Here is a 56,416-nt window from a genome sequence, read left to right as displayed (position 1 = left end):
GTCGCCGAGTCCACCCGCACCGGCGCCCCGCCGGCGACGCCCCCGGACGACTCCGCCCTGGCTCGAGCCGGCGCCTGGGCCCGTCGTGCACCACTCCTGCCGGCGTTGATCTTCATGATCATCATCACGCAGCTGCCGTTCCTCGTGACCCTCGGCATCTCGTTCATGAACTGGAACGCCTACTACCCGGACGAGATCGGCTTCAACGGGCTGGACAACTACCGTCGGGTCCTCACCGATGCCAACACCCGGTCCGCGATCATCGTCACGGTCATCCTCACGGTGTCCGTGGTCCTGATCAGCCTGATCCTCGGCCTGCTCATCGCCTTGCTCCTCGACCGCCAGTTCCGGGGCCGCGGTGTCGTGCGCACGATGATGATCACCCCGTTCCTCATCGTCCCGGTGGCCGCCGCGCTGCTCTGGAAGCACGCGCTGCTCAACCCGGAGTACGGCCTGTTCAACGGCGTGCTGCGGTGGGTCGGCAACCTGTTCGGTCAGAACTGGCCACAGCCCGACTGGATCAGCCAGGCGCCGCTGTGGGCGATCATCGCGGCGCTGGTCTGGCAGTGGACGCCGTTCATGATGCTGATCCTGCTGGCCGGCCTCCAGAGCCGTCCCCTCGATGTCGTCGAGGCGGCCAAGATCGACGGCGCCACCAGCTGGCAGATCTTCTGGAACATGACCTTCCCGCACCTTCGCCAGTACATCGAGCTGAGCGCGCTGCTCGGGTCGGTCTACGTCGTCCAGAACTTCGACGCCGTCTTCGTCATCACCGCCGGCGGTCTCGGCACCGCGAACCTGCCCTACATCATCTACCAGCTGTTCTACACCGCCCACGAGTACGGCCGGGCGTCCGCCGCCGGGGTCATCGTCGTCATCGCGACGATCATCATCGCGACGTTCGCGCTGAGGACCGTGTCCACGCTGTTCCGGGAGGAGACCCGATGAGCGCCATCGCCAGCGCCACCACACCAGGGACGCAGCAGGTCCAGCGCATCCAGCACCGCAAGAAGCCGCGCAGTGCGATCATCCTCAGCGGGACAGCGTGGGTCGTCGGGATCCTCTTCGTCCTGCCGGTCCTGTGGATGGTGCTGACGTCCTTCCACTCGGAGCCGGATGCGGCGAAGAACCCCCCGGCACTGTTCGCCCCACTGTCGGTGGAGGGGTACAAGACCTTCTTCGACTCGGGTCCCTGGCCGCCGCTGCTGAACTCGCTGACGGCCAGCGTGCTGTCGACGGTCCTCGTCCTCCTGCTGGCCTTCCCCGCCGCATACGCCCTGTCGATCAAGCCGGTGAAGAAGTGGACCGACGTGCTCTTCTTCTTCCTGTCGACCAAGATGCTCCCGGTGGTCGCCGGCCTGCTGCCGCTCTACCTGTTCGCGCAGGCCGTCAACGTGCTCGACAACATCTGGTACCTCCTGATCCTCTACACCTCGATGAACCTGCCGATCGTCGTCTGGATGCTCCGGTCCTTCCTGGCGGAGGTGCCGGTGGAGATGCTCGAGGCCGCCCAGCTGGACGGCGCCGGCCTGATCCGGACGCTGCGCTCGATCATCGCGCCGGTGGTCCTTCCCGGGATCGCCGCGGCCGCGTTGATCTCGTTCATCTTCAGCTGGAACGAGCTGCTCTTCGCGCGGGTGCTCACCGGTACCGCGGCCCAGACCGCGCCGGTGTTCCTCACCGGCTTCGTCACCAGCCAGGGGCTGTTCCTCGCCAAGGTCTGTGCCGCGTCGTTGGTCGTGTCACTGCCGGTGCTCATCGCCGGGTTCGCTGCCCAGGACAAGCTCGTGCAGGGTCTTTCGCTCGGCGCCGTCCGGTAAGACAGTCGCGTCAGGAGTCGTTCGCGAAGGAGGAGTCTCGTATGCCCGTACTCAGCCAGCGCACCCTGCACTCGCTCCCCGACACGGTGGCCCGGCCGGCCTATGACCGGTCGCAGGTCACTGAGGGGATCGTGCACTTCGGGGTCGGCGGGTTCCACCGCGCCCACCAGGCGATGTACCTCGACGCACTGATGGACCAGGGCGAGGCGCTCGACTTCGGGATCGTCGGGGTGGGCACGATGCCCGGCGACACCCGGATGCGCGATGCGCTCAACCCCCAGGACGGGCTCTACACCCTGGTGGTCAAGTTTCCCGACGGCCGACGTGAGCCGCGGGTGATCGGGTCGATGACGCGGTTCCTCCATGCCGCAGACGACCCGGGTGCGGTGCTCGCCGCGATGAGGGCGGCGAGCACCCGCATCGTCTCGTTGACCATCACCGAAGGTGGCTACCTGTTCCGCCCCTCGACCGGGGACTTCGACGCCGAGCACCCGCTGATCCGGCCGGACCTGGTGGCGGGGGCGACACCTACGACCCCGTTCGGGTTCATCGTCGAGGCGCTCCGGCTGCGGAGGGAGGACGGAACCCCGCCGTTCACGGTGATGTCCTGCGACAACATCCCCGGGAACGGCGACGTGGCCAAGACAATGATCGTCGCGTTCGCCACCCTCAAGGATGCCGACCTCGCGACCTGGATCGAGTCGTCGGTGCGGTTCCCCAACTCCATGGTCGACCGGATCACGCCGGTCACGGCGCCGGAGGACATCGTCGCCCTGAAGGACGATTTCGGGGTCGAGGACGCGTGGCCGGTGGTCTGCGAGCCGTTCACCCAGTGGGCCCTGGAGGACTCGTTCGAGGGCGGTGCGGCCGGACGGCCGGCGTTCGAGGACGTCGGGGTCCAGCTGGTGCCCGACGTCGAGCCGTACGAGCTGATGAAGCTGCGGCTGCTCAACGCGAGCCACCAGGCGCTCTGCTACCTCGGGTACCTCAGCGGGTACCGGTACGCCCACGAGGTATGCCAGGACCCCCTCTTCGTCGACTTCCTTCTCTCGTACATGGACCGAGAGGCGACTCCGACGCTGCATGACGTACCCGGGGTCGACCTCACCGCCTACAAGCACCAGCTCATCGAGCGGTTCGCGAACCCTGAGGTCCACGACACGCTGGCCCGGCTGTGCGCCGAGAGCTCGGACCGCATCCCGAAGTGGCTGGTCCCGGTCATCCGGACCAACCTCGAGAAGGGTGGCGAGATCGAGCGGTCGGCACTTGTGGTCGCGTCGTGGGCGCGCTACGCCGAGGGGGTCGACGAGCAGGGCGACGCCATCCAGGTCGTCGACCAGCTGAAGGACCAGGTGATGGCCGCGGCGGCGCGGCAGCAGGACGAGCCGTTGGCGTTCATCGAGGACGAGCAGCTGTTCGGCGACCTGGCGGCGAACGAGAGGTTCGCCGAGAGCTACACGAGGTGGCTGGCCTCGCTGCACGACGTCGGCGCCCGCCTGACTCTCGAACGGCTGGCGGGCAGGGCAGAATCGGTCCATGACTGACCGAGTCCTCGTTGCGGGCGTCGACTCGTCGACCCAGTCCACCAAGGTCGTCGTCTGTGACGCCGGCACCGGCGAGATCGTCCGCGAGGGACGTGCCGCGCACCCCGACGGTACCGAGGTTGACCCGGCCGCCTGGTGGGCTGCGTACGAGGAGGCGACGTCCGCCGGACTGCTGGACGACGTCCGTGCCATCGCCGTCGCCGGCCAGCAGCACGGGATGGTCGCTCTTGACGAGGACGGCGACGTCGTGCGAAAAGCGTTGCTGTGGAACGACACTCGTTCCGCCGGCGCAGCGGCGGAGCTCGTGCGGGAGCTCGGCGGGCCCCAGGCCTGGGCCGACGCCGTGGGCACCGTGCCGTTGGCCAGCATCACCGTGGCGAAGCTGCGCTGGTTCGCCGAGCACGAGCCCGATCTCGCCGACCGGACACAGGAGGTGGTGCTCCCGCACGACTGGCTGACGGCGCAGATCCTCGGTTCCGGCTCCACGGCCGGCGTGCGGCTCGTCACCGACCGCGGCGACGCCTCCGGCACCGGCTACTGGGCGCCCTCGAGCGGCGCGTACCGGACCGACCTGCTCGCCAGGGCCTTCGGCCGCGGGCTCGGACTGCCGGACGTGCTGGCACCGCACGAGGCGGCGGGGACCACGGCGAGCGGGATGGTCGTCGGCCCCGGGACTGGCGACAACATGGGCGCCGCGCTGGGTCTCGGCCTCGGTCCCGGCGACATCGTCGTCTCGCTCGGGACCAGTGGGACGGTCTTCGGGGTGGCGGAGGCACCGACGGCGGACCCGACCGGGTTCGTCGCCGGGTTCGCCGACGCGACCGGTCGCTTCCTCCCGCTGGTCTGCACCCTCAACGCGGCCCGGGTCCTCACGTCCGCCGCCACCGTGCTCGGCACCGACCACGCGGGCCTCGACGAGCTGGCCCTCTCGGCGAAGCCCGGGGCGGGTGGGCTCACCCTGCTGCCCTACCTCGACGGCGAGCGGACCCCCGACCTGCCCGACGCGACCGGCAGCCTCGGCGGGCTCACCCGGGCGAACCTCACGCCGGCGAACGTCGCGCGGGCCGCCGTGGAGGGCATGCTCTGCGGCCTGGCCGACGGGCTCGACGCGTTGCGCGACAACGGCGTTCCCGTCCATCGGGTGCTGCTCATCGGTGGTGCTGCACGGTCCACGGCGGTGCAAGCGGTGGCCAGTGGGATCTTCGGGGCGCCCGTGTCGGTGCCGTCGCCGGGGGAGTACGTCGCCCTTGGGGCCGCTCGACAGGCCGCGTGGGTGCTCGCGCGCAGCCGCGGTGACGGCGTCGAGGAGCCCCCGGGCTGGGCGATCGGCGCACCGGAGGTGCCCGACCCGGGCGGTGACTGGGCCGCCGAGGTGCGCGGCGCGTACACCCGTCTCCGCGGGCAGATGCACGGCATCTGACCGGACGGGCTCGGCTCACCCGATCGGGCGTGTCGGGCATCACGCGGCGTGGGCTTGGGCCTCACCGGCGCGGCTGCGAGGATGGACGGCGGCCTGCGAACCATGAGCATCAACCCGTCGAAGAAGAGGACGCATGAACATCGTCGTCTGTGTCAAGTACGTCCCGGACGCCCAGGCGGACCGGACTTTCGTGGAGAGCGACAAGACCACCGACCGGGTGGGTGTGGACGGGTTGCTCTCGGAGCTCGACGAGTACGCGATCGAGGAGGCGCTGCTCGTCACCGAGGCCGGCGAGGGTGAGGTGACCGTGCTCACGGTCGGCCCCGAGCAGGCCACGGACGCGCTGAAGAAGGCCCTCCAGATGGGCGCCGACAAGGCGGTCCACGTCGTCGACGACCAGATCCACGGCTCGGACGCCCTCGCGACGTCGGCGATCCTCGCCGCGGCGATCGGCAAGCTGGACCCGCAGCCCGACCTCGTCATGACCGGGATGGCCTCGACCGACGGCACCATGGGCGTCGTCCCGACGATGCTCGCGGAGCGGCTCGGGCTGCCGGCAGTGACGTTCGCGTCGGAGCTGACCGTCGGGGACGGCAAGGTCACGGTCCGCCGCGACAACGACGCCGCCTCGCAGACCATCGAGGCGACGCTGCCGGCCCTGGTGTCGGTGACCGACCAGATCAACACCCCGCGGTACCCCTCGTTCAAGGGGATCATGGCCGCGAAGAAGAAGCCGCTCGACACGTGGTCGCTCGCCGACCTCGGCATCGAGCCGAGCCAGGTCGGGCTCGACGCGGCGTGGACCAAGGTCGAGTCGTATGCCGCGCGCCCGCCGCGTCAGAAGGGCCAGATCGTGGCCGACGAGGGCGCCGGCGGCGAGAAGCTCGCCGCGTTCCTCGCCGAGCGCAAGTTCGTCTGACCCCTGAACGTCGCCCCCTTTTGTTTGCTGGCAAGGAGATCCGAACCCCATGGCTGAAGTACTCGTCCTCGTCGACCACGCCGGCGGCCAGGTCCGCAAGACCACGTCCGAGCTGCTGACCATCGCCCGCCGTCTCGGCGAGCCCTCCGCCGTGTTCGTCGGCGACGGCTACGACGAGGCCAAGGCGACCCTCGCCGCCTACGGCGCCCAGAAGACCTATCGGGCGACCTCGACGGATCTCACGGAGTACCTCGTCGTCCCGCAGGCCGAGCTGCTCGCGCAGCTGGTCCAGAAGACCTCGCCCGCGGCGGTCCTCATCGCCTCGTCCGCCGAGGGCAAGGAGGTCGCGGCCCGGCTGGCCGTCAAGACCGGGTCCGGCCTCATCACCGACGCGGTCGACGTCCAGGCGGGTTCCGGCGGCGGTGTCGAGACGACGCAGTCGGTGTTCGCGGGCTCCTACACGGTGACCGCGACGGTGACCGAGGGCACGCCGATCGTCACGGTGAAGCCGAACTCGGCGACCCCGGAGCAGTCCGAGTCGCAGCCGGTCGAGGAGGTCGTGGAGTTCGCGGCGTCCGACGCGGCGAAGACGGCTCGGATCACCGCGACCGCCCCGCGCGAGAAGACCGGCCGACCCGAGCTGACCGAGGCGGCCATCGTCGTGTCGGGTGGCCGCGGTACGGCGGGCGACTTCTCCAAGGTCGAGGACTTCGCCGACGCGCTCGGCGCCGCCGTCGGGGCCTCGCGAGCGGCGGTGGACGCCGGCTGGTACCCGCACGCGTCGCAGGTCGGCCAGACCGGCAAGCAGGTGTCGCCGCAGCTCTACGTCGCCTGCGGCATCTCGGGCGCGATCCAGCACCGGGCCGGCATGCAGACGTCCAAGACGATCATCGCCGTCAACAAGGACGAGGAGGCGCCGATCTTCGAGCTCGTCGACTTCGGCGTCGTCGGCGACCTGTTCGCGGTCCTGCCCCAGGCGACGGCCGCGGTGGAGGCCAAGAAGGGCTGACGCGTCGCGGTTCGTGGCCGAGACGACACGGACCGACGCCCAGGAGAGGTGGAGGACGGCGGTCAGTGGCCGAGACGCCACATCCTGCGGCGCGGGCCTCAGCGCGGCTGCCGGGCGACCACCTCGAAGAGGTGCCAATGCTTCGGGCCGGAGTACGCCGGCCCGTCACGGTCCTCCTCGGTCACGACGACGTCCTCCAATCCCGCCGCCAGCTCCGCCACGCCGTCAGCGGGCAGGAACGTCATCTCCGGCTTCCATGCCCACGAAGCCGGCGGAGACGAGATCGGCGGGCGGTACCGCACACGTCTCGAGCCCCTCGACGGACGTCGTCAGCCGGCGGACCGGTGACCCGGCACGGTCACCGCCGCGCCGGCCGCCCTCGCTGCGCCGAACGCCCATCCCCAGGACCAACAGATCCCGCACCGGCCGGCCGTGCCGTCGCCGGCGCTCACGCCGACTTGACGGCGCCCAGCGTGAAGCTCATCGCGATCCGTTCGGGGTGCTCGGTCATCCGGAACTCGCCGATCTCGTCACGGGTCATCTTTCCCGGGAACGGGCAGAACGGGACGCTGTCGTGCTCCTCGAGCATGGTGAGCTGCAGTCCGTGCCGCATCACCGCCGTCACCGTCTCGCCGATCCCGTGGCTCCAGGTGTGGGTCTCCGTATGGGTGATCGTGTGCGCGGAGTCCTCGGCCGCCTGCACGTAGGTGAGGTCGTCGTCCCAGACCACAGGGTCGTGGTGCTCGAAGTACGGGAAGGCGGGGACCGGCCGCCCCGTGACCGGGTCCGGCTCCATCGTGTCGAGCATCGGGTGGGTGTCGCGGATGAACAGCCGCCCTCCGGGTCGTAGGACGGCCGCGACGACCTCGGCCCACCGGTCGACCGATGGCAGCCAGGAGATCGCGCCGAGGCTGACGTAGACCAGGTCGAAGGTGCGCCCCGTCAACGCCTTCGGCGCGTCGTACACGTCGGACACGACGTAGTCGACCTGAGCCCCTGTGGCCGCCGCCAGCCGACGGGCCTCCTCGACCGACTGTGGCGACAGGTCCAGCCCGGTCATCCGGGCGCCCAGCCGGGCCAGCGAGAGCGTGTCGGTGCCGATGTGGCACTGGAGGTGCACGCCGTCCAGGCCGCTGACGTCACCGATCCGCGCGAGGTCGAACCGGACCACGCCGGAGAGGTGTTCGGGGTCGTCGAGGAACGACTGCACCTCGTAGTCCGGGGACGCCGCGTGGATCGCGGCACGGTCGTCCCAGTTCGCGCGGTTCGCGCGCAGGTAGTCGGGCTCTTCGGCCGCGTCCAGCACCACGAGGACACGGTATGCCCGCCACCCTCGCGCCCGCTTGCCGACGCTAGCGGTTGTTGGTTGGCTGCTGTCGTGGTCGACGTGGGGGTGCTGGGACACCAGCCGATTCTCGAGGGACAGCTGGTCCGTCTCGAGCCGGCCGGCCCGGAGCATCTCGACGGGCTCTGGCCGCTCTACTCGGGCGGCGAGGAGGACCCCTTCGTGACGCTGACCCGCGAGCAGGCGAGGGTCGGGCTGGCCCGGGCCCAGGCGCGCAAGGACCGGGCCGACTGGGCGATCGTCCGCTGTCAGGACGACGTCGTCATTGGCGAGGCGGTGCTGTGGGACCTCGACGAGGACGCCTCGTCGATGAGCTACCGCATCGCCCTCGTCGGGCCCGAGGTGTTCGGCCAGGGCTACGGGACGGAGGCGACCCGACTGGTCCGCGACTTCGCGCTCGGACCGCTCGCGCTGCACCGTCTGGCGCTCGAGGTGAACTCCTTCAACGCTCCGGCGATCGCCGTGTACACCAAGGTCGGCTTCGTGCTGGAGGGCGTGCGCCGGGAGGCGGTCCGCCGCGACGGCGAATGGTACGACGTACACGACATGGCGATCATCGAAGCCGACGCTCGACCATAGTCACCCCGAGTAGCCGCGGCGGGTGTAGGCACCTGGCATACCCCTCCCGGTTGCGGACGTAAACTTGCCGGGTGCGCCGGTACCTCGACCACGCCGCCACGACGCCGATGCGTCCCGCGGCGATCGAGGCGATGACGGAGCAGCTCGGCCGCACCGGTAACGCGTCGTCGCTGCACACCTCCGGTCGGCTGGCCCGGCGCGTCGTGGAGGAGTCCCGCGAGACCATCGCCGGCGCCATCGGCTGCCGCCCGTCCGAGGTGGTGTTCACCTCGGGGGGCACGGAGTCCGACAACCTCGCCGTCCAGGGCACGTACGCCGCGCGTCGCGACGCCGACCCGCGCCGGGTGCGCCTGCTGGTCAGCTCCATCGAGCACCACGCCGTGCTGGACTGCGTGGACTTCCTCGCCGCCCACGAGGGCGCGAAGGTCACCTGGCTCGAGGCCGACAGTGAGGGCCGGATCGCCCCTGAGGTCGTCCGTACGGCGCTGGCCGAGGGCCCCGATTCGGCCGCGCTCGTGTCGGTGATGTGGGCCAACAACGAGGTCGGCACCGTCCAGGACATCCCGGGCATCGCGGCGGTGGCTCACGACCTGGGCGTCCCGGTGCACACCGACGCGATCCAGGCAGTCGGCCACATCCCTGTCGACGTCGCCGTGTCGGGGGTCGACCTCGCGTCACTCACGGCGCACAAGCTGGGCGGGCCGATCGGCGTCGGCGCGCTCGTCGTCAAGCGGCAGCACCAGCTGGTGCCCTTGTCCCACGGCGGCGGTCAGGAGCGGCAGGTCCGCAGCGGAACCCTCGACGTCCCGGCGATCCGCGGGTTCGCCGTCGCCGTCGAGGAGTCGGTCCGCGAGCTGGCCGAGGAGTCGGCCCGGCTGACGGGTCTGCGCGACGCCCTCATCGAGGGGGCCCTGGGCCTCGGTCTGGACATCACGATCGGAGGTCCCTGGACTCCGGGCGTCGTCACCGACCGGCTTCCGGGCAACGTCCACCTGCTCGTCCCGGGCTGCGACGGGGACTCGCTGCTGTACCTGCTCGACGCCGCCGGGATCGAGTGCTCGACCGGCTCGGCGTGCCAGGCCGGAGTCCCGCAGCCCAGCCACGTGCTGCTGGCCATGGGTGTCCGGGAGGAGCAGGCGCGCGGTGCGCTGCGGCTCACTCTCGGCCACACCTCAACGCCGGAGGACGTGGAGGCGGTGCTGGCCGCCCTGCCAGCCACCGTCGAACGCGCCCGCCGAGCGTCCGGCCGGAGCTGGTGAGCGGTCGATGAGAGTCGTCGTCGCGATGAGCGGCGGGGTCGACTCAGCCGTGGCCGCAGCCCGGATGGTCGACGCCGGGCACGAGGTCGTCGGGGTGCACCTGGCGCTCAGCCAGAACGCGGCCACGCTGCGCGAGAGCGCCCGTGGGTGCTGCACCATCGAGGACGCCGGGGACGCCCGCCGGGTCGCCGACGTCCTCGGCATCCCGTTCTACGTGTGGGACCTAGCCGCCCGCTTCCGCGAGGAGGTCGTCGAGGACTTCCTCTCGGAGTACGCCGCCGGCCGCACGCCGAACCCCTGCGTCCGTTGCAACGAGCGGATCAAGTTCGCCGCCCTGCTGGACAAGGCGGTCGCCCTCGGCTTCGACGCGGTGGCCACCGGTCACTACGCCCAGGTGGTCGAGCGGCCGGAGGGTCGACGGGAGCTGCACCGCGCCGTCGACCCGCGCAAGGACCAGTCCTACGTACTGGGGGTCCTCGACGAGGGCCAGCTGTCTCGCTCGTTCTTCCCGCTCGGCGACACGACCAAGCCCCAGATCCGCGAGGAGGCGCAGGCCCGCGGCTTCTACGTCGCGAGCAAGCCGGACAGCCACGACATCTGTTTCATCCCGGACGGTGACACCCGCGGGTTCCTCAGCGGGTCGCTCGGTGAGCAGCCGGGCGACCTCGTCGACACTGAGGGGAGGGTCGTCGGATCCCATTCCGGCGCATACGGGTTCACCGTCGGCCAACGACGCGGGCTCGGGCTCGACCGCGGCGCTCTGGACGGCGAACCCCGCTTCGTCGTGGGGGTCGAGGCCCGCACCAACACCGTCGTCATCGGTACCCGCGACCTTCTCGGCGTCGACGCGATCGTCGGCGGTCACGCCCGGTGGTGCGGGCCGGCGCCGGACGGCGTCGCGAAGGTCGGTGCCCAGCTTCGCGCCCACGGTGAGGAGTACCCGGCGACCGCCTGGGCGGACGGCGACACGGTGCACGTCCGGCTCGCGGAGCGGGCGCGTGGGGTCGCGCCCGGGCAGTCGGTGGTCCTCTACGCGGGCACCAGGGTGATCGGCAGTGCCACGATCCACAAGGCGTTCGCGGCGCCGGCGAGCCCCTGAGACCGCCGGTCTGCCCTCTCCTCCCGTAGTGGCCTGCGAGCGGGTGCCGGGCGCTAGGGTGCCACTGGAGTGGGGACTCGGCAGGGCGAGGGGCACAGGTTGGCCATGGCGGCGATGGACACGGGCTCGGACCATCTGGTCGAGCGCGTCCGGACCCTCTGCATGGCGTTCCCGCGCACCCAGGAGCGGCCGAGCCACGGCGAGGCGTGCTGGTTCGTCGCCGGCAAGCGCATGTTCGTCATGTTCGCCGACCATCACCACGACGACCGGGTGGCCTTCTGGGCCGCGGCCGACGACGGGGTGCAGCGCCACCTCGTCGAGGACGAGCCCCGGCACTTCTTCCGGCCGCCCTACGTCGGCGTGCGGGGCTGGGTCGGGATGTGGCTCGACGACGAGCCCGACTGGGACCGCGTCGAGCTCCTCGTCGAGGAGGCCTGGCGCTGCATCGCCGGTCCGCGGCTGATCAAGGAGTGGGCCGCCCGCCGCTGAGCGGTCAGGGCGGGTCGGCGCCGCGGTGCTCCTCCTGGGCCACGAGGGCGTCCAGGTCACCCAGTCGGTCCAGGCCGCCGAGGGCGCGGGTCATCCGCGAGTTCCCTTCCAGGCGCTCGCGGTTGCGATCCAGGTACCACCAGTAGCCGGCGGTGAACGGGCAGGCGTTCTCGCCCACCCGCGTACCCGGGTCGAACCGGCACCCGCCGCAGTGGTCGGACATCCGGTTGAGGTACGCGCCGCCCGAGACGTAGGGCTTGGTCGCCATAACGCCCGCGTCGGCATGCTGCGACATCCCCACGACGTTCGGGACCATCACCCAGTCGTAGCCGTCGACGAACGCCCGGTGGAACCAGTCGGTCAGCTCGTCGGGGCGCCAGCCGCGCTGCGCCGCGTAGTTGCCGAGGACCATGAGCCGCGGGATGTGGTGGACCCAGCCGTGGTCGCGGACCTCGTTGAGCGTATGCGTGAGGCAGGCGGCGTCGGTCGCGTCGCCGTCGAGGTCCCGCCACCAGTCCGGCAGGTGTCGGCGGGCGTTGAGGCGGTTCGCCGACCGGTAGTCGTCGCCCAGGTGCCAGTAGAGGTGCCAGACGTAGTCGCGCCAGCCCAGGACCTGGCGGACGAACCCCTCGGCGGACTGCAGCGGCACGTCACCACGGCGGTATGCGTGCTCGGCCGCCTCGACGACCTCCGTCGGGTCGAGGAGGCCGAGGTTCATCGGGGCCGAGAGGAGGGAGTGGGCCATCCACGGGTCGCCGGTCATGACTGCGTCCTCGTACGGCCCGAACCGCGCCAGCCGGTTCGTCACGAAGTCGTCGAGCGCCGCGAGCGCCTCGGCCCTCGTCGCGGCGAACCGGCGTGGGCCGTCGGCACCGATGAACGTGACGTCGCCGTCCCGCTCCCAGCGGTCCAGGTCGTCCCGGACCTCGGCGTCGATGTCGTCCTCCGTGGGCCAAAGCGGTTCGCGGACGCCGAGGGTCTCCTGGCCGCGCGGGGGAGGCTCGCGGTTCTCGGCGTCGAGGTTCCAGCGGCCCCCGACCGGTTCGTCGCCGTCCATCAGCACGCCGTGGCGACGGCGGGCGTCGCGGTAGAAGTGCTCCAGGAGCAACCGCCGTCGACCGCGGGACTCCGCCCACGTCGTGAAGTCCTCGCGAGTCGTCACGTAGCCGCGGGCCGGCAGCCGCTCGACCTCGCGCTCGTCGGCCAGGGTCCGCACGAAGGCCACCGCGGCGCGGGACGTCGGCTGGACCACCTGGAGCGGGCCGTCGACGTCGGCGAGGGCGTCGCGGTACCGCTCGACGCGCGCATACCGGCACCGCTCCCCGAGCTCGGCGGCGCGGTGCCGCATCGCGCTGAGGACGAGATGCGCCTTCTGGCGGTGGAACGCCGTCCGGGCGAAGACCCGCCGTGACTCGACCAGCAGGACGCCGCCGTCGTGGTCGTCGAGGAAGTGGGGGCCGAGCTGGTCGCCGAACAGCCAGCGGGTCGGACCGGGCGCAGGGGCGTCGCGACCGGCCATACCGGCGACGCTAACCTCGCGACGTGACGACCGCGACCGGCATGGGCTCCTGGCCGGGCACCGACGTCCGCGAGACCCTGGCGGTCGTCCGCGACCTGCTGGCCGACGCGGGCGACGGCACCGAGGGCCTGCCGTACCTCCCCGAGCTGCCCGACCGCGGTCCCGGCGCCGACCTCGTCGGTCGCGGCCTCGGGATGTTGCTCGACCTGCCCGTGGACCTGCAGCCCTCGGGCTGGCGGCTGACCGACCGGCCGGGGCACGACCAGAACCGCACCGGCGCCTTCCTGCGGGAGGACCTCGACGAGCTGGCGGAGGCGTTCGACGGATGGACCGGGCGGCTGAAGCTCCAGGTCGCCGGCCCGTGGACCCTCGCCGCCAGCACCTGGCTGCCCCGCGGCGAGCGGGTGGCGTCCGACGCCGGCGCGACGCGTGACCTCGTCGACTCGCTGGCCGAGGGGGTACGCCTGCACCTGGCGACGGTCCAGCGGCTCGTTCCGGGCGCTCGGCTGGTGCTCCAGGTCGACGAGCCCTCCCTGCCGGCCGTCGTCGAGGGCCGGCTGCCCACGGCGTCCGGGTTCGGGATGGTCCGTGCCGTCGACCCCCAGGTCGCCCTCACCGCGCTGGAGACGGTGCTCGCGGCGGCCCCGGAGGGGAGCCGGGTCGTCCACTGCTGCGCTCCGGACGCCCCGATCGTCCTGCTGCGGCGCACCGGCGCCGCCCTCGCCGTCGACACGTCGCTGCTCGGCTCCCGCGGCTGGGAGGGCATCGCCGTCGGGGTCGAGGACGGGATGACCCTGTATGCCGGGTGCGTGCCGACGACAGGGACTGCGCCCCGGCCGCAGACCGTCGTGGACCGGCTGGCCGAACCGTGGCACGACCTGGGACTGCCGGTGTCCCGCCTCGCCGACATCGTCGTGACCCCGGCCTGCGGCTTGGCCGGACTCACACCGGGACAGGCTCGCGACGTTCAACGGGTATGCATCGACAGCGCACGGGAGCTCGCCGAACGGGCCGAGGCGTGAGGGTCCCCTGGCAGGTCAAGTTCGGGGCCCTCGCACTGATCTGGGGCGGATCGTTCCTGCTCATGAAGATCGGACTGCAGGCGCTCGAGCCGGTGCAGATCTCGACCCTGCGGATCGCGTCCGGCGCGGCCACGGTGCTGCTGACCGCACTGGTCATGGGCGTGCGGCTGCCGCCGTGGGGACGCGTCTGGGGGCACCTGTTCGTGGCCGGGCTGGTGCTCTGTTCGGTGCCGTTCACCCTGTTCCCGTTGGGGGAGGAGCGGGTGTCGTCGGCGCTGGCCGGCATCGGGAACGCGACGACGCCGCTCTCGGCGGTGCTCTTCACGATGCTCCTGCTGCCCGCCGACCGGGTCGACCGGCGCACCGTGCTGGCCGTCGTCGCCGGGTTCGTCGGCGTCGTGGTGATCATGCAGCCATGGGAGTCGGACGGCCGGCCGGACGTCGTGGGGTTCGCCATGACGTTGCTCGCGGGTGCGTCCTACGGGTTGGGCTGGACGTACGTCAAGCGGTTCCTCGCCAAGGACGACATCGGCGGCCTGGGGATGCCGGCCGCCCAGCTGCTGATGGGGGCGGCGCAGATGCTGGCGGTCACGCTCGTGTGGTGGTTGCTGCACCGGGAGGCTGAGCCGACCGGCATACCGGCTCCGTGGTCACCCGTACCCGGCGCCGGACCGGTGCTCTGGCCGGTCGTGGCGATCCTGGTCCTCGGCGTGGTCGGGACCGGGCTGGCGTTCGTGCTCCAGTACGACGTGGTCCGCGAGGTCGGACCGACCGTCGGGGCGACGGTGACCTACGTGATCCCGGTCGTCGCGGTCGTGCTCGGGACGGTGTTCCTCCACGAGCGGCTGCAGTGGCCGCAGGTGGCCGGTGCGGCGATCGTCCTCGCCTCGGCGGTGGCCATCGGCCGCGTACGTCGCCGACCGGTCGCGCTGCCCGAGGGTGAGGTCCTTGAGGAGCTCACCCCGTCGGCGTCGTCCCGGACGTCAACGCGCTGACCGGGCGCCCACCTTCATGTCGCGGGTCATGTCGCGACTGGTGTGGTCAGGACAGCACCCATCGCGACATGACTCGTGACATGACCCGTGGCGTGACTCGTGCGCCGGCGCGGCCACGCGGAGCGGTGACGGCTCAGGCGGCGAGGGCCGAGCCGGACTTCCACTTGTCGTAGCTGACGTTCCAGTCCGTCCAGCCGTTGCCGGCCTCGAGCCCACGGTTGGTCCCGGTCACGACGACCGGGTCACCGACCTTGGCGATGCCGAACAGCCACTGGGCGTTGGCGGTGCTCATGCCGATGCAGCCGTGGCTGACGTTGGCCTTGCCCTGGGAACCCACCGACCACGGGGCGGCGTGGAGGAACTCGCCCGAGTTGGTCTCGCGCATGGCGAACTGGACGTCGGGGATGTCGTAGTAGTTCGGGTCGCCCGGCTCGATGCCGATCGTGTTGGCGTCCATCCGCAGCTGCTGGAACTTCTCCATGATGACCTTGGTGCCGCTGCGGGACTCGAAGCCCGCCTTGCCGCCCGTGATGGGGATGGTCTTCACGTCGGCGCCGTTGACGTTCACGGTCATCTGGTGGGTCCCGAGGTCGGCCTTGATGATCGTCGCGTCGCCGACCGTGAACGACCCGGAGGTCGAGGTCTGTCCGTAGGTGCCGTTGCCGGCGGGGACGCTGTTGATGTCGACCTTGACGGAAACCTTGGTGCCCGGCTTCCAGTAGTTCGCCGGCCGCCAGTGCGCCTCGCTGCTGGAGACCCAGTTCCACGAGCCTTCCTGCGCGGGCACGGACGTGACCGTCATCTTCTTCTCGAAGGCGGCCTTGTCCTTCACCGGCACGTCGAAACGGACGATGACCGGCATGGCGACGCCGACCGTGCTGCCGTTGGCGACGACCGTCGGGTAGATCTGCTGCTTCTTGGACAGCACCTGCGTCGAGAACGTCGAGTGCGTGGTGGACTCGGTGCCCGCGGTGTTCTTGCCGACCATGCTGAGCGTGTAGGTCGTCCCCGGCTCCAGGAGGCTGGTCGCCGTCCAGGTGGCGCCGTTGGGATCGAGGTTGCCCTCGACGTTGACCTCGCCCTTCTTGGGGTCCTTGTAGGTCAGCGTCACGTCGGTGACGGTCCCGTCCTTGGCGGCGACGGAGACCAGGGTGTCGACCGGCACCTTGGCGTCGGTCGCGACGCTGGACGTGAGGGTCACCGGGGGAATGGCCGGGGTGGTCGTCGTCGAGGTCGACGGGACCGCAGCGGAGGAGGCGGCATCGGTGCCGCCGGCCCCGGGCGCCGCCCCGCCGCCGGGGACGGTGCAGGCGCCAAGGACCAGGCCGACCGTGAGCACACCGGCGAGCAGCCCGAGGCGCTTACCCATCGGACCCTGCTGACGAACCACCTGCACCATCCGTGCCTTCTCCCCCATCTGGCGTGACAGGGCAGATCACGCCCCACCGAACAGTGTCGCCGAAGCCTGCGCCTCCGACCAAATTCCGACATGCTGAATCGTCTGTGAAGTCGCCGACACTTGGTCGGGCGCCAGCGTGGAAGGGGCCGAGGTTGGAGCGCAACTGGGCGGGCAACCACGAGTATGCGGGGGCGCGGCTCGAGCGGCCCGCCTCCCTCGACGAGCTGGCCGAGGTCGTGGGCGTGGCGCCCCGGGTGCGGGCCATCGGGTCCCGTCATTCGTTCACGGACATCGTCGACAGCGACGTGCTCGTCTCGCTCGAGGCCCTGCCGCCGGTGTTCGAGCTCGACGCCGTGACCCGGACCGTCACGATCGGCGGGGGAGCGCGCTACGGCGAAGTCTCCCAGGCACTCCACGACCAGGGTTGGGCACTGGCCAACCTCGCCTCGCTGCCGCACATCTCGGTGGCCGGGGCGGTGGCGACCGGGACGCACGGCTCGGGCGACACCAATGCGTCCCTGGCCACCGCCGTGGCTGGGCTCGCGCTGGTGGACGGGTCCGGAGCGGCGCGAAGCGTCCGCCGCGGCGACCCCGACCACGACGGGACCGTCGTCGGCCTCGGGGCGCTGGGGATCGTCACGACGCTCACCCTCGACGTCGAGCCAGCGTACGACGTGCGCCAGGACGTCTGGACCGACCTGCCCTACGCGGCGGTGGCGGACCACTTCGACGAGATCACGTCGAGCGGGTACTCGGTCAGCCTGTTCACCGACTTCTCCGGCGCCGGGTTCGCGCAGGCGTGGGTGAAGAGCCGCGCGGTGGAGGCGCCGGCGGAGTTCTTCGGGGCACGGGCCGCGACCAAGCAGCTGCACCCCGACATCGGGGTGGTGGCCGAGGGCGTGACCCAGCAGGGCGGCATCGTCGGTCCGTGGCTGGAGCGACTGCCACACTTCCGGCTGGAGTTCACGCCCAGCCACGGCGCCGAGCTCCAGGGCGAGTACCTCGTGCCGCGCGCGCGGGCTCTGGACGCGCTGGACGCCTTCCGCTCGCTGCGGCCGCGGTTCGAGGGTCTGCTCCGGGTGTCCGAGCTGCGCACCGTCGCGGCCGACGACCTGTGGCTGAGCAGCGCATACGGCACCGACGTCGTCGGGTTCCACCTGACCTGGGTCCAGGACGAGGAGGCGGTGTATGCGGTGCTTCCCGACCTCGAGGCGGCGCTGCTGCCCCTCGGGGCCCGCCCGCACTGGGGCAAGTGCTTCGCCGCGACCGCCGCCGACCTAGAACCGCTCTACCCGCGCCTTCGCGACTTCCGGGCGCTGCGCGAGCGCGTCGACCCGGACCGGACGTTCGGCAACGCCTTCCTCGACCGCGTCATCGGCGGCTGACCTGCGGCGTTGTCGGTGACGTAGGGCAGGATTGGCGGGTGGCGACGGGAGCGGCGGGAACCAGCACCGGCAGCACAAAGGGCGCGGCGAAGGGTCCCGAGGTCCCGTCGACGGCCGAGGCCACCGGCATACCGACCGAGGCCCTGCACGAGTGGTCCGACGTCGCGCAGGACGCGCTCGCGGCGCAGTTCAACTACCACGTCCGCGACGCGCCGACCATCAGCGACGCCGACTACGACCGGATGATCCGGCGCCTCAACGACCTGGAGGAGCAGTACCCCACGCTGCGTACCCCGGAGAGCCCGACCCAGCTGGTCGGAGGGGCGACATTCGCGACCGAGTTCCAGGCCGTCGACCACCTCGAGCGGATGCTCAGCCTCGACAACTGCTTCTCGCCCGAGGAGCTGGCCGCCTGGGCCGCGCGGGCGGCCCGCGACGCCAACACGACGGACTACCACTACCTGTGCGAGCTGAAGATCGATGGCCTCGCGGTCAACCTGCTCTACGAGAACGGCCGGCTGACCCGGGCCCTGACCCGCGGCGACGGGCGTACCGGTGAGGACGTCACCAACAACGTCAAGACCATCGAGGGCGTCCCGCACCGACTGAAGGGAACCGGTCACCCGGCCACGGTCGAGATTCGCGGCGAGGTGTTCTTCCCCGTCGACGGCTTCGAGGAGCTCAACGCGTCCCTCGTGGCGGCGGGGCGGGCGCCCTTCGCCAACCCGCGCAACAGCGCCGCCGGGTCGCTGCGGCAGAAGGACCCCCGCGTCTCGGCGTCGCGGCCGCTGCACATGCTGGTCCACGGGATCGGCTACCGCCAGGGCCTCGAGCTGACCCGGCAGTCGCAGGCGTACGACCTCTTCCGCGAGTGGGGCCTGCCGGTGTCGACGCACTACGAGGTCCTGGACTCCATCGACGAGGTCGAGGCCTACGTCGCGCGGTTCGGTGAGGAGCGCCACAGCGTCGAGCACGAGCTCGACGGCGTCGTCGTGAAGGTCGACGAGATCGTGGTCCAGCGCCAGCTCGGGGCCACGTCGCGGGCGCCACGCTGGGCGATCGCCTACAAGTACCCGCCCGAGGAGGTCAACACGACGCTCCTCGACATCCACGTCAACGTCGGCCGCACCGGCCGGGTGACCCCGTTCGGCGTGATGACCCCCGTCGTCGTGGCGGGGTCGACGGTCGAGCGGGCCACCCTGCACAACGCCGACGAGGTCCGCCGCAAGGGCGTGCTCATCGGCGACACCGTGGTGCTGCGCAAAGCCGGCGACGTCATCCCCGAGATCGTCGGGCCGGTCGTCGAGCTGCGTGACGGCACCGAGCGCGCCTTCGAGATGCCGACGGTATGCCCCGCGTGCGGCACCCCGCTGGCCCCCGAGAAGGAGGGCGACAAGGACATCCGCTGTCCCAACGCGCGGAGCTGCCCGGCCCAGCTGCGGGAGCGGATCGCCGGGCTGGCCGGGCGCGGCGCGTTCGACATCGAGGTGCTCGGCTGGGAGGGGGCGGTCGCCCTGCTGAACGCCGGCGTGGTCACCGACGAGGGTGACCTCTTCGCGCTGACCCCGGAGCAGCTGCTCACCGTGCCGCTGTTCACGCGGGCCGCCAAGAAGACCGACCCCGAGGACAAGGTCGTCGACGGCAAGACGTTGTCGGTCAACGGCGTGCGGCTGTTCGACAACTTCGCCAAAGCCCAGCAGCAGCCACTGTGGCGCGTGCTCGTCGCGCTGTCGATCCGGCACGTCGGGCCGACGGCCGCCCGCGCCCTCGCGTCTCAGTTCGCCTCGATGGACGCCATCCGGGCGGCGTCGCGCGAGGAGCTGGCCCAGGCCGAGGGCGTCGGCGGCGTCATCGCCGACGCGGTCATCGAGTGGTTCGCCGTCGACTGGCACGCGGAGATCGTCGACAAGTGGGCGGCGGCCGGGATCCGGATGGCCGACGAGCGGGACGCGTCGGTCGCGCGGACGCTCGAGGGGATGACCGTGGTCGTCACCGGTTCGCTGGAGGGTTTCTCCCGCGACCAGGCGCGCGAGGCGATCCTCGTCCGCGGTGGCAAAGCGGCCGGCTCGGTGTCCAAGAGCACGAGCTACGTCGTGGTCGGCGAGAACGCCGGGTCCAAGGCGGCCAAGGCGGAGGAGCTCGGCGTGCGGGTGCTCGACGAGGCCGGGTTCCGGACCCTGCTGGAGAAGGGCACGGTCGACTAGCCGACTCGGGCGGGTTCACAGGTCCTGTGGGATAGACGTCAGCCGTTGCGCGACGCAGGATGGGGTCAGGGTCGCATCATGCGGCCCCTTTCCACCGCTCGACCGAGGGAAGCAGGCCGGCGCATGACCATCGAGTACGTGCCGCGCCGCGCCCCGACCGCCGGAGCGTCCTGGCGCACCGCTTCCGGGTCGTCGTACGTCCCGGAGCCCCTCCACACCGAGGCGAGCGGGGGTCTGGGCGCCGTCTGCGTCCCAGTGGTGCCGCGACGCATCCAGGTGTCCGTGTTCCGCGTGTGGATCCTCATGGTGGTCTTCATCAACGGCTTTCAGTTCGCCCGGTGGGGCGCTCCCTCGGCGCCGTCGGTCTCTCTCGTGGTCCCCGTGGTCGCGCTCGCGATCGCGCTGATGGTCGCCTACCGCGCAGTGCGCCTGCGCCGGTTCACCGCCCGCGATCATCTCGAGGTCGTGCTGTCGTCCGCGGGGATCCACACCGGCGGCCTCGTGGTGCCGTGGTCACAGGTCGAGGGAGTGGTCCGGTTCGGGTTTGCCTTCGGCCCCGGCCGGGGCGGTCCCGGTCACCGCAGCTTCGTGGCCGTACGGGTCGCCGACTTCGTCGCGGTACGAGGGATGAGCCCGGTCCGGGCCGGCCTGGCCAACCTCACCCGTCGCCATCTCCTCGTGCTCTGCGAGGCCCGTGAGGTCCACGACCCGACGGCCCTGGCGAACGCCCTCGACGAGCTCGTCGCCAACCCGGTCGCCCGTGAGCTGCTGAGCGGGGCCGAGGGCGTGCGGCTGGTGGCAACGGGTCCGTCCTGGCGCGCCAGCCCACGCTGAGGACCGACCGAGCCGGTCGGCTTTCGGTCAGCTCCGACTCTCGTGCGCCCGCCGTCGCAGCAGCGCCGCCTCGGGCTCGTTCCGCGTGAGGTCGGCCGCGACGAGGTATGCCTCGCGCGACTCCTCGGTCCGGCCCAGCAGCCCCAGCAGGTGCGCGCGGACTGCCGGGACCTGCGGGTAGTCCCGCAGCGAGGGAGCGCCCGCCAGCGCCTCGACGATCTCCAGCGCCTCGCCAGGGTCGCCGGCCATCCCCACCGCCACGGCCCGGTTGAGCTCGACCACCGGCGAGGGCGAGACCGTCGCGAGCACTGCGTACAGCGAGGCGATCTGCGGCCAGTCGGTCTCCGCCGCGGTCGGCGCGAGGGCGTGGCAGGCGGCGATCGACGCCTGGAGCAGGTACGGAGTGGGTGGCCCCGGCAACGCCAGGGCCCGGGAGAGGGTCGCGGTGCCGCGGCGGACCAGCAGGGGATCCCAGCGGCGGCGGTCCTGGTCGAGCAGCGGGACCGGTGCGCCCGAGGCGTCGGCGCGGGCGGCCAGCCGTGAGGCCTGGAGCTCGAGCAGGGCGTCGAGCGCCAGGACCTCGCGCTCCGCCGGCAGCAACGCGGCCAACAGGCGGGCCAGGCGGATCGCCTCGTGGCAGAGCTCCGGCCGCGCCCAGTCGGGGCCCGACGTGGCGACGTACCCCTCGTTGAACATCAGGTAGACGACCTCGAGCACCGAACCCAGCCGCTCCGGCATCTCCTCGGCGGGCGGCAGCTCGAACGAGACGCCCTGCGTGGCCAGCGTCCGCTTGGCCCGTGAGATGCGTTGTCCCGCAGTGGCCTCCGGAATCAGGAGCCCACGCGCGACCTCGGTCGTCGTGAGCCCGCCGAGCAGCCGAAGGGTCAGCGCGACCCGCGACTCGGTGGTGAGCACCGGGTGGCACGTGGTGAACACGAGGCGGAGCAGGTCGTCGCCGAGGTGGTCGTCGAGTGCGTCGTCCACGTCGCCCACCTCCTCCACGGAACCGTCGAGCCGGGCGTCGGTCACCGTCCGGCCGACCTCGGCGAGCTTGCGCGCATACGTGCTGCGGCGCCGGACCAGGTCGATGGCCAGGTGCCTCGCGGTGGAGACGAGCCAGCCCGCGGGGTTTGGCGGAACCCCGCGGGACGGCCACTGCTCGAGGGCGGCGACGAAGGCGTCCTGGGCGATCTCCTCGCCGAGCCCGACGTCGCCCAGGACGCGGCTGGCCACGGCGACGACACTGGCGGACTCCATCCGCCACACCGTCTCCGCGGTCCGCCGTGCGTCGGGTTCGGTCACGGGGCGGGCGGGGCCTCGAACACCTGCTGGACGTCGGCCTCGCCCTCCCAGCCGGCCCAGTGCTCCTGGTGGAGCCGGACGAACCGGGTCGCCCACTCGAGGGCCTCGTCGCGGGAGCGGACGTCGTAGACCGCGTAGCTGATGAGCTCCTTGGACTCCGCGAACGGCCCGTCGGTGACGGTGAGGGTGCCGCCCGCGAGGGTGATTCGACCGCCGCCGGCGCCGACCGGCATGAGGCCGGCGACGTCGACGAGGGCGCCGGAGCGGGTCGCCTCCATGCCGAGGGCGGCGATGGCCTCCATGAGGGACGCCGGGGGTGGGGTGTCGGGCTGCTGGCTGACCTTGAGGGTGCTGACGAAACGCATCGTGGTGCTCCTTGTCGGGGTCCCCGCGAAGTATCGGAGCGAAGCGGAGAACTTCGTGGGGTGACCCTTGTGGTGTCGATGGAGTATGCGGGTGGGTCGGGTTCACCGGCGGGCGTAAGTGGCCCGGCTGTAGGTGTCTACGCCGAGCAGGCTCAGCCAGGTCAGCGCCGTGATGATGCCGGTCGTGAACGCCGCGACGCCAGCCCCCGAGCCGGACGCGATCGTGCCGAACCCCCCGAGCAGGGCGACCGCGGCGACGACCGAGAAGGCGCTCCGGCCCCGGCGGTGCTCCGCCGCATACCGGACGGCCATGACCACCATCGCCGCGGCGAGCGCGAGGAAGCCGACGCCGGAGGTCATGAGGTGGAGCATCCCGTGCAGTGTGGGGGTCGTCGGCGTGGCCATCCCCACGGGGTAGCCCCCGGCCGGGTCGGCCGGGAAGACGCCCGCGAGCAGCACGCCGAGGCCGAAGACCGCCACGAGGACGGGCACGGAGCGGCCACCGCGACCGCCGACCAGGGTCCGGCGCAGGGCCACGGAGAAGGCGAGCGACATCAGGCCGGTCGCGACGAGGTTGGCGGTCTGGATCCAGCCCCAGTCGCCGATCGCCAGCTGGCTCCAGGCGTGCCGGCCGAGGTCGAAGCCGTCGCGGGTCAGAACCTGGGCGAGCGAGACGCCGACGTAGACCGGGCCGGCGATGACGCCGTAGCCGGCCAGCGACCGGGTGACGCGCGTGCTGGGGTCGGCGCAGGCGCGCTCCTTGGCGGCGACTCGGGCGGCGGCGGAGAGGGTTCGCGGGTCGAGGTAGGTAGTGGTCATGACGGCTGCTCCTTCGGGTGGGGGGCGGCCGCCGTGCGGGCGGCCTCATCCCTTCCTCGAACGACACCGCCCGGTTTCGACAGGCCGGCCCGACCTTTCGCGGCCCGGCGTCAGTCCAGCCGTCCGACGAGCGCGCGCAGCGCGGCCTCCACGGTGTTGTCGTCGGCGTCGCCCCCGAGGCGCAACGCCTCGACGAGGATCCGCGTGGCCAGCTGGAAGGCCAGCTCGGAGGACTCGACAGGGTGGTAGGCGCCGCGGTCGACCAGGAGGGTCCCGGCGGACCACAGCAGGTCGATCCCGGTGCCGACGACCGCGCCGGCGAACTCGCTCGGCAGTCCGGGGACGAGGTCGCGGCCGAGCTCGCCGGGACAGGTCGCGGTCTCGGGGTCCTCCGCGGGCCGGTCCGCGAGGAGGACCTGGACCGTGCTCCGGCCGTCCTCGGTCGCGCGCAGCTGCCCACCGATGAGGGCGCGCTGGGGCAACCCGCCCACCGCGCGGTAGACCTCGACGGCGCCACGGGCACCGGACAGCCCCGCGCCCAACGGTCGGCGCGACCGGGCCGGCAGCGACGCGGACGCCGTGTCGGTCGGCTCGTAGCGGGCCTCCGGGACGTCCCGCAGGAACGCGATCCGGACGTGCTCCTCGTCGACGATCATCGCGGTCCGAGCCCCCAGTGGTTGCGCCAGTGGTTGTTGAACATCTCAGGGTGCTGGTCAATGACATCCGGATGGTAGTTCGCGAACCTCGGGTGCTGCTGCCCGGCCGTGTCGTGGGCGGTCGGGTAGTCGGCGCCGTCGTTCATCAGCCGCGCCTCGGTCAGCTCGTGGCGCAGGAAGTTCAGCTCCGACTCGTGCAGCGGCCGACCCTCGGCGGCCGCCCGGCGGATCCGGGCGAGCATCGCGTCGTTGGCGGGGGAGGGGTCGAGCTGAGCGAGATGGTCTTCGGCGGTCCGGGCCGCTCGGCGCAGCTCGGCCGGTGAGGCGGAGACGAGGTTCCGCACCGCGTCCGGGCTCCACGAGTCCACCGGGTTTCGGCCGCCGGCCCCACGTCCGCCGCCCCCGCCGCCGGGAGGTCCGTCCCCGCCGCGCCGCAGCAGGCTCCTGATCTTCTCCATGGCCTCGCCCAGCTTCTTGACGAGGTTGCGCAGCTTGCCGAGGGCCTCCACGACGGCCTTGACGGTCTTGCCGATCCGTCCGGCCAGCGCCGCCACTCGCGCGGAGACGTCGGCGATGACCTTGGGGATCAGGGTGCCGAGGCTGACGACGGCCTGGAGGATCGCGGACGACAGCGACCCGATGATCTGGGCCAGGGTGTCGCGGACCAGCTCGTGGACGACCTGGACGATGGTCGAGGCGACCTGCAGCCCGCCGGCGACGGCCGACGCGGCCTGCTTCATCCCGCCGACGTAGCCGGCGAGGTGCGCCGCATACTCGCGGTATGCGGCGGCCGCCTCGCCCTTGATCCCCTCCAGCTCCGCGGTGACCCGCTTGGTGAGGAAGGTCGCCTCCTGCTCCATCTGACCGGCGACGTTGACCCAGGTCTGGGCGAAGCCGGCGACGGCGCCCGCGTCGCCGGTGAGGTCGTTGAGCCACCCCTTGAGCGGTTCGAGGTGGTCGATGAGCCAACCGGCGCCCCAGGCGATGAGCGTGCCGAGAGGGTCCAGCGCCGCGACCACGGTGTCCATCGCGGTGGCGAAGCCGGCGAGGGCCGCACCGACCCAGTCCTTGTTCTCGATGGCCTGTGCCGTGGACGTGACGGACTCGAGCAGCCCGGTCCCCGAGAGCGCGGTGGCGGGATCGGCCGGCCCGGCGACGAGCGGGTTGGCCGTCACGTCGGCGTGCGGCTGAGCCGCGTCTGCGCTTTGGTGTAGCGCCGGCCCGTGGTGGTCTCGTTCTCGTCGTAGTTGCCGGCCATCGCCCGCAGCCGGCGCGCGGTGGACTTCGCCTCGTCGGCCACTGCCAGGATCGCGTCACGCGTCTGGACCTGCGAGGTGGAGATGAACGGCGGGAGGAACTGGCAGAGGACGCCGAACGCCCGGTGCTGAGCGTCGTGTCGGCGGCCGTCACGGCCTGGTCGACCCCCTGGCCGACGGTGTCGAGGGTCTTGGCGTGCTGCCGCAGCGCCGCCGGAGAGGTCTCGTAGATCGGGTTGCTCATCCGATCCTCCCGTCGGGGTACCGGCCGCGTGGGTCCTCCGGGGTGGGGTCGACGCGGACGCCGAGGCGAGCGCTGAGGTCGTCGACCATGACCCGGGTGACCTCGGCATCCTCCCCGAACCGCGTCGCCGCGGAGCGCGCCACGGCGTCGCCGACTGCCTGGTACGCCGCCTTGAGTGCGTCCATCACACCGGCGGACAGGGCGGCGGCTCCCGCGTCGCACCCGGCCTGGGTTACCCGTACGGACTGGACCACGCCGCTGTGGTCGACCACCACCCGGATGTTCCCGCGCAGTGCCGTCCCCTCCGCGGTGAGCGCGTCGACCTCGCGCGCCCACTCCTGCATCTGCTCGGCGTGACGCGTCGCCTGGGCGATCTGCTCGTCGATCCGGGCGGTCACCGCCGCGACGTCCGCCCGAGATCGCCGTCTCCGCCGGGGTCCCCGTACCACGACCTGCCCGGCAGTCTGGCAGGCCGCGCGCCGTCCCGGCCTGAGCCCGCATACCCAGAATGACGCCCTCAGGAAGCCGCCTTACAGTGGAGGCTCGATCCAGGAGGCGCCGGTGATCGAGTGGGTACCCCGCTCCCGCGGCGATGACGGCTGGCGCGAGGTCGTGGCCGGGTCGTACCGGGGCCACGCGGTCCTGGAGCACCATTCCGGAGATGCGGTCGTCCGGGTACCGGTCGTCGTTCAGGACTGGGTCCGGATCGCGATGCGGCGGGCCGCCCAGCGGCTCGTCCGCCTGGCCCGCATGGCGTTCTTCCTGCTCCTGTTCATGGGGTTCGCCGTGCGGGCGCTGGCCCAGGGTCCGGCTCGCTCCTGGCCCGTGTGGATCGGGATCGCCGTCCTGCTGGTGGTCGCCGCCTACCGTCTCGTCCGGCTGCGCCGGTGGCACGCCGGCCCGCGCGCGGACCTGCTGCTGTCCCGAGAGGGCGTGGCCGTCGACGACGTGTTCGTGCCCTGGTACCAGGTCGAGCGCGTCGTCCGGTTCCACTTCACGGCGCCGTTCGACCGACGGGGCAACCGGAACTTCGTGGCCCTGCAGATCCGCGACTTCGTGGCGGTTCGAGGCCTGTCCCCGTTCGAGGCCGGCCTTGCGAACCTGACCCGACGCCGGCTGGTCGTGCTCGGTGAGGCCACCGAGCTCAGCAACCCGGAGGAGCTCGCCGCGGCGCTGGACCGCCTCGTCACCGACCCCGAGTCCCGCGCCCTGCTGGGAACCGCCGAGGGCGTTCGCCTCCTCGACGAGGGACCGGCGAGGGTGCTCCCGCGGTCCCCATAGACTGACGCACCATGTCCCTCACCCGCGACGACGTCGTGCACCTCGCGTCGATGGCCCGGATCGACCTCAGCGAGGCAGAGCTGGACCGGATGCTCGGAGAGCTGACGGTCATCCTCGACTCGGTGGCCGTGGTCCAGCAGGCGCCGACCGACGGCGTCGAGCCGATGTCGCACCCGTTGCCCTTGACCAACGTGACCCGGCCGGACGAGGTCCGGCCGAGCCTGACCGCCCGCGAGGTGCTCGCGGGCGCGCCGGCCGAGGAGCAGCAACGGTTCTCCGTGCCCCGCATCCTCGACGCGGACAGCTGACCGACCACCTCGGTATGCGTCGCGCCGGCCGCAGGGCCACGGCCGCGCGCATACCTCCGGACCTCATGAGGGTTGAGAACACGTGACCACCGACCTGACCCGGCTCGGCGCCGGCGAGATGGCGAGCCTGCTGGCCGCCAAGGAGGTCAGCTCCGTCGAGCTGACCCGAGCCCACCTCGACCGGACCGCCGAGGTCGACGGCGCCGTTCACTCGTACCTGCACGTCGACGCGGAGGGGGCCCTGCGCACGGCCGCGGACGTCGACCAGCGGCGCATCGCGGGGGAGAGCCTGCACCTGCTCGCCGGCGTGCCGATCGCCGTCAAGGACGTCATGGCGACCCGGGGACTGCCGACGACCTGCGGCAGCAAGATCCTCGAGGGCTGGGTGCCGCCGTACGACGCGACCCTGGTCAGCCGCCTGCGCACCGCGGCCCTGCCGATCCTCGGCAAGACCAACATGGACGAGTTCGCCATGGGCTCGTCGACCGAGCACTCCGCCTGGGGACCGAGCCACAACCCGTGGGACCTGGCGCGGATCCCCGGCGGGTCCGGCGGCGGGTCGTCGAGCGCCGTGGCGTCGTTCCAGGCGCCGCTCGCGATCGGTACCGATACCGGCGGCTCGATCCGCCAGCCGGCCGCTGTCACGGGGACGGTGGGGGTCAAGCCGACCTACGGCGGGGTCTCCCGCTACGGCCTCGTGGCCCTGGCCTCCAGCCTCGACCAGGCCGGACCGTGTACCCGTTCGGTGCTGGACGCCGCACTGCTGCACGCCCTGATCGGCGGCCACGACCCGATGGACTCCACGTCGATCGACGCGCCGGTGCCGCCGGTGGTCGAGGCGGCGCAGCGGGCGTCGGTCGAGGGCATGACCGTGGGAGTCGTTCGCCAGCTGGGCGGCGACGGGTACCAGGCGGGGGTGCGTGCGCGGTTCGACGAGTCGGTCCAGCTGCTCGTCGACCTCGGCGCCACGGTCGTCGAGGTCGACTGCCCGAGCTTCGACTACGCGCTCGCGGCCTACTACCTCATCCTCCCGAGCGAGGCGTCGAGCAACCTGGCCAAGTTCGACGCGATGCGCTACGGGTTGCGGGTGCTGCCCGACGGCGACCCCAGCGCCGAGCAGGTCATGGCCGCCACGCGCGACGCCGGGTTCGGGCCGGAGGTCAAGCGACGGATCATCCTCGGCACCTACGCCCTGTCCTCCGGCTACTACGACGCCTACTACGGCCAGGCCCAGAAGGTCCGGCGGCTGATCGCCGACGACTTCGCCCGCGCCTTCGAGGTCGCCGACGTGCTCGTCTCGCCGACCGCGCCGACCACGGCGTTCCCCATCGGCGAGAAGCTCGACGACCCGCTCGCCATGTACCTCAACGATGTCGCCACCATCCCGGCCAACCTCGCCGGCGTGCCCGGGATGTCGATCCCCACAGGCCTCGCCCCCGAGGACGGCCTGCCGACCGGCATCCAGTTCCTCGCCCCGGCGACCCAGGACGACCGTCTGTATGCCGCCGGCGCGGCCCTCGAGGCCGCCCTGCTCGACCGCTGGGGTGGACCACTGCTCGACCGCGCGCCCGACCTTCCGAAGGGAGCCTCCCGATGACCACCACCGAGGCCCGCGAGGCCCTGCTCCCCTACGAGGACGCCATCGCCGCATACGACCCGGTCCTCGGGCTCGAGGTCCACGTCGAGCTCAACACCGCGACCAAGATGTTCTGCGGGTGCGCCACGGGGTTCGGCGCCGAGCCCAACACGCAGGTATGCCCGGTGTGCCTCGGCCTGCCCGGTGCGCTGCCAGTGGTCAACGAGGTGGCCGTCGAGTCGGCGATCCGGATCGGGCTGGCCCTCAACTGCACCATCGCGCCGTGGTGCCGGTTCGCGCGCAAGAACTACTTCTACCCGGACATGCCGAAGAACTTCCAGACGTCGCAGTACGACGAGCCGATCGCGTTCAACGGCCGGCTCGACGTCGAGCTCGAGGACGGGTCGGTCTACCGGGTGGAGATCGAGCGCGCGCACATGGAGGAGGACACCGGCAAGACGCTGCACCTGGGCGGCGCGACCGGCCGCATCCACGGCGCCGACCACTCGCTGGTCGACTACAACCGGGCCGGGATCCCGCTCATCGAGATCGTCACCAAACCGATGACCGGCGTGGGCGAGCGCGCGCCGGAGATCGCGCGGGCCTACGTCGGTGCCCTGCGTGACCTGCTGCGCGCCCTCGAGGTCTCGGACGTGCGGATGGAACAGGGGTCACTGCGCTGCGACGCCAACGTGTCGCTGCGGCCGCGCCTGGACGACGAGCAGGAGTCGGTGCCGCTGGGCACCCGGACCGAGACCAAGAACGTCAACTCGTTGCGGTCGGTCGAGCGGGCGGTGCGCTACGAGATCACGCGCCAGGCGGCGATCCTGCGGGGCGGTGGCCGGATCGTCCAGGAGACCAGGCACTGGCACGAGGACACCGGCGTGACGACGTCCGGGCGTGAGAAGAGCGACGCCATGGACTACCGGTACTTCCCCGAGCCCGACCTGGTGCCGGTCGCCCCGTCGTCGGAGCTGGTGGCGGCCCTGCGGCAGACGCTGCCCGAGCCTCCGGGGGAGCGGCGCAAGCGGCTCCAGACTGCTTGGGGCTACACGGATCTCGAGATGCGCGACGTCGCCAACGCCGGTGCGGTCGAGATCGTCGAGGAGACTATCGCGGCCGGTGCGACGCCCGCCGGAGCGCGCAAGTGGTGGAGTGGAGAGGTGGCCCGGCGGGCCAGTGCCTCGGGCGTCGATGTCGGCGAGTATGCGACGTCGGCCGGCCTCACCCCGGCGCTCGTTGCCGAGCTGGACGGGCTGGTGACCTCCGGGCGGCTGAACGACTCGATGGCTCGCCAGGTCCTCGACGGGGTGCTGGCCGGGGACGGTTCGCCGACCGCCGTCGCCGACGCGCTCGGCCTGGAGATGGTGTCGGACGACTCGGCGCTGGAGGCGGCCGTCGACGCGGCGATCGCGGCCAACCCGGACGTCGCGGAGAAGGTGCGCGGCGGCAAGGTCCAGGCGGCCGGCGCCCTGATCGGTCAGGTCATGAAGCAGATGAAGGGCCAGGCCGACGCCGCCAAGGTGCGCGAGATCGTCCTGGCCAAGCTCACCCCCTGACCGCCTGCGGGTGCCGGCCTGGTGGCCGTCGCGGGTGGGATGGCGTCACGCACCGGGCGTGTGCGGTCATGTCGCACGTCATGTCGCACGTCATGTCGCACGTCATGTCGCACGTCATGTCGCACGTCATGTCGCTCAGGAGGTCGTGATCACGACCCCGGCTGCGACATGACCCGCGACAGGACCCCCGACAGGACCCGCAGCGTCAGGGTGCGGCCGGTGCTGTCATGACGACACCAGACGCACCCTGACGCGCAACTCTGACTGATCCAACCGGCCACCGCCGCCACGAAGGTTCGGGAGATCGTCCTCGCCAGGCTCACTCCCTGACCGCGCTTCCCGCTTCAGACCGGACGCACTACGCAGTTTCGAAGCGTCCCGGCGCGCGAAGCTCAGCCCTGCGCCGTGGTGGAAGCCGGGCGCTGCGCGGCTAGCGCTTCCCGCCGCCGAGGAGTCCACCGAGGACGCCGCCGAGCAGGTCGCCCAGACCGCCCTGGCCCGCGGGCGTTCCTGGTTGCGTCTGAGCGCCACCAGCCCCACCGAGCACCTGGCCGAGGATGTCGCCGATCCCGCCGCCCTGGCTGCCCGCGGCGCCGCCGGCCGCACCACCCCCGAGGACCGACCCGAGTACGTCACCGAGCCCCCCGGAACCACCCGTGCCACCCAGCATGCCGCCGAGACCGCCCATCGGGTCGTCGGTCGCCGGCGCGCTCGTCGAACCGGCGGCGCCCTGGAGCTTCTTCGCGAGGTAGGCCATGACGATCGGCGCGATGATCGGCAGCAGCTTCTGGATCAGGCTGGACCCCTCGCCGGGTGTGGCCCCGCCGAGCCGCGCCATCACGTCGGGGGTCTGCTCCCCGAAGACGTTCTGGACGATCCGCTGGCCGTCCTGCGTGTCGATCTGGTCGAGCCCCGAACCGAGCACCGACGGGTCATGCGACTCGACGGCGCTGGTCAACGACGCGGCTCCCGCCGGGTCGGCGGCGTTGGCCTGCATGCCGCCGAGCAGCGCCGGGATCGCCGTACGGGTGGCCGCCTCGGCCTCGCTCTGGTCGACGCCGAGAGCGGCCGCCACCTGGTCCATCGGCACCTGGCTGAGGATCTCGTCGATCTCCGACATCTGGCCCACCCCTTCGTCGCCCGTACGAGGCCGTCGTCGGCTCGTCCCGTCAGCGTAGGACGGGCTCAGCCGGTCAGTGACTGCGGGAGCCGGACGACTCGGTCGTCGCCGTCGCGTACCTGTCCGCGGGAGGTGTTGTTCGTGATGATCCAGACGTTGCCGTCCGGACCGACGAACACGTCCCGCAGCCGCCCGTACTCCCCGTCCAGCAGCTTCTCCGGCTCTCCGGTCGAGCCGTCGGAGCCGACCGGGACCTTCCATAGCGCCTGCCCGCGCAGAGCCGCCATGAGCACCGCGCCGTCCGGTCCGATGCCGATGCCGCTGGGCGACGCCTCGTCCGTGTGCCACTGCCGCACCGGGTCGATGAACCCGCTCTGCCCCGCCATCCCCTCGACCGTCGGCCACCCGTAGTTCGAGCCCGGCGTGATGACGTTCAGCTCGTCCCACGTGTCCTGCCCGAACTCGCTCGCCCACATCTGGCCGCCCGCGCTCCACGCGATCCCCTGGACGTTCCGGTGACCCCAGGACCACACCCGCGACCCCGGGAACGGGTTGCCGGGCGCCGCCTCGCCGGACGTCGTGACGCGCAGGATCTTGCCGCCGAGACTGTCCCGGTTCTGCGAGTTGCCGGTCCGTCCGGTCTCACCGGTCGTGACGTAGAGGAACCGGTCCGGGCCGAACTTCAGCCGGCCGCCGTTGTGGATGTTGCCCTTGGGGATACCTGTAATGATCGGCGTCTGCGCTCCGAAGCGACCGCCGCCCATGGCGATGGTCACCACCCGGTTGTCCGAACCGGCGGTGACGTACGCGTACAGCACCGGTGTGCTCGCGTAGGTTGCCGTGTCGACGGCCAGCCCGAGCAGTCCGCCCTCGCCGCCGGCGTCGACCCCCTGGACGGTGCCGACCGTCTCGACCGCGCCGCCCCCGGCCGGGATCCGCTTGACCAGCGCAGTGTCCCGTTCGCTGACGAGGACCGACCCGTCCGGGAGCACCGCGCCGCTCCACGGCACCCGCAGCCCGGTCGCCGCGTCGACCGGTGCCGAGAGCGCAGCCCGGGCACCAGTGGACGCCGACGTCCCCGACGTCGCCGACGTCGCCGACGTCGTGGAGCCGGTCGCGCTGGACGACCCCGCCGCCGAGGTGCCGCTCGTCGCGGTGCCGGCCGCCGAGTCGGCCCCCGAGCCGGAACCGGACCCAGAACCGCTGCCGGACGTGCAGCCCGCGAGGGCCAGGGCCCCCAGGGCACCGACGCCGAGCACGGCGCGGCGCGAGAGCGACGTGGCGTGGGGCTGGGGGTTGGCGCCAGGCATACCGGCTCAACGCAAGAGCGGCCCGGTAGGTTCGCCACATGGCTCTCGTGACGATGCCGGACGCGTCCTGGGTGGCGGACACCGGCGAGATCCCGGGCCTCGAGATGGTCACGTGGGACATCCACGAACCCCATCCGCGGGCCGACGAGGTCGCCGTCGTCGTGCCGCCGTACCTCGACCCGCACCAGCGCCTCGACCTGCTCGGGACGCTACCGAGGCTCGAGCTGGTCCAGCTCCTGACCGCCGGGTACGACAACGTGACGCCCCACCTGCCGCGCGGGGTGACGTTGTGCAGCGGCGGCGGCATCCACGACGCGTCGACCGCCGAGCTCGCACTCACGCTGATCCTGGCCTCGATCCGCGGGGTTCCCGACTTCGTCCGCGCCCAGGACCGGCACCACTGGCTACCCACCCGGATCTGGCCGGCGCTGGCCGACCGGCGGGTGCTCGTCGTGGGGTACGGCAAGGTCGGTCGAGCGATCGCCGCGCGGCTGCTGTCGTTCGAGACCACCGTCACCGCGGTCGCCCGCCGCGCCCGCACCGGCGACGAGCTGGTCGAGGCGGTGCACGGCATCGACGAGCTGCCGGCGCTGCTGCCGGAGCAGGACGTCGTCGTCGTCATCACCCCGCTCACCGACGCGACGGCCGGCCTGGTCGACGCGGGGTTCCTCGCGGCCATGAAGGACGGCGCCCTCCTGGTCAACGTGGCCCGCGGCAAGGTCGCCGACACCGACGCGCTGCTCGCCGAGGCGGCCAGCGGCCGCCTGCGGGTCGCGGTCGACGTCACCGATCCCGAGCCCCTGCCGGCGGACCACCCGCTCTGGTCGACTCCGAACGTCCTCGTGTCGCCGCACGTCGGTGGCGCCAGCACGGCCTTCCGGCCACGCGCCCTGGCCCTCGTGCGACGCCAGCTCGCGGCCTACGCCGAGGGCCGTGCGCTCGAGAGCGTCGTCTCACCCTGACGGCTCGGTCAGCCGGTCCACTCGCCGGTCGTCCAGGCGCGCTCGAGGACCCCGAGGTACGGCGCGAGGTCCAGACCCTGTGACGCCAGCCAGCCGTCGTCGGCGTAGGTACCGACGTACCGCTCGCGCGGGTCGCACATGAGCGTGACGATGCTCCCGGGCTGCCCCGCGGCCCGCATCTCGCACGCGATCCGCAGTGACCCGTAGAGGTTCGTGCCGGTCGACCCGCCGGCCCGGATCCCGGTCCGGTCCTGGAGGTACCGCATCGCCGCGATCGACGCCGCGTCGGGGATCCCGATCATCCGGTCCACGACGGTGGGCAGGAAGCTCGGCTCGACGCGAGGACGGCCGATCCCCTCGATCCGGGACCCGCGCGCGCCCTCGGTCGAGCGTTCCTGGAACGCCATGAGGAACGCGGAGTTCTCCGGGTCGACGACCGCCACCTTGGTCGACAGGGCCCGGTAGCGCACGAACCGGCCGATGGTCGCGCTCGTCCCGCCGGTCCCGGCACCGACGACGACCCAGGTCGGGACCGGATGCCGTTCGTGGCCCATCTGTTCGAAGATCGACTCGGCGATGTTGTTGTTGCCGCGCCAGTCGGTCGCCCGTTCGGCGTGGGTGAACTGGTCGAGGTAGTGGCCGGACGTCGCGTTGGCGATGGACCGCGCCGTGTCGTAGACGGCGGAGGGGTCGTCGACGAGATGGCAGGTCCCGCCCTCGCGCTCGATGAGCGCGACCTTCTCCAGGCTGGTCGTCCGCGCCATGACGGCGACGAACGGTAGCCCGAGCATCCGTGCGAAGTACGCCTCGGACACCGCCGTCGACCCGCTGGACGCCTCGGTGACCGTCGTCCCCGGCCCGATCTCGCCGTTGCAGATCGCGTACAGGAACAGTGACCGGGCGAGCCGGTGCTTGAGGCTTCCCGTCGGATGGGTCGACTCGTCCTTGAGGTAGAGGTCGACGTCCCAGCCGTCGGGCAGCTCGACGTGCACCAGGTGGGTGTCGGCGCTCCGGTTGGCGTCAGCGGTGATCCGGCGGACCGCCTCGTCGACCCAGGCGCGGTCGACCGGTCGCGGTGCGGACACGTCGACAACGGTCCGGGCTCCGGTGCGGGGCGCGTCGTCCACGGTGCGAGCGTAGGACCGCCGACGCCCCCGAGTCCGCATCCTCCGGTCGCTCATTTCTCGGTGGTGCGGCCGGGGCGCTCGGAGGATGCTCTCCCCATGAGCCGAGTCAGCGACGACCGCACGCTGGTCCTGCTGCGCCACGCCAAGGCCGAACAGGTTCCGGGCAAGCCCGACCACGACCGCGAGCTGACCGACCGCGGGGCCCGGGACGCTGCGGCAGCCGGCACGTGGCTGCGCGACGAGGGGATCGTCGCGGAGCTCGTCATCTGCTCGACCTCCCGGCGCACCCGTCAGACCTGGGAGTTCGCGGCCCGTGGCGGCGCGCATACCGAGTTCGTCGAGTACCGGCGGTCGGTCTACCAGAGCGGCACATCGGGCATCCTCGAGACGATCCGAGAGGATGCGGGGGAGGTGCGCACCGTCGTGCTCGTCGGCCACGCGCCGACCATCCCGGACCTCGCCAGCGGCCTCACCGACGGGCAGGGATCGCACGACGCTCACGTCGCCATGGGGGAGGGCTACCCGACCTGCGGGCTCGCCGTTCTCCGGTACGCCGGTGACTGGCCGGACCTCTCGGCCGGCGACTGCGACCTCGAGCGGTTCCACGTCTGCCGCGGGTAGCCCAGCGCGAGCGACGCGATTCGGGCGTGTTACTCCTCTTTCTGGTGGGGTCCGTGCATCTAGACTCCGGAACGCAACGGATCACGATCCTGACGGCCTCAAGAATCGGGGAAGTCCATGGCCGATACCGCTCCTGCCCCCACCCGTTCGACCGCTCCTGCTCCGGACACGACCCGCAAGGCGCTCGCCGAGGGGGTCGGCACGTTCATCCTCGTCTTCTTCGCTGTCGGCGCCGCGGTGTTCGGCATTCAGACCATCGGCAAGCTCGGCGTAGCCGTCGCGTTCGGCTTCGTGCTGCTCGCCCTCGCCTATGCCATCGGGCCGGTCTCGGGGTGTCACGTCAACCCGGCGGTGACGCTCGGTTTGTTGATGCGCAAGGGAATCACCATGCGCGAGGCGGTGACCTACTGGGTCGCGCAGGTCATCGGCGGCATCGTCGCGGCCGCCCTGCTGAAGCTCATGGTGTCCGGCTTCGGCGGCGCGACGGACGAGACCGGCGCCCTCGGCACCAACGAGTACGGCAAGACCGTCAGCCTCGGCGGCGCGATGGTCATCGAGGTCGTCATGACCTTCCTGCTGGTCCTGGTCGTGCTCCTCGTGACCAGCCGGGCCGCTGCGCCGGGCTTCGCCGGCCTCGCGATCGGCCTGGTGCTGACGGTGATCCACCTCGTCGGCATCCCGCTCGACGGCACCTCGGTGAACCCCGCCCGCTCCATCGGCCCCGCGCTGTTCAACGGCGGCACGCCGTTGACCCAGCTCTGGGTGTTCATCGTCTTCCCCCTGGTCGGCGGAGCGATCGCCGCCCTTGTCGCGCCGCTCTTCGAGACCGCGGTCCCCGTGAGCGATGTCGACCCGACCGGCGCGACGGTGCCCGAGGTCTGACGCCGTACGCTCGGGGCCATGACGGTCCCGACCTCGACGACACCCGATCTGAAGCCCCGCAGCCGCGATGTCACAGACGGCCTCGAGAAGGCCGCCGCGCGAGGGATGCTCCGGGCCGTCGGCATGGGCGACGACGACTTCGCCAAGCCGCAGATCGGGGTCGCCAGCTCGTGGAACGAGATCACCCCGTGCAACCTGTCGCTGGAGCGGCTGGCCGGCGCGGTCAAGGACGGGGTGTTCTCGGCGGGCGGCTACCCGTTGGAGTTCGGCACCATCTCGGTGTCCGACGGCATCTCGATGGGCCACGAGGGGATGCACTTCTCCCTCGTCTCGCGGGAGGTCATCGCTGACTCGGTCGAGACGGTGATGATGGCCGAGCGGCTCGACGGGTCGGTCCTGCTCGCCGGCTGTGACAAGTCGCTGCCGGGGATGCTGATGGCCGCCGCGCGGCTCGACCTCGCGTCGGTGTTCCTGTATGCGGGATCGATCCTCCCGGGCATCGCCAAGCTCTCGGACGGCTCGGAGAAGACGGTCACGATCATCGACGCCTTCGAGGCCGTCGGCGCCTGCGCGGCGGGCAAGATGTCGCGCGCCGACGTCGACGCCATCGAGCGGGCCATCTGTCCCGGCGAGGGGGCCTGCGGCGGCATGTACACCGCCAACACGATGGCGTCGGTGGCCGAGGCGATGGGGATGTCGATGCCGGGCTCCGCGGCGCCCCCGGCGACCGACCGGCGGCGGGACGGGTTCGCCCGCAAGTCCGGCGAGGCAGTCGTCGAGATGCTGCGACGCGGGATCACCGCCCGCCAGATCATGACCAAGGAGGCGTTCGAGAACGCCATCGCCGTCGTCATGGCCTTCGGCGGCTCGACCAACGCCGTGCTCCACCTGCTGGCCATCGCCCACGAGGCCGACGTCGACCTGACCATCGACGACTTCCGGAAGATCGGCAGCCGGGTGCCGCACCTCGCCGACGTCAAGCCGTTCGGCGCATACGTCATGACCGACATCGACCGCGTCGGCGGGGTGCCCGTGGTGATGAAGGCACTGCTCGACGCGGGCCTGCTCCACGGCGACTGCCTGACGGTGACCGGCAAGACCGTCGCCGAGAACCTCGCCGGGATCAACCCGCCCGACCCGGACGGCAAGGTGCTCCGCGCGCTGAATGAGCCGATCCACAAGACCGGCGGGATCACCATCCTCACCGGGTCGCTCGCCCCCGAAGGGGCCGTAGTCAAGTCGGCCGGGTTCGACTCCGACGTCTTCACCGGCACGGCTCGGGTGTTCGACGGCGAGCGGGCCGCGATGGACGCTGTCGAGAACGGCTCGCTGAAGGCGGGCGACGTCCTCGTGATCCGCTACGAGGGCCCCAAGGGCGGCCCGGGCATGCGCGAGATGCTCGCCGTCACCGGGGCGATCAAGGGCGCCGGCCTCGGCAAGGACGTGCTGCTGCTGACCGACGGCCGGTTCTCGGGAGGGACGACGGGGCTGTGTGTCGGCCACGTGGCGCCGGAGGCGGTGGACGGCGGGCCGATCGCGTTCGTGCGCGACGGCGACACCATCGTCCTCGACGTCGCCCGGGGCACCCTCGACCTCGACGTCTCGCCGGAGGAGCTGGCGACGCGCGCGGAGGGGTTCGCGCCGCCGGAGTCGAAGTACCCGCGCGGCGTCCTCGGTAAGTACCGCAGGCTCGTCGGCAGCGCCAGCAAGGGCGCCGTCTGCGACTGACCGCCTGACGCCGCCCCCCACTTCTCGACGGACCAGGGGCGGGCGGCCTGCGGGCTTGCGGGCGTCGTCAGTGGCTGGGTCAGAGCGCGACGGCGCGGTGGACCCAGGTCGAGGTGACTCGCATACCGACCCGTTCGTAGAGTCCGAGCGCGCCGGTCCGCGAGTCGGTGGACAGCTCGGAGCGTGACGCGCCGTGCTCCCGCGCCACCGCGAAGCAGTCGACGAGCAGGGCCCGCGCGAGGCCCAGCCCGCGCCGGTCGCGGCGCACCGCGAGGGTCGGGACGTACCCGTACTCCCCGCTGACGAAGACGTACCCCACGCCCACGACCTCGCCGTCCGGATCGCTCGCCAGGCGCAGGTGCCAGGGCTCGAAACCCGGCCGCCGGACGACCCGGGCCGCCCAGTCGTCGTACGCCACCGGCTGGCGGTCCGGCCACTCGTTGAAGGCGTCCTCGACGATCCGGTATGCGGCGTGCTCCTCGCCCGGGCGGAAGGGCCGGACCGCATATCCCTCCGGCAGCGGCTGACTCTCGATCTGCTCGCCGTCGCCCAGCTGGAGCACCCAGGACGTCCAGGCGACGTGGTAGCCCAGCCGCTCGAGCAGGTGGTCACCGTCGCTGGCCACAGGGACCGGCATCCCGACCATGGACCCGCCCTGCCGCTTCGCCTCGGCCTGGGTCCAGCCCGCCAGCCACATCCCGATCCCCCGTGCCCGGTGGGTCGACGCGACCACGGCGTCGGCGTACCGGCCGTTCGCGACGTGGGCGTAGCCGACGAGGCGGCCGGCGTCCTCGACACCGACGGCGTGGGTGGCGAGATCGAAGCTTGGTCGCTGCCAGTCGCCGACGACGTCCTCGAGGTCGACCGAGGGCTCACCGGCGTCGAGGGTCTGCGAGTCGACCAGGAGGTCGAAGACGGCGCGCGCGTCGTCGGGGCGCAGCGTTCGGGTAGTGACGCCGGCGGGCAGCTCCATAGGGCCACAGCGTCGCGGCGAACCAGCGGCCGCGCATCCGGTTTAGGGGGACCTACGGTGGCGTAACCTCGGGACCATGACGACGACCTGGTCCGAGACCGATCTGCTGCGCGAGCTGAACCAGGTCGTCGAGAAGGAGCTGAACCGGCACCTCCAGGTCGCCAAGGAGTGGTTCCCGCACGACTACATCCCGTGGAGCGACGGGCGGAACTTCGACGGGATCATGGGTGGCGACCCGTGGACCCCTGAGGACTCGCCGATGAGCGAGGTCGCCCGCAACGCGCTCCTCGTCAACCTCCTCACCGAGGACAACCTGCCCAGCTACCACCACGAGATCGCGACGATCTTCGGGCGCGACGACGCGTGGGGCTCCTGGGTCCACCGCTGGACCGCTGAGGAGGGCCGCCACGGGATCGCCATGCGCGACTACCTCGTGGTGAAGCGCTCGGTCGACCCGGTTGAGCTCGAGCGGTTCCGGATGACCCACATGTCTCAGGGTTACTCCGCGGACCACGGCGACTCGATGATGCACTCGCTCGCCTACGTCTCGTTCCAGGAGCTCGCTACCCGGGTCAGCCACCGCAACACTGGCAAGTACACCGACGACCCGATGGCGGAGAGGCTGCTCGCCCGGATCGCGGCTGACGAGAACCTCCACATGGTCTTCTACCGGAACCTCATGCAGGCCGCGATCGAGCTCGCGCCCGACCAGGCGGTGCAGGCGATCCTCGAGGTGGTCACCGGGTTCAGGATGCCCGGCTCCGACATCCCCGGGTTCCAGCGCAAGGCGGTCGAGATGGCCGTCGCCGGCATCTACGACCTGCGCTCGCACCGCGACGAGGTCGTCATGCCGGTGCTGCGCTACTGGAAGATCTTCGAGCTCGAAGGCCTGTCGCAGGAGGGGGAGGCGGCGCGCACGGAGTTGTCCAACTTCATGGATGGCCTCGACAAGCAGGCGGCCCGGTTCGAGGACAAGCGAGACACCCTGAAGTCGCGCATGAACATCAGCTGAGGCGTCCATCCCGCGGGACGGACAGCCGGATGCTGAGACGGGGGTGTCCGCCGGTTGACACGACACGCTGCCCGGGAGCACGGTGGGGGCGTGGCCCGAGTCCTCGTACTCCCCAAGCGCGTCTGAGCAGGCGAACCAGCCGACCCCCTCAGCGCGCTGCCCTTCTGTCCTTCGCGGACCGGAGGGTTTTTTCATGAGCGGCGACAGCAGCACGACGAGCGAACGACCAGCGAACGACCAGCGAACGACCTGCGAACGACCAGCGAACACCGAGTGAAAGCAGTGGATCAGTGAGCAACGGCGCGACACCGGTGCGACCCACCCCGGCAGATGTGGCCCAGCACGCCCACCCCCGCCCGCGCTCCGCGGCGCCGACGGCCACCGTCGCGCCGGCGCCGAGCAGCGCTCCACGGCCGGTACCCCACGCTCCCAGCGGACCGCCCGCTGCGGTCGCGGCAGCGCACCCGCGCTCCGCGTCCCAGCCGCCCACGCCGGCGCCGGAGCAGGTCACCGGCGCGCAGGCCCTGGTCAAGTCGCTCGAGCGCCTCGGCGTGGACACCGTCTTCGGCATCCCCGGCGGCGCGATCCTGCCGGCCTACGACCCGCTGATGGACTCGCCCACCGTGCGGCACATCCTCGTGCGCCACGAGCAGGGGGCCGGCCACGCCGCCGAAGGGTACGCGGCGGCGACCGGTCGCGTCGGTGTCTGCATGGCGACGTCGGGACCGGGGGCGACCAACCTCGTCACCCCGCTGGCCGACGCCTACATGGACTCGATGCCCATCGTCGCCATCACCGGCCAGGTGTCGAGCAAGGCGATCGGCACCGACGCCTTCCAGGAGGCCGACATCCGGGGCATCACCATGCCCATCACCAAGCACAACTACCTCGTCACCGACGCGTCGGAGATCCCGCGGGCGCTCGCCGAGGCGTTCCACGTCGCGTCGACCGGCCGCCCCGGGCCGGTGCTCGTCGACATCAGTAAGGACGCTTTGCAGAGCACCACGACGTTCTCGTGGCCGCCGCAGATCGACCTGCCCGGGTACCGCCCGGTGATCCGCCCGCACAGCAAGCAGATCCGGGAGGCGGCCCGACTCATCACCGCGGCCAAGCAGCCGGTCCTCTACATCGGCGGTGGGGTCATCCGCAGCGGCGCCAGCGACGAGCTGCGGCAGCTCGTCGAGCTCACCCAGATCCCGGTCGTGACGACGCTGATGGCGCGTGGTGCGGTCCCGGACTCGCACGCCCTGAACCTCGGTATGCCGGGCATGCATGGCACCGTCGCCGCGGTGACGGCCCTGCAGAAGTCCGACCTGCTCATCACCATCGGTGCCCGGTTCGACGACCGGGTCACCGGCCAGCTGTCGACGTTCGCGACGGGGGCCAAGATCATCCACGCCGACATCGACCCGGCGGAGATCTCCAAGAACCGGGTCGCCGACGTCCCGATCGTCGGCGACGCGAAGGAGGTCATCCGTGACCTCGTCACGCTGCTGACCGAAGAGGGTCTGGGGGACGCCGACTACAGCGAGTGGCGGACGACCACCCAGGAGTGGAAGGCCACCTTCCCGCTGGGCTACACCGACTACCCGGACCGCCTCGAGCCCCAGTACGTCATCGAGCGGATCGGGCAGCTGACCGGCCCGGAGGGCGTCTACGTCGCCGGCGTCGGCCAGCACCAGATGTGGGCAGCCCAGTACGTCCAGTACGAGCGGCCGAACGCCTGGCTGAACTCTGGTGGCCTCGGCACGATGGGCTACTCGGTGCCGGCGGCCATGGGCGCCAAGGTGGGCGAGCCGGACCGCGTCGTGTGGGCGATCGACGGCGACGGCTGCTTCCAGATGACCAACCAGGAGCTGGCCACCTGCGTCATCAACCAGATCCCCATCAAGGTGGCGATCATCAACAACTCCAGCCTCGGCATGGTGCGGCAGTGGCAGACGCTGTTCTACAACGAGCGCTACTCCAACACCGACCTGCACACCAGCAGCCACCAGCGGATCCCGGACTTCGTCAAGCTGGCCGAGGCCTACGGCTGCCTCGGGCTGCGGGCGGAGAAGCAGGAGGACGTCGACGCGGTGATCCGACAGGCGCTGGAGGTCAACGACCGCCCGGTCGTCATCGACTTCATCGTCCACCCGGACGCGATGGTCTGGCCGATGGTGCCCGCCGGGGTCAGCAACGACAAGATCCTCAACGCCCGTGGCGAGGCCCCCGTGTGGGACCGCGAGGACTGAGAGGAGCGCGACGATGAGCAAGCACACCCTGTCCGTCCTGGTCGAGGACAAGCCCGGCGTCCTGGCCCGCATCGCCGGCCTGTTCTCGCGGCGCGGCTTCAACATCGACTCCCTGGCGGTCGGCCCGACCGAGCACTCCGACATCTCGCGGATGACGGTCGTCGTCGACGTCGAGGAGTTCCCGCTCGAGCAGGTGACCAAGCAGCTCAACAAGCTGGTCGAGGTCCTCAAGGTCGTCGAGCTCGACCCGAACGCATCGGTGCAGCGTCAGGTCGTCCTCATCAAGGTGCGGGCCGACCCGACCACCCGGTCGAGCATCCTCGAGACCGTGGAGCTGTTCCGCGCCAAGGTGATCGACGTCGCGCACGACAGCCTGACCATTGAGTGCACCGGCAAGTCCGAGAAGGTCCAGGCCCTGCTGCACGTCCTCGAGCCCTTCGGGGTGCGCGAGCTCGTCCAGTCCGGGATCGTCGGCGTGGGCCGCGGTCCTCGGTCGATCACCGACCGGAGCCTGCGCACCGCCTGAGCCACCCGCATACCGAAAACGCTTGTCCCTCAACGAGAAGGAGCTGGCCACGATGGCCGAGATGTTCTACGACGACGATGCCGACCTGTCCGTCATCCAGGGCCAGAAGGTCGCCGTCATCGGCTACGGGAGCCAGGGCCACGCCCACGCGCTCAACCTGCGCGACTCCGGTGTCGACGTCCGCGTCGGCCTCGCCGAGGGCAGCAAGTCCAAGGCGAAGGCGGAGGCCGAGGGCCTGACGGTGAAGTCCGTCGCGGACGCGGTGAAAGAGGCCGACCTCGTCGTCATCCTCACGCCGGACCAGGTCCAGCGGCACGTCTACGCCAACGAGATCCAGCCGAACCTCAAGGAGGGCGCCGCGCTGCTCTTCGGGCACGGCTTCAACATCCGGTTCGGCTACATCAAGCCCGAGGCCGGCTCCGACGTGCTCATGGTCGCGCCGAAGGGTCCCGGCCACCTGGTCCGTCGCGAGTTCGCCGACGGCCGTGGCGTACCCGTGCTGCTGGCCGTCGAGCAGGACCCGTCCGGGCAGGCCTGGGACCTGGCGCAGTCCTACGCCAAGGCCATCGGGGGTCTGCGGGCCGGCGGCATCAAGACGACGTTCACCGAGGAGACCGAGACCGACCTGTTCGGTGAGCAGTCGGTGCTCTGCGGTGGTGCGTCGCAGCTGGTGATGTACGGCTTCGAGACGCTGGTCGAGGCGGGGTACCAGCCGGAGGTCGCCTACTTCGAGTGCCTGCACGAGCTGAAGCTCATCGTCGACCTCATGATCGAGGGCGGCATCGCCAAGCAGCGCTGGTCGGTCTCCGACACCGCGGAGTACGGCGACTACGTCTCCGGCCCGCGCGTCATCGACCCGCACGTCAAGGAGAACATGCAGGCGGTGCTCGCCGACATCAAGAGCGGCGCGTTCGCCCAGCGGTTCATCGACGACCAGGACGCGGGCGCCCCGGAGTTCAAGGCGCTGCGCGAGAAGGGGGCCCAGCACCCGATCGAGGCCACCGGCAAGGAGCTGCGTGGGTTGATGAGCTGGATCAAGGACAGCGACAGCGACTACGTCGAAGGGTCGGCGGCGCGCTGAGGCGGCGTTCCTAGACTGACGGCGTGAGCGACTGGCCGTATGCGCTGACGTTCGGCGCGTTCTTCCTGCTGGCGCTAGCGCGGGGGAGTGCGACCTACTGGGCGGGTCGGGCGCTGCGCTACGGCGGCCAGCGCACCCGCCTGGCCCAGCATCTCGACCGGCCGGCGGTCCACCGGGCGGAGGCGGTCGTCGGCCGTTTCGGGGCGCCGGCGGTCGCGGTCTCGTTCCTCACCATCGGGTTCCAGACCGCGGTCAACGCGGCGGCGGGCGCGCTCCGGATGCCGTGGTGGCGCTACGTACCGGGGGTCGTGGTCGGGGCGCTGTTCTGGGCCGCGATCTACACGACGATCGGGTTCGCGGTCCTGGCGGCGTGGTTCGGGGACCACCCCTGGCCGTGGGTCATCGGCGGCGTCGCCGCGATCCTCGTGGTGGTCGGCGTGACGTGGCTGGTGCGCCGCCGCCGCGCGGCCCGAGAGGGCGACGGCCAGCCGGCATAGGTATGCCGCGCCACCGGCAGTGACGCGGCATCACCAGAAGTGCTCGGTCTCAGACGGTCGGCGCCTTCGACCGGTTGAAGAACTCGTTGGCGCTCCCCGAGTACAGCAGCGCCAGGACGATGATCGCGATGACCACCTGGCCGATCGAGGTCCCGCGTTGGTTGCCGGGGGTGAAGGCCGCGAACAGGGCGCCGACGATCGTCACGATGTTCAGGACGGCCACGATGAGGCGGGCGCCGTTGCTGCCGCGGAACAGACCGCGCGCGACCGCGATCTCGATGATGCCGATGATCAGGATGACAACGCTGATCACGAGCAGCGTCGTCTTCTGGTTGCTCGTCAGGTCGCTGCTCGACGAGGCGAGGATGCCCAGGAGCCCCGAGATCACGAAGAGGATCCCCGAGATGATGACGAGGACGCCGAGGAACGTCACGCCGCCCGGGCGTTTGGCTGGTGAAGCGGTCACAGCGTGCCTCTCTGCTGAGAGTGGTCTCTTCCATAGGCATCTTCCAGGCTGTCCAGCGCCGACGCCTAGACTTCGGGAATGACTCGCCGAACGATGGCACCGTGGCAGTCCTGGGCGATCGCCATCGGCGCCGTCGTCGTGGGGTGCCTGCTCGTCGCCTCTCGGATCCGGCCGGTGGCCATCGTCGGCGTCGTGGTCGTCGTCATCGCGTTGCTCATCGTGTCGCGCATGGCCTTCGAGGCGTTCGGTCGTTCCCGCCGGTAAAGGTTCGGTGCGGGTTCTGGCGTCCGATATGCGGGACGGCCGTCCCACGGGATGGTCGTGGTCCGGCGCGTGGAGTACCCGGTCCTAGACTCCTGGCGGCACACCGCGGTGCCGTGCTCGCCGCATACCCCGAACGACGTACCGCCTGATAGGACCCTGACGTGACCAAGCCCGTCGTCCTGATCGCCGAGGAGCTCTCGCCCGCGACGATCGACGCCCTCGGCCCCGACTTCGAGATCCGCCACCTCGACGGAGCCGACCGGGCGCAGCTGCTGCCCGGGCTCGTCGACGTCGACGCGGTGCTGATCCGGTCCGCCACCCAGATGGACGCCGAGGCGATCGCCGCCGCGAGGAAGCTCAAGGTCATCGCGCGGGCGGGGGTCGGCCTCGACAACGTCGACGTCCCGGCCGCCACCCAGGCCGGGGTCATGGTCGTCAACGCGCCGACGTCGAACATCACGTCGGCGGCCGAGCTGGCCATCGGACTGCTGCTGGCCACCGCGCGCAACATCGCCCCCGCCAGCTCGTCGCTCAAGGGCGGCGCGTGGAAGCGGAGCCAGTACGGCGGCGTCGAGCTGCTCGACAAGACCGTCGGAATCGTGGGGCTGGGCCGGATCGGTGCGCTGGTGGCCGAGCGGCTGAAGGGGTTCGGCGTGACGCTGCTCGCGTACGACCCGTACACGTCGGCGGCCAAGGCCGGCCAGCTCGGTGCCCGGCTCGTGGGGCTCGACGAGCTGCTGGCCGAGTCGGACTTCATCACCGTGCACCTGCCGAAGACGCCGGAGACCGTCGGTCTCATCGGCGAGGAGGCGCTCAAGAAGGTCAAGCCGACCGTGCGCATCGTCAACGCGGCGCGCGGTGGCATCGTCGACGAGATGGCGCTGGCCGATGCGATCCGCGACGGCCGGGTGGCGGGGGCCGGCCTCGACGTCTTCGCCAAGGAGCCCACCACCGAGTCGCCGCTCTTCGAGTTCGAGTCGGTCGTCGTGACGCCCCACCTCGGCGCCTCCACGGAGGAGGCCCAGGAGAAGGCCGGCGTCTCCGTGGCGCGGTCGGTCCGGCTGGCGCTCGGCGGCGACCTGGTCCCCGACGCGGTCAACGTGTCCGGTGGGGCGATCGCCGAGGAGGTCCGTCCGGGCATCGGTCTGGTCGAGAAGCTCGGTCGGATCTTCATCGCCGTCGCGGGGCAGGTCCCGGTGCAGCTGGACATCGACGTGCGCGGCGAGATCACTGCGTTCGACGTGTCGGTCTGGCAGCTCTCGGCGCTGAAGGGGCTGTTCCAGGATGTCGTCGAGGAGCAGGTCTCCTACGTCAACGCACCGGTGATTGCCGAGCAGCGAGGTGTCGAGACGCGGCTGCTGACCGACGCGGCGAGCGGCGACTTCCGCAACGTCACGATCTTGCGAGGGACGCTCGGGGACGGCTCCGAGGTGTCGGTGGCCGGTACTCTCACGGGCCCGCGGATGATCGAGAAGATCGTCGGGATCAACGGGTTCGACCTCGAGGTACCGCTGACCGACCACCTCGCCGTGTTCACCTACGCCGACCGGCCGGGCGTCGTCGGCCAGGTGGGCCAGATCCTCGGCGACGAGGGCATCAACATCGGCGGTATGCAGGTGGCCCGCAGCGAGCGGCAGGGGTCCGCACTGGTCCTGCTGAACGTCGACGTCGCGCTGCCGCAGGCTGTGGCGGCGCGGATCGCCGAGGCCGTCGGCGCCGAGAGCTTCGCCGTCATCAACCTCTGACGGCGTCACCCCCGACGCCGGCGCACGGCGCCACCGCCCCGGCCCCCGCCCCCGCCCGCACCCCGGCGTCCGGCGCGCTCCCTCTCGGCGAGAGGCCAACTTCTGTCGTCATTCGTCGCGAATGGGAGCAGAAGTTGGCCTTTCGGCATCCAGGAGTAGTCGCCTAAGTCGTCGCACGAGGCGGTCGGCCAGGATCGGATTCGTGATCGTCTGCCCTGTGAGCTGGACGTAGGTCCACCCCGACGCCTGTACCGACTCGCGTCGCGCGACGTCGATCTGCCACTGACGCCGGTCTGTGCGGTGGTGGTCGCCGTCGAACTCGGCGACGACCTTCTTCTCCCGCCACACAAAGTCACCCGTGGCCAACCACCCGCCGGCGTCGTCCAGGACGGCGGCATTCAGCTCAGGCTCGGGGAGCGCGCCGCGCACGAACACCAGCCGCGCCCGCGTCTCCATCGGGGAGTCACTGCCGACCCGGACCAGGCTCACAGCGTCGCGCAGGCGCACGACGCCGCGCCGACCATGGCGTGACTCGATCACCTGGCAAAGGTCTGAGATCGACAGACCGCTGCCTCGGCGCACCATCGCATCGCCCAGCACGACGAGGTCGTCCAGCGCCAGGACCCCAGCCAGATCGGCCCACGTCGTCGCAGGGTCGGTGCAGGGCACGCCGTGGCTCGTGACGACCAGCCGCCGCTCGAGCCCTCGGTGCGAGACGATGCCGACGCGCCGTAGTCGCGGCAGCTCGGTCTCGCCGCAGATGTGGATCTGCTCGTCGTCCTCCCACGGTCTGGGGAGCGGAAGTTCCAGCAGCCGAGCCGCACTTTCGTGGGAGAACGCCTCGTCGACGGCACGGATCTGCTCGACGGCAAGAACCCGGTCGAGGAACGCCCCCGACGGCCCTGGCGTCCGCACGCCCCAGTAGGGCGCGGCCAGGTCCCGCCCCCGTGCCCGCCCTTGGGTGAGGCCCGTCGGCCATGCCTCGGCGAGAGCGAAGGGCCTGCGGGCCAGGGGTTCCGGTAGTGGGGAGAACGGGCGCATCCGCATACCCTCGCCCTCGCAGCGCGCCGGCGCCGTTCGGTTTCCACAGGGTGCAGGCTCCACACCCTCGCGAAGGGCCAACTTCTGCTGCCATTCCTCGGAAATGACGACAGAAGTTGGCCTCTCGCCGGAAGGGGGAGGCGGGGGCGTGTCTTCCTGACGGTCCCGGTCCGGATAGTGGAACCCGGGTGCAGTTACTTGGACGTCCACGTAATCTCGACGCATGGCGCGGCGGCTCGTACTCATTGCCAGCCGCGGCGAGTTTCTCTAGTCAGCCCCTCGCCGCGGAGATCCCGCGTGCACTGCTGACAGCGTTCACCGAATCCGGTTCGAGCGCGAAACCCGCCATACACCAACCGTTTTGACGTACGCATTTCTTGTGAAGGACGTGAACACCATGAGCGAAGAGGCAGAGAAGGCCCGCCAGGCGCTGCAGGAGTCGATGGACCTGCGCGACCAGGGCCACTCCGACGACTGACCCGTTGCGGACAGCTAGGCGCGGCCCCACGGGCTGCGCCTAGGCTTTCCCGCACGCCCAGCTATCTGCAGGAGGACCCGGTGACCGACACCCTCAACCTCGCCGTCATCGGCGGCGACGGGATCGGCCCCGAGGTCGTCGCCGAGGGCCTCAAGGTCCTCGACGCCGTCACGGCGCCGAGCGGTCTGAAGGTCTCCACGACCGAGTACGACCTCGGCGCCCGCCGCTGGCACTCCACCGGCGAGACGTTGCCGGCCAGTGTTCTGGAGGAGCTGAAGGGGCACGACGCGATCCTGCTCGGCGCCATCGGCGACCCGGGCGTCCCGAGCGGGGTCCTCGAGCGGGGCGTGCTGCTCCCGATCCGGTTCGCACTGGAGCACTATGTGAACCTGCGACCCGCCAAGCTGTTCCCGGGGGTCCGCAGCCCGCTCGACGTCGACCACGTCGCCCCCGGCGGCATCGACTTCGTCGTCGTCCGGGAGGGCACCGAGGGCCCCTACGTCGGCAACGGCGGCTCCCTGCGCACCGGCACCCCCAACGAGGTCGCCACCGAGGTGAGCGTCAACACCCGGTTCGGTGTCGAGCGCGTCGTCCGTGACGCCTTCGGCCGCGCGCAGGCCCGCCCGCGCCGGCACCTCACGCTCGTCCACAAGCACAACGTGCTCACGTATGCCGGTCACCTCTGGCGTCGTACGGTCGAGGAGGTCGGGGCTGAGTTCCCCGACGTCGAGACCGCCTACCAGCACGTCGACGCGGCGACCATCTTCCTCACCACGGACCCCGGCCGGTTCGACGTCATCGTCACCGACAACCTGTTCGGCGACATCATCACCGACATCGCCGGCGCCATCGTCGGCGGCATCGGTCTCGCGGCGAGCGGGAACATCAACCCCGAACGCGCCTACCCGAGCATGTTCGAGCCGGTGCACGGCTCAGCCCCCGACATCGCCGGGCAGGGCAAGGCCGACCCCACCGCCACGGTGCTCTCGGTCGCGCTGCTGCTCGAGCACCTGGGCCGAGTAGAGCAGGCTCGGGCCGTCGAGGCCGCGGTCGCCGCGGACCTCGCCGAGCGCGGCGACACCTCCCGGTCGACCACGACCGTGGGCGATGCGATCGCCGCCCGGCTGGCCTGAGCCGAGCCCTCCAGATCCCTGGGTCATGCTGCCGGACGGCGGCCGAACCCTTCCCGACCGGCGATCGGCGCCCTCGCGCCGCCCGGTAGTCTCAGCATACGGACACGCAGTGAAAGGCCCCGGAATGACGACGCAGTCGACCCACACCACGCCCCGCCCGAGTGTGGCGGACCTCGCCCACGATCCGCACGAGCACGTGCGGCTCGACTTCACCGTCGCCGAGCGCGATGACCGGCTCGCCGAGATCGAGCGCGAGAAGGTGCTGCGCGACCCCGGCTTCGGGAAGACCTTCACCGACCACATGGTCAAGGCGGTCTGGACGCTGGGCGAGGGCTGGCACGACGCGGAGGTCACCGCATACGGACCGCTGCTCATCGACCCCGCCACCGCCGTCCTGCACTACGCGCAGGAGATCTTCGAGGGGATGAAGGCCTACCGGCACGAGGACGGGTCGGTCTGGACCTTCCGCCCTGAGGCCAACGCCGCCCGGTTCAACCGCAGCGCGCGCCGCCTGGCGCTGCCCGAGCTGCCTGAGCACGACTTCATCGAGTCGCTCAAGGCGCTGGTCTCGACCGATGTCGAGTGGGTCCCCGAGCCGGGGCCGTCGGGGGAGAAGAGCCTCTACCTCCGACCGTTCATGTATGCGTCCGAGGTGTTCCTGGGGGTGCGCCCGTCCGCCGAAGTCACGTACTGCGTCATCGCGTCGCCGGCCGCCGCCTACTTCCCGGGTGGCGTGAAGCCGGTCTCGCTGTGGATCTCGACCGACTTCGCGCGCGCGGGCGCCGGCGGCACGGGTGCCGCCAAGTGCGGCGGTAACTACGCGTCGAGCCTCGCCGGTCAGATGGAGGGCGCCGAGCACGGCTGCGACCAGGCGGTGTTCCTCGACTCCTCGACGCAGACCTACATCGAGGAGCTCGGCGGGATGAACCTGTTCCTCGTCTACCGCGACGGCCGGATCGTCACGCCGGAGCTGACCGGCTCGATCCTCGAGGGCGTCACGCGCTCCTCGATCCTCGAGCTGGCCAAGGAGATGGGGCTGGAGCCGGAGGAGCGCAAGATCCCGATCCAGGAGTGGAAGGACGCGGCGACCTCCGGCGAGCTGGCCGAGGTCTTCGCTTGTGGGACGGCCGCGGTCATCACCCCGGTCGGCGAGCTCAAGTGGGAGGACGGCAGCGTCGACCACCGTCAGGTCGGCCACGAGGACACCGTCGCCCTCGGCCTGCGGCAGCGGCTCCTCGACATCCAGTACGGGCGGACCTCGGACACCCGCGGCTGGCTGACCCGGCTCGCCTGAGGCGGTCGGCCGCTCGTCGTCTGCGTCGCGTGCCTGGTAGGCCTCGGATGCGTCGCCCGCGCCTCGTTGCCAGCGACCTCGACGGCACGCTGCTGCGGTCGGACGGGACCGGTTCGGAGCGGACCGCGGCGGCCCTCCGGGCGGTGCAGGAGGCGGGTGTCCGCACGGTGCTCGTCACGGCCCGGCCACCGCGATGGCTCGACGACCTCGCGCACCTCGTCGGTGACGGCGGCGTCGCGATCTGCGGCAACGGCGCCTTCGTCTACGACGTGCCTCACCGAACGGTATTGTCGCACAAAGGAATCGAGCCCGAGTCGGTAGCAGCGATCATCGACGACCTGCGGCGTGAGCTGCCCGGCGTGACGTTCGCGGCGGAACGCGCGACCGGCTTCGCGCTCGAGGAGGCGTACGAGAGCCAGCACCCGGTGCCGGTGGACGCGATCCGTGGACCCATCGCCGATGAGGGTGGCCTGGTGGGGAAGCTGCTGGGTCGCCACCCGACGATGTCCGAGGACCAGTTTCGAGCGCGGGTGGCGGAGGTCGTCGGCGACCGCGGCATCGTGGCGTACTCCGGTGCGGGCGGGCTGGCCGAGATCTGCGCGCCGGGGGTGACCAAGGCGGCTGCGCTGGAGTCCTGGTGCGACGGCCTCGGCATCGGCGCCGAGGACGTGTGGGCGTTCGGGGACATGCCGAACGACCTGCCGATGATCGTGTGGGCGGGCACGGCGTTCGCTGTGGCCAACGCGCATCCGGACGTCATCGCCGCCGCCGACCACGTGTGCCCGTCGAACGACGAGGACGGGGTGGCTCAGGTCCTGGAGCGGCTCCTCGACGCTCCAGAACGTGAGAAGGCTGACCACATACCGAGACGGCCGTTGGACGAGGACTGATCGACGGGCACTCTGGACCGCGTGACGCACGTCCAGCCGGCCGCACCGCCCGCCTCGCTCATTATCAGCTAGCGCGACGAGTACTCCTCGTCGCGCAGACCTCCCGTAACCCGGGGGGTCTTTTTGTGTCCCGGGCACACCCCGTCCGGACACGAGCGTCGAGGAGCGGCCGGCATACGGCGACACGACACCCACCAGGCTCAGGGAAGCGGCGATGACCGACACCATCAGCAGAGCGGCGAGCGACCTGCACGTCTACGACACGACGCTGCGCGACGGCGCCCAGCAGGAGGGGCTCAACCTCTCCGTCGTCGACAAGCTCGCCATCGCGCGGCACCTCGACGAGCTCGGCGTGGGGTTCATCGAGGGCGGCTGGCCCGGGGCCAACCCCAAGGACACCGAGTTCTTCCAGCGCGCCCAGCACGAGCTGGTCCTCCAGAACGCGACGCTGGCGGCGTTCGGGGCCACCCGCCGGGCCGGGTCGAAGGCCGCCGACGACCCGTTGGTCCGCGCTCTGCTGGCCTCCGGGGCGCCCGTCGTCACCCTCGTCGCGAAGTCGCACGTCCGGCACGTCGAGGAGGCGCTGCGGACGACCCGCGAGGAGAACCTCGCGATGATCCGCGACACCGTGGGCTTCCTGCACGGCGAGGGGCGCCGGGTGTTCCTCGACGCCGAGCACTTCTTCGACGGGTACGCGGCCGACCGCGCCTACGCGCTCGAGGCGGTCCGGGTCGCGGCCGAGGCCGGCGCCGAGGTGGTCGCCCTCTGCGACACCAACGGCGGGATGCTGCCGCCGCAGGTGCAGGACGTCGTCGCCGACGTCCTCGCGTCGACCAGCGCCCGGCTCGGCATCCACTGCCACAACGACACCGGCTGCGCCGTCGCCAACTCGCTGGCGGCGGTCGAGGCCGGCGCGAGCCACGTCCAGGGCACCGTGAACGGGTACGGCGAGCGCACCGGCAACGCCGACATCCTCACCGTCGTCTCGAACCTCCAGCTCAAGTCCGGCCACGAGGTCGTCGCGCCCGAGCGGCTCCGCGACGCGACCCGGGTGGCGCACGCGATCAGCGAGGTGACCAACGTTCCGCCGTACAGCCGGCAGCCCTACGTCGGCTCGAGCGCGTTCGCGCACAAGGCCGGCCTGCACGCCAGCGCCCTCAAGGTCGACCCGAACCTCTACCAGCACACCGACCCGTCCGCGGTCGGCAACGGGATGCGCACCCTGGTCTCCGACATGGCCGGCCGAGCCAGCATCCACCTCAAGGCGGGCGAGATCGGGGTCGACCTCACTGGCGTGCCGAACTCCGACGAGCTCGTGGCGTCGGTCCTGGCCGAGGTCAAGGACCTCGAGATGCGCGGATACACCTTCGACGCCGCCGACGCGTCGTTCGAGCTGCTGCTGCGCAACGCGCTCTCCGGCTCGACGCTCACCTATTTCGACGTCGAGTCGTGGCGCGTCATCACCGACGCCCGCGGCGGCGAGGTCGCCGTCTCCGAGGCCACCGTCAAGCTGGTCGCCAGCGACCGCCGGTTCGTCGCCACCGGGGAGGGCAACGGCCCGGTCAACGCGCTCGACCACGCCCTGCGGCAGGCGCTCGCCGAGGTCTACCCCGAGATCGACAAGCTCGAGCTCATCGACTTCCGCGTGCGCATCCTGGACGCGTCGCACGGCACCGACGCGGTCACGCGAGTCCTCATCGAGACGTCCGACGGCGAGACCTCGTGGAACACCCTGGGCGTCGCGGCCAACATCGTCGAGGCGTCCTGGAGGGCCCTCGTCGACGGGATCACGTTCGGACTGCTCCGACACCAGGTGCCGGTGCGCTGAGGGTATGCGCGGTGCGCCGTCCGCGCATACCCTCGCGAAACCGCTCGGCTACTGGAGGTACTCGGCCTCGGCCGTCTCCAGCTTGCGGTGGTAGCGCATCCCGCCGGCGCCGCCGATCACCGCGCCCAGCAACGTGATCGCGAGAAGCAGCACCAGCGCGACGATGCCGGCGCCCGTGAGGTTGCCCTGGTCGACCGGCATGCGGGGGAACGTGTTCAACGTGCTGAGCACGTCGAACCGGGCGCCCGCGACGGCCGCGACGATGGCCACCACGACGGCGACGATGACCGCGCACAGCCAGACGGCGAAGCCCTGCCGCGCGCCGTCGAACCGGGACATCCGCGCCGCGACGTAGCCGCCTCCGTAGTACGACACGAAGGCGATCACCGCCAGCACGATGATGCCGACGAGGCCGACGGTCTGCGGGTCCTGGTTCTGGATCTGGGTGGCGGCCTGGTCGACCGTCGTCGTGCCCTGGGTGACGCCGACCGCCGCGCCGATGGCGGCGACGAACGCGGTGAGGATCACGGCCAGGCCCATCGCGGCGACCCAGCCGAAGAAGGCGGAGCCCCAGTTGATGCCGATGTGCAGACGCCCCCGCGCGCTGCCCGGCGCGATGCGACGCTCCTCGACGACTGCCGCGGCCGGCCCGACGACCGCCGGGTTCCTCTCGGCGGAGGTGGCCTCGGTGCCGGCATCGGTCCGCATCGCGCGGGTGCCTTCGTCGCCGGGTACGCGGTTCTCGCGCGTGGCGTTGTCGTGCGTGGCGTTCTCGCGCGCTGCGTTCTCGTGCGTGGTGTTCTCGTGCGTGGTGTTCTCCGGCGTGGTGTACTGCGGCGTGGTGCGGAGTTCGGCTCCGTCGTCCTCGGTGGCACGGCGTTCCATGCCGGTCCGGTGCTCCGTCTCGTCGGTGCTCACGGGAGTCTCCTTCGATCTCGAGTCGGCAATCGGGGTATTTCGCCGACCTTCCATCATGGCGTACCCGCGGCGCGCGGGGTTCATGCGTGCGCCTGACCTGCGGTTTCGGGGAGAATGTGGCTATGAGCACGAGCGGGGACTCTGGGCAGCGCGTCGGCAACACCGAGCGAGAGGCGGCCATCGAGGCCCTCAACCAGCACTGGCAGGCGGGTCGCCTCGACCCGGCCGAGCACGAGCGCCGGACCACCGCCGCCTACGCCGCCGTGACCAAGGGTGACCTCGACGCCCTGTTCGCCGACCTGCCCGGTGGCGACCTCGCCACTCGCACCATTCCCGCCACACCGGCCCCCCTGCAGGGCGAGGTCGTGTCGTCGCCGTCCCAGCCCGGGGAGATCGAGCCGCAGAGCGGGACCGGCCTCTTCCCGGCCGGATCGTGGGTCGCCCAGCACCGCGACGCGCTGATGGGGGTCACGCCGTTCGTCGCGCTGGGCCTGTTCTTCGCCACCCGGTGGTGGGTGTGGTTCCTGCTCATCCCCGCGGCCGGCGTGATCCTCTACTCCGGCAACGACGGGCGCAAACGGCGGCGTGACCGCGACGGGTGACCGCAGCGCTGCGGTCGTCGACGGTCGGCCGGACGAGGCCGCGGCGCTCAGCGCACTCGCGCTGCGCAGCAAGGGGTACTGGGGCTACGACGCCGCGTTCCTCGACGCCTGCCGGGCCGAGCTGTCCCTGACGCCCGACCTGGCGGCGGCGGCTCGGGTGGTTCGGGGTGCTGACGGGACGGTTCGCGGCTTCCACCTCCTCGGACCCGACCCAGACGGGGATCCGGGCCGCGGCGAGCTGCTCATGCTCTTCGTCGACCCCTCGGCGATCGGCAGCGGGGTCGGCCGGGCGCTGCTCGAGGACGCGGTCCGGTATGCGGCCCGCCACGGCTGGTCGACGCTGCGAGTCGAGTCCGACCCGGGCGCCGAGGGGTTCTACGTCGCCCACGGCGCGCGGCGGGTCGGGACCGTCCCGAGCGGCTCGGTCCCCGGCCGGCAGCTGCCCCTGCTGGAGCTGTCGCTCGGCTGAACATCGGTTCGTGCGGTGTCGAGCCGGAACTTGACGCGGTTCAGAGCACGAACCGGCCGGTCGGGGTCAACTTGGTGGGGTGACCTAGAGGAGGGAGGCGATGAGGGCGGCTGCCCGGGCGGCGCCGTCGGTCTCCACGGGCTTGTAGTCGACGACGCGGTCCAGCTCGGTGAGGATCGCCGCGGCGAGGGCGTCCGGGTCGCTGGCCACCTCGTACTCGAGACAGGTCCCGGCGCCGTACCCCTCGAGGCGGTGCCGCACGTGGAGGTTCTGCTCGAAGTGCCGCCGCAACGGCACGTAGACGAACGGCCGCCGGTTGGCGGTCAGCTCCATGGTCGTCGACAGGCCGCCCTGGACGACGGCCACGTCGCAGGCCGCGAGGTGGTCGACGAGGTCCGGCAGGAACCCCCGGACCTCGACGCCCGGGACCGCCGGCAGCGACTCGGGGTCGATCCGCGGGCCCGTCACCACGACGAACCGCAGGTTGTCAGCGGCGGCCCGTAGCAACGGAACCGCGTCGAGCACCCGGCGCAGCAACGCGCCACCGACGCCCGACCCGCCGACGGTGACGACGCATACCCGGTCGTCCGGGTGATAGCCGAGCGCCGCCCTCAACGCCGAGCGAGCCTCCGGCGGCGTCGGCTCGAACCCGGTCACGTACCCCGCGTAGTCGAAGTTCTCGGAGGTCCAGTCGCGGATCAGCGGCAGGCCCGGACCGAACGACGCGTCGACGACATCCGACTCGTTGCCGACGAAGACCGAGCGGTCGCGGACCGCGCGGAACCGGGCCCGCTGCTCGAGCATCTCCGCGTTGTAGTCCGCGGTCAGCGCCGCTTCGGCGGAACCTCCCTCGGGCATCGGCAGCCATCCGACGAAGTCGGTCATCCACGCCAGCGGTGCCCGCTTGACCTGAGGGTTCTCGTGCAGGAAGTAGTCGACGTCCCACGCTTCGTCGGCGACGACGAGGTCGTAGGGCTCCTCGTCGAGGACGTCGCGGAACACGCC

Annotated in this window: 56 protein-coding genes (1 of these 56 cut by a window edge); 37 read left to right on the top strand and 19 right to left on the bottom strand. The window is 71.4% G+C overall.

The window, feature by feature from the left end:
* The 6 genes from VIG79_RS12000 to VIG79_RS11975 form a co-directional block, all read left to right on the top strand.
* On the top strand, positions 1-948 hold the 3' portion of the coding sequence (locus VIG79_RS12000) for a sugar ABC transporter permease (protein ID WP_331885873.1). It extends 9 nt beyond the left edge of the window; 948 of the gene's 957 nt are visible here — the last part of the coding sequence; its start codon lies off the left edge, out of view; the stop codon is at positions 946-948.
* Positions 945-1,820: a carbohydrate ABC transporter permease gene (locus tag VIG79_RS11995; protein ID WP_331885871.1), complete on the top strand. Its 876-nt coding sequence runs from the start codon at positions 945-947 to the stop codon at positions 1,818-1,820. Before VIG79_RS12000 ends, VIG79_RS11995 begins: the two co-directional genes overlap by 4 nt.
* A gap of 41 nt (positions 1,821-1,861) precedes the next feature.
* A complete protein-coding gene (locus tag VIG79_RS11990) occupies positions 1,862-3,364 on the top strand; it encodes a mannitol dehydrogenase family protein (protein ID WP_331885870.1) in 1,503 nt (500 codons plus the stop codon).
* On the top strand, positions 3,357-4,784 hold the full coding sequence (xylB, locus tag VIG79_RS11985; RefSeq protein WP_331885869.1) for a xylulokinase: 1,428 nt from the start codon (positions 3,357-3,359) through the stop codon (positions 4,782-4,784). The genes VIG79_RS11990 and xylB overlap by 8 nt, the downstream gene beginning before the upstream one ends.
* Before the next feature lie 133 nt (positions 4,785-4,917).
* The gene (locus tag VIG79_RS11980; RefSeq protein ID WP_331885868.1) at positions 4,918-5,703 is read left to right on the top strand and encodes an electron transfer flavoprotein subunit beta/FixA family protein; all 786 of its coding nucleotides are present in this window, start codon (positions 4,918-4,920) and stop codon (positions 5,701-5,703) included.
* Between the two features lie 49 nt (positions 5,704-5,752).
* Positions 5,753-6,712: an electron transfer flavoprotein subunit alpha/FixB family protein gene (locus VIG79_RS11975; protein WP_331885867.1), complete on the top strand. Its 960-nt coding sequence runs from the start codon at positions 5,753-5,755 to the stop codon at positions 6,710-6,712.
* Between the two features lie 98 nt (positions 6,713-6,810).
* On the opposite strand, the gene VIG79_RS11970 is transcribed toward VIG79_RS11975, so the two are convergent.
* Positions 6,811-6,957 (bottom strand): hypothetical protein, encoded by a 147-nt coding sequence (locus tag VIG79_RS11970; RefSeq protein WP_331885865.1) that lies wholly within the window; start codon positions 6,955-6,957, stop codon positions 6,811-6,813.
* Between the two features lie 203 nt (positions 6,958-7,160).
* Positions 7,161-8,021 (bottom strand): class I SAM-dependent methyltransferase, encoded by an 861-nt coding sequence (locus tag VIG79_RS11965; RefSeq protein WP_331885863.1) that lies wholly within the window; start codon positions 8,019-8,021, stop codon positions 7,161-7,163.
* A 69-nt stretch (positions 8,022-8,090) separates the two neighbouring features.
* Between VIG79_RS11965 and VIG79_RS11960 the strand changes: the two genes are divergently transcribed.
* From VIG79_RS11960 to VIG79_RS11945, 4 genes are all read left to right on the top strand, one after another.
* On the top strand, positions 8,091-8,636 hold the full coding sequence (locus tag VIG79_RS11960; RefSeq protein ID WP_331885861.1) for a GNAT family protein: 546 nt from the start codon (positions 8,091-8,093) through the stop codon (positions 8,634-8,636).
* A gap of 71 nt (positions 8,637-8,707) precedes the next feature.
* Positions 8,708-9,895, top strand: a complete 1,188-nt coding sequence (locus tag VIG79_RS11955) for a cysteine desulfurase family protein (protein WP_331885859.1) — start codon at positions 8,708-8,710, stop codon at positions 9,893-9,895.
* Between the two features lie 7 nt (positions 9,896-9,902).
* Complete coding sequence (gene mnmA, locus VIG79_RS11950) at positions 9,903-10,994, top strand: tRNA 2-thiouridine(34) synthase MnmA (RefSeq protein ID WP_331885857.1); 1,092 nt, start codon at positions 9,903-9,905, stop codon at positions 10,992-10,994.
* Positions 10,995-11,099: 105 nt separating this feature from the next.
* Complete coding sequence (locus tag VIG79_RS11945) at positions 11,100-11,483, top strand: MmcQ/YjbR family DNA-binding protein (protein WP_331885855.1); 384 nt, start codon at positions 11,100-11,102, stop codon at positions 11,481-11,483.
* Between the two features lie 4 nt (positions 11,484-11,487).
* Here the strand turns inward: VIG79_RS11945 and VIG79_RS11940 are convergent, their stop codons facing one another.
* On the bottom strand, positions 11,488-13,002 hold the full coding sequence (locus tag VIG79_RS11940; protein WP_331885853.1) for a cryptochrome/photolyase family protein: 1,515 nt from the start codon (positions 13,000-13,002) through the stop codon (positions 11,488-11,490).
* Positions 13,003-13,025: 23 nt separating this feature from the next.
* On the opposite strand from VIG79_RS11940, the gene VIG79_RS11935 reads away from it, so the two are divergent.
* Together VIG79_RS11935 and VIG79_RS11930 are read left to right on the top strand one after the other, a co-directional pair.
* Positions 13,026-14,024, top strand: a complete 999-nt coding sequence (locus tag VIG79_RS11935; protein WP_331885851.1) for a methionine synthase — start codon at positions 13,026-13,028, stop codon at positions 14,022-14,024.
* Positions 14,021-15,019, top strand: coding sequence for a DMT family transporter (locus VIG79_RS11930; RefSeq protein WP_331885849.1), 999 nt, complete (start codon positions 14,021-14,023; stop codon positions 15,017-15,019). Before VIG79_RS11935 ends, VIG79_RS11930 begins: the two co-directional genes overlap by 4 nt.
* A 133-nt stretch (positions 15,020-15,152) precedes the next feature.
* Here VIG79_RS11930 and VIG79_RS11925 read toward each other — a convergent pair whose 3' ends face one another.
* Positions 15,153-16,418 (bottom strand): L,D-transpeptidase, encoded by a 1,266-nt coding sequence (locus VIG79_RS11925; protein WP_331885848.1) that lies wholly within the window; start codon positions 16,416-16,418, stop codon positions 15,153-15,155.
* A gap of 152 nt (positions 16,419-16,570) precedes the next feature.
* On the opposite strand from VIG79_RS11925, the gene VIG79_RS11920 reads away from it, so the two are divergent.
* The 3 genes from VIG79_RS11920 (at position 16,571) to VIG79_RS11910 (ending at position 20,841) form a co-directional block, all read left to right on the top strand.
* On the top strand, positions 16,571-17,803 hold the full coding sequence (locus tag VIG79_RS11920) for a D-arabinono-1,4-lactone oxidase (protein WP_331885846.1): 1,233 nt from the start codon (positions 16,571-16,573) through the stop codon (positions 17,801-17,803).
* 38 nt (positions 17,804-17,841) lie between these two features.
* A complete protein-coding gene (ligA, locus tag VIG79_RS11915; protein WP_414672623.1) occupies positions 17,842-20,007 on the top strand; it encodes an NAD-dependent DNA ligase LigA in 2,166 nt (721 codons plus the stop codon).
* A gap of 123 nt (positions 20,008-20,130) precedes the next feature.
* Positions 20,131-20,841 carry a hypothetical protein gene (locus VIG79_RS11910; protein WP_331885844.1) on the top strand — a complete coding sequence of 237 codons (711 nt, stop codon included), beginning with the start codon at positions 20,131-20,133 and terminating at the stop codon, positions 20,839-20,841.
* 27 nt (positions 20,842-20,868) lie between these two features.
* Here VIG79_RS11910 and VIG79_RS11905 read toward each other — a convergent pair whose 3' ends face one another.
* The 7 genes from VIG79_RS11905 to VIG79_RS11875 all read right to left on the bottom strand — a co-directional run bounded on the left by VIG79_RS11905 (position 20,869) and on the right by VIG79_RS11875 (position 25,881).
* A complete protein-coding gene (locus VIG79_RS11905; RefSeq protein WP_331885842.1) occupies positions 20,869-22,143 on the bottom strand; it encodes an RNA polymerase sigma factor in 1,275 nt (424 codons plus the stop codon).
* On the bottom strand, positions 22,140-22,508 hold the full coding sequence (locus VIG79_RS11900; RefSeq protein ID WP_331885840.1) for a YciI family protein: 369 nt from the start codon (positions 22,506-22,508) through the stop codon (positions 22,140-22,142). The genes VIG79_RS11905 and VIG79_RS11900 overlap by 4 nt, the downstream gene beginning before the upstream one ends.
* A gap of 102 nt (positions 22,509-22,610) precedes the next feature.
* Entirely contained in the window at positions 22,611-23,327 is a 717-nt protein-coding gene (locus VIG79_RS11895) for a DUF998 domain-containing protein (protein WP_331885838.1), read from the bottom strand.
* 110 nt (positions 23,328-23,437) lie between these two features.
* Complete coding sequence (locus tag VIG79_RS11890) at positions 23,438-23,983, bottom strand: hypothetical protein (protein ID WP_331885836.1); 546 nt, start codon at positions 23,981-23,983, stop codon at positions 23,438-23,440.
* The gene (locus VIG79_RS11885; protein WP_331885834.1) at positions 23,980-25,158 is read right to left on the bottom strand and encodes a hypothetical protein; all 1,179 of its coding nucleotides are present in this window, start codon (positions 25,156-25,158) and stop codon (positions 23,980-23,982) included. The genes VIG79_RS11890 and VIG79_RS11885 overlap by 4 nt, the downstream gene beginning before the upstream one ends.
* Positions 25,155-25,283, bottom strand: a complete 129-nt coding sequence (locus tag VIG79_RS11880) for a hypothetical protein (RefSeq protein ID WP_331885832.1) — start codon at positions 25,281-25,283, stop codon at positions 25,155-25,157. The genes VIG79_RS11885 and VIG79_RS11880 overlap by 4 nt, the downstream gene beginning before the upstream one ends.
* Before the next feature lie 196 nt (positions 25,284-25,479).
* Positions 25,480-25,881, bottom strand: coding sequence for a YbaB/EbfC family nucleoid-associated protein (locus VIG79_RS11875; protein ID WP_331885830.1), 402 nt, complete (start codon positions 25,879-25,881; stop codon positions 25,480-25,482).
* A 163-nt stretch (positions 25,882-26,044) separates the two neighbouring features.
* Between VIG79_RS11875 and VIG79_RS11870 the strand changes: the two genes are divergently transcribed.
* From VIG79_RS11870 to gatB, 4 genes are all read left to right on the top strand, one after another.
* Positions 26,045-26,764, top strand: coding sequence for a hypothetical protein (locus VIG79_RS11870; protein WP_331885828.1), 720 nt, complete (start codon positions 26,045-26,047; stop codon positions 26,762-26,764).
* An 11-nt stretch (positions 26,765-26,775) separates the two neighbouring features.
* Positions 26,776-27,072, top strand: a complete 297-nt coding sequence (gene gatC / locus VIG79_RS11865) for an Asp-tRNA(Asn)/Glu-tRNA(Gln) amidotransferase subunit GatC (protein ID WP_331885826.1) — start codon at positions 26,776-26,778, stop codon at positions 27,070-27,072.
* 118 nt (positions 27,073-27,190) lie between these two features.
* Positions 27,191-28,669 (top strand): Asp-tRNA(Asn)/Glu-tRNA(Gln) amidotransferase subunit GatA, encoded by a 1,479-nt coding sequence (gatA, locus tag VIG79_RS11860; RefSeq protein WP_331885919.1) that lies wholly within the window; start codon positions 27,191-27,193, stop codon positions 28,667-28,669.
* Positions 28,666-30,207, top strand: a complete 1,542-nt coding sequence (gene gatB / locus VIG79_RS11855) for an Asp-tRNA(Asn)/Glu-tRNA(Gln) amidotransferase subunit GatB (protein ID WP_331885824.1) — start codon at positions 28,666-28,668, stop codon at positions 30,205-30,207. The genes gatA and gatB overlap by 4 nt, the downstream gene beginning before the upstream one ends.
* 430 nt (positions 30,208-30,637) lie before the next feature.
* Here the strand turns inward: gatB and VIG79_RS11850 are convergent, their stop codons facing one another.
* Both VIG79_RS11850 and VIG79_RS11845 read right to left on the bottom strand, forming a co-directional pair.
* Positions 30,638-31,327: a DUF937 domain-containing protein gene (locus VIG79_RS11850; protein ID WP_331885822.1), complete on the bottom strand. Its 690-nt coding sequence runs from the start codon at positions 31,325-31,327 to the stop codon at positions 30,638-30,640.
* A 65-nt stretch (positions 31,328-31,392) separates the two neighbouring features.
* Positions 31,393-32,637: a PQQ-dependent sugar dehydrogenase gene (locus VIG79_RS11845; protein WP_331885820.1), complete on the bottom strand. Its 1,245-nt coding sequence runs from the start codon at positions 32,635-32,637 to the stop codon at positions 31,393-31,395.
* Positions 32,638-32,675: 38 nt separating this feature from the next.
* Between VIG79_RS11845 and VIG79_RS11840 the strand changes: the two genes are divergently transcribed.
* Entirely contained in the window at positions 32,676-33,599 is a 924-nt protein-coding gene (locus VIG79_RS11840; RefSeq protein WP_331885818.1) for a 2-hydroxyacid dehydrogenase, read from the top strand.
* Between the two features lie 8 nt (positions 33,600-33,607).
* On the opposite strand, the gene VIG79_RS11835 is transcribed toward VIG79_RS11840, so the two are convergent.
* Positions 33,608-34,726 carry a PLP-dependent cysteine synthase family protein gene (locus VIG79_RS11835; protein WP_414672622.1) on the bottom strand — a complete coding sequence of 373 codons (1,119 nt, stop codon included), beginning with the start codon at positions 34,724-34,726 and terminating at the stop codon, positions 33,608-33,610.
* Between the two features lie 96 nt (positions 34,727-34,822).
* Here VIG79_RS11835 and VIG79_RS11830 point away from each other — a divergent pair, with 96 nt between their 5' ends.
* The 3 genes from VIG79_RS11830 (at position 34,823) to ilvD (ending at position 37,957) form a co-directional block, all read left to right on the top strand.
* Positions 34,823-35,347: a SixA phosphatase family protein gene (locus VIG79_RS11830; protein ID WP_331885815.1), complete on the top strand. Its 525-nt coding sequence runs from the start codon at positions 34,823-34,825 to the stop codon at positions 35,345-35,347.
* Positions 35,348-35,464: 117 nt separating this feature from the next.
* Complete coding sequence (locus tag VIG79_RS11825; RefSeq protein WP_331885813.1) at positions 35,465-36,229, top strand: aquaporin; 765 nt, start codon at positions 35,465-35,467, stop codon at positions 36,227-36,229.
* 18 nt (positions 36,230-36,247) lie between these two features.
* Positions 36,248-37,957, top strand: coding sequence for a dihydroxy-acid dehydratase (gene ilvD, locus VIG79_RS11820; RefSeq protein WP_331885811.1), 1,710 nt, complete (start codon positions 36,248-36,250; stop codon positions 37,955-37,957).
* Positions 37,958-38,036: 79 nt separating this feature from the next.
* Here the strand turns inward: ilvD and VIG79_RS11815 are convergent, their stop codons facing one another.
* A complete protein-coding gene (locus VIG79_RS11815) occupies positions 38,037-38,930 on the bottom strand; it encodes a GNAT family N-acetyltransferase (protein WP_331885809.1) in 894 nt (297 codons plus the stop codon).
* Positions 38,931-39,006: 76 nt separating this feature from the next.
* On the opposite strand from VIG79_RS11815, the gene VIG79_RS11810 reads away from it, so the two are divergent.
* The 5 genes from VIG79_RS11810 to VIG79_RS11790 all read left to right on the top strand — a co-directional run bounded on the left by VIG79_RS11810 (position 39,007) and on the right by VIG79_RS11790 (position 44,283).
* Complete coding sequence (locus tag VIG79_RS11810) at positions 39,007-39,942, top strand: acyl-ACP desaturase (RefSeq protein ID WP_331885807.1); 936 nt, start codon at positions 39,007-39,009, stop codon at positions 39,940-39,942.
* Between the two features lie 290 nt (positions 39,943-40,232).
* Positions 40,233-42,179 carry an acetolactate synthase large subunit gene (locus tag VIG79_RS11805; RefSeq protein WP_331885805.1) on the top strand — a complete coding sequence of 649 codons (1,947 nt, stop codon included), beginning with the start codon at positions 40,233-40,235 and terminating at the stop codon, positions 42,177-42,179.
* A gap of 13 nt (positions 42,180-42,192) precedes the next feature.
* Complete coding sequence (gene ilvN / locus VIG79_RS11800; protein WP_331885803.1) at positions 42,193-42,705, top strand: acetolactate synthase small subunit; 513 nt, start codon at positions 42,193-42,195, stop codon at positions 42,703-42,705.
* A 52-nt stretch (positions 42,706-42,757) separates the two neighbouring features.
* Positions 42,758-43,786 (top strand): ketol-acid reductoisomerase, encoded by a 1,029-nt coding sequence (gene ilvC, locus VIG79_RS11795; RefSeq protein ID WP_331885915.1) that lies wholly within the window; start codon positions 42,758-42,760, stop codon positions 43,784-43,786.
* 23 nt (positions 43,787-43,809) lie between these two features.
* Entirely contained in the window at positions 43,810-44,283 is a 474-nt protein-coding gene (locus VIG79_RS11790) for a DedA family protein (protein WP_331885801.1), read from the top strand.
* Between the two features lie 49 nt (positions 44,284-44,332).
* Here the strand turns inward: VIG79_RS11790 and VIG79_RS11785 are convergent, their stop codons facing one another.
* Complete coding sequence (locus VIG79_RS11785) at positions 44,333-44,749, bottom strand: DUF7144 family membrane protein (RefSeq protein WP_331885799.1); 417 nt, start codon at positions 44,747-44,749, stop codon at positions 44,333-44,335.
* 78 nt (positions 44,750-44,827) lie between these two features.
* Here VIG79_RS11785 and VIG79_RS11780 point away from each other — a divergent pair, with 78 nt between their 5' ends.
* Together VIG79_RS11780 and serA are read left to right on the top strand one after the other, a co-directional pair.
* The gene (locus tag VIG79_RS11780; protein WP_331885797.1) at positions 44,828-45,013 is read left to right on the top strand and encodes a hypothetical protein; all 186 of its coding nucleotides are present in this window, start codon (positions 44,828-44,830) and stop codon (positions 45,011-45,013) included.
* Between the two features lie 161 nt (positions 45,014-45,174).
* The gene (gene serA / locus VIG79_RS11775; protein ID WP_331885795.1) at positions 45,175-46,758 is read left to right on the top strand and encodes a phosphoglycerate dehydrogenase; all 1,584 of its coding nucleotides are present in this window, start codon (positions 45,175-45,177) and stop codon (positions 46,756-46,758) included.
* Positions 46,759-46,866: 108 nt separating this feature from the next.
* Here serA and VIG79_RS11770 read toward each other — a convergent pair whose 3' ends face one another.
* Positions 46,867-47,799, bottom strand: a complete 933-nt coding sequence (locus VIG79_RS11770) for a hypothetical protein (RefSeq protein ID WP_331885793.1) — start codon at positions 47,797-47,799, stop codon at positions 46,867-46,869.
* Between the two features lie 379 nt (positions 47,800-48,178).
* On the opposite strand from VIG79_RS11770, the gene VIG79_RS11765 reads away from it, so the two are divergent.
* The 5 genes from VIG79_RS11765 (at position 48,179) to cimA (ending at position 53,422) form a co-directional block, all read left to right on the top strand.
* The gene (locus VIG79_RS11765) at positions 48,179-48,277 is read left to right on the top strand and encodes a 3-isopropylmalate dehydrogenase (protein ID WP_331885791.1); all 99 of its coding nucleotides are present in this window, start codon (positions 48,179-48,181) and stop codon (positions 48,275-48,277) included.
* Between the two features lie 80 nt (positions 48,278-48,357).
* The gene (locus tag VIG79_RS11760; RefSeq protein WP_331885789.1) at positions 48,358-49,410 is read left to right on the top strand and encodes a 3-isopropylmalate dehydrogenase; all 1,053 of its coding nucleotides are present in this window, start codon (positions 48,358-48,360) and stop codon (positions 49,408-49,410) included.
* Between the two features lie 196 nt (positions 49,411-49,606).
* Positions 49,607-50,704 carry a branched-chain amino acid aminotransferase gene (locus VIG79_RS11755; RefSeq protein WP_414672624.1) on the top strand — a complete coding sequence of 366 codons (1,098 nt, stop codon included), beginning with the start codon at positions 49,607-49,609 and terminating at the stop codon, positions 50,702-50,704.
* Positions 50,705-50,751: 47 nt separating this feature from the next.
* Entirely contained in the window at positions 50,752-51,594 is an 843-nt protein-coding gene (locus tag VIG79_RS11750; RefSeq protein WP_331885785.1) for a Cof-type HAD-IIB family hydrolase, read from the top strand.
* Between the two features lie 214 nt (positions 51,595-51,808).
* Positions 51,809-53,422, top strand: coding sequence for a citramalate synthase (gene cimA, locus VIG79_RS11745; protein WP_331885783.1), 1,614 nt, complete (start codon positions 51,809-51,811; stop codon positions 53,420-53,422).
* Between the two features lie 48 nt (positions 53,423-53,470).
* Here cimA and VIG79_RS11740 read toward each other — a convergent pair whose 3' ends face one another.
* On the bottom strand, positions 53,471-54,340 hold the full coding sequence (locus VIG79_RS11740; RefSeq protein WP_331885781.1) for a flagellar biosynthetic protein FliQ: 870 nt from the start codon (positions 54,338-54,340) through the stop codon (positions 53,471-53,473).
* A gap of 122 nt (positions 54,341-54,462) precedes the next feature.
* On the opposite strand from VIG79_RS11740, the gene VIG79_RS11735 reads away from it, so the two are divergent.
* Positions 54,463-54,942, top strand: a complete 480-nt coding sequence (locus tag VIG79_RS11735; RefSeq protein WP_331885779.1) for a DUF1707 domain-containing protein — start codon at positions 54,463-54,465, stop codon at positions 54,940-54,942.
* Positions 54,926-55,411, top strand: coding sequence for a GNAT family N-acetyltransferase (locus VIG79_RS11730; protein ID WP_331885777.1), 486 nt, complete (start codon positions 54,926-54,928; stop codon positions 55,409-55,411). Before VIG79_RS11735 ends, VIG79_RS11730 begins: the two co-directional genes overlap by 17 nt.
* 84 nt (positions 55,412-55,495) lie before the next feature.
* Here VIG79_RS11730 and VIG79_RS11725 read toward each other — a convergent pair.
* A partial coding sequence (locus VIG79_RS11725; RefSeq protein WP_331885775.1) for a glycosyltransferase occupies positions 55,496-56,416 on the bottom strand: 921 nt, incomplete at its 5' end.

Source organism: Lapillicoccus sp. (genome assembly GCF_036559105.1).
In the GTDB taxonomy this organism is placed as follows: domain Bacteria; phylum Actinomycetota; class Actinomycetes; order Actinomycetales; family Dermatophilaceae; genus Lapillicoccus.
This window is presented reverse-complemented; position numbering and strand designations above follow the sequence as displayed.

What these genes read in the sequence shown, in the direction of transcription:
- VIG79_RS11995 (WP_331885871.1), top strand. Translation starts at nt 945, where the DNA reads ATGAGCGCCATCGCCAGCGCCACCACACCAGGGACGCAGCAGGTCCAG.
- VIG79_RS11990 (WP_331885870.1), top strand. Translation starts at nt 1,862, where the DNA reads ATGCCCGTACTCAGCCAGCGCACCCTGCACTCGCTCCCCGACACGGTG.
- xylB (WP_331885869.1), top strand. Translation starts at nt 3,357, where the DNA reads ATGACTGACCGAGTCCTCGTTGCGGGCGTCGACTCGTCGACCCAGTCC.
- VIG79_RS11980 (WP_331885868.1), top strand. Translation starts at nt 4,918, where the DNA reads ATGAACATCGTCGTCTGTGTCAAGTACGTCCCGGACGCCCAGGCGGAC.
- VIG79_RS11975 (WP_331885867.1), top strand. Translation starts at nt 5,753, where the DNA reads ATGGCTGAAGTACTCGTCCTCGTCGACCACGCCGGCGGCCAGGTCCGC.
- VIG79_RS11970 (WP_331885865.1), bottom strand. Translation starts at nt 6,957, where the DNA reads ATGACGTTCCTGCCCGCTGACGGCGTGGCGGAGCTGGCGGCGGGATTG.
- mnmA (WP_331885857.1), top strand. Translation starts at nt 9,903, where the DNA reads ATGAGAGTCGTCGTCGCGATGAGCGGCGGGGTCGACTCAGCCGTGGCC.
- VIG79_RS11945 (WP_331885855.1), top strand. Translation starts at nt 11,100, where the DNA reads ATGGCGGCGATGGACACGGGCTCGGACCATCTGGTCGAGCGCGTCCGG.
- VIG79_RS11940 (WP_331885853.1), bottom strand. Translation starts at nt 13,002, where the DNA reads ATGGCCGGTCGCGACGCCCCTGCGCCCGGTCCGACCCGCTGGCTGTTC.
- VIG79_RS11925 (WP_331885848.1), bottom strand. Translation starts at nt 16,418, where the DNA reads ATGGTGCAGGTGGTTCGTCAGCAGGGTCCGATGGGTAAGCGCCTCGGG.
- VIG79_RS11910 (WP_331885844.1), top strand. Translation starts at nt 20,131, where the DNA reads ATGACCATCGAGTACGTGCCGCGCCGCGCCCCGACCGCCGGAGCGTCC.
- VIG79_RS11900 (WP_331885840.1), bottom strand. Translation starts at nt 22,508, where the DNA reads ATGCGTTTCGTCAGCACCCTCAAGGTCAGCCAGCAGCCCGACACCCCA.
- VIG79_RS11895 (WP_331885838.1), bottom strand. Translation starts at nt 23,327, where the DNA reads ATGACCACTACCTACCTCGACCCGCGAACCCTCTCCGCCGCCGCCCGA.
- VIG79_RS11890 (WP_331885836.1), bottom strand. Translation starts at nt 23,983, where the DNA reads ATGATCGTCGACGAGGAGCACGTCCGGATCGCGTTCCTGCGGGACGTC.
- gatC (WP_331885826.1), top strand. Translation starts at nt 26,776, where the DNA reads ATGTCCCTCACCCGCGACGACGTCGTGCACCTCGCGTCGATGGCCCGG.
- gatA (WP_331885919.1), top strand. Translation starts at nt 27,191, where the DNA reads ATGGCGAGCCTGCTGGCCGCCAAGGAGGTCAGCTCCGTCGAGCTGACC.
- gatB (WP_331885824.1), top strand. Translation starts at nt 28,666, where the DNA reads ATGACCACCACCGAGGCCCGCGAGGCCCTGCTCCCCTACGAGGACGCC.
- VIG79_RS11850 (WP_331885822.1), bottom strand. Translation starts at nt 31,327, where the DNA reads ATGTCGGAGATCGACGAGATCCTCAGCCAGGTGCCGATGGACCAGGTG.
- VIG79_RS11845 (WP_331885820.1), bottom strand. Translation starts at nt 32,637, where the DNA reads ATGCCTGGCGCCAACCCCCAGCCCCACGCCACGTCGCTCTCGCGCCGC.
- VIG79_RS11840 (WP_331885818.1), top strand. Translation starts at nt 32,676, where the DNA reads ATGGCTCTCGTGACGATGCCGGACGCGTCCTGGGTGGCGGACACCGGC.
- VIG79_RS11830 (WP_331885815.1), top strand. Translation starts at nt 34,823, where the DNA reads ATGAGCCGAGTCAGCGACGACCGCACGCTGGTCCTGCTGCGCCACGCC.
- VIG79_RS11825 (WP_331885813.1), top strand. Translation starts at nt 35,465, where the DNA reads ATGGCCGATACCGCTCCTGCCCCCACCCGTTCGACCGCTCCTGCTCCG.
- ilvD (WP_331885811.1), top strand. Translation starts at nt 36,248, where the DNA reads ATGACGGTCCCGACCTCGACGACACCCGATCTGAAGCCCCGCAGCCGC.
- VIG79_RS11815 (WP_331885809.1), bottom strand. Translation starts at nt 38,930, where the DNA reads ATGGAGCTGCCCGCCGGCGTCACTACCCGAACGCTGCGCCCCGACGAC.
- VIG79_RS11810 (WP_331885807.1), top strand. Translation starts at nt 39,007, where the DNA reads ATGACGACGACCTGGTCCGAGACCGATCTGCTGCGCGAGCTGAACCAG.
- ilvN (WP_331885803.1), top strand. Translation starts at nt 42,193, where the DNA reads ATGAGCAAGCACACCCTGTCCGTCCTGGTCGAGGACAAGCCCGGCGTC.
- ilvC (WP_331885915.1), top strand. Translation starts at nt 42,758, where the DNA reads ATGGCCGAGATGTTCTACGACGACGATGCCGACCTGTCCGTCATCCAG.
- VIG79_RS11780 (WP_331885797.1), top strand. Translation starts at nt 44,828, where the DNA reads ATGACTCGCCGAACGATGGCACCGTGGCAGTCCTGGGCGATCGCCATC.
- VIG79_RS11770 (WP_331885793.1), bottom strand. Translation starts at nt 47,799, where the DNA reads ATGCGCCCGTTCTCCCCACTACCGGAACCCCTGGCCCGCAGGCCCTTC.
- VIG79_RS11750 (WP_331885785.1), top strand. Translation starts at nt 50,752, where the DNA reads ATGCGTCGCCCGCGCCTCGTTGCCAGCGACCTCGACGGCACGCTGCTG.
- cimA (WP_331885783.1), top strand. Translation starts at nt 51,809, where the DNA reads ATGACCGACACCATCAGCAGAGCGGCGAGCGACCTGCACGTCTACGAC.
- VIG79_RS11735 (WP_331885779.1), top strand. Translation starts at nt 54,463, where the DNA reads ATGAGCACGAGCGGGGACTCTGGGCAGCGCGTCGGCAACACCGAGCGA.